This is a genomic window from Chromatiales bacterium (genome assembly GCA_014323925.1).
Lineage (GTDB): Bacteria > Pseudomonadota > Gammaproteobacteria > Poriferisulfidales > Oxydemutatoraceae > SP5GCR1.
Genome location: JACONC010000011.1, coordinates 1 through 49,060 on the forward strand (window position 1 = coordinate 1; position 49,060 = coordinate 49,060).

General features: G+C 44.5%; 37 protein-coding genes, 1 tRNA gene and 1 pseudogene. 23 read left to right on the top strand and 16 right to left on the bottom strand.

What is annotated here, in order from left to right; genetic code table 11:
• Nucleotides 1–169: 169 nt before the first annotated feature.
• The 10 genes and pseudogenes from GDA45_05590 to GDA45_05635 form a co-directional block, all read right to left on the bottom strand.
• Nucleotides 170–775, bottom strand: a pseudogene (locus GDA45_05590) (SAM-dependent methyltransferase).
• 204 nt (nt 776–979) lie between these two features.
• Entirely contained in the window at nt 980–1,417 is a 438-nt protein-coding gene (locus GDA45_05595; GenBank protein ID MBC6414337.1) for a D-tyrosyl-tRNA(Tyr) deacylase, read from the bottom strand.
• Nucleotides 1,418–1,420: 3 nt separating this feature from the next.
• Entirely contained in the window at nt 1,421–2,383 is a 963-nt protein-coding gene (gene pip / locus GDA45_05600) for a prolyl aminopeptidase (GenBank protein MBC6414338.1), read from the bottom strand.
• 56 nt (nt 2,384–2,439) lie between these two features.
• Nucleotides 2,440–3,891, bottom strand: a complete 1,452-nt coding sequence (locus tag GDA45_05605; protein MBC6414339.1) for a potassium transporter — start codon at nt 3,889–3,891, stop codon at nt 2,440–2,442.
• Nucleotides 3,892–3,893: 2 nt separating this feature from the next.
• Entirely contained in the window at nt 3,894–5,276 is a 1,383-nt protein-coding gene (trkA, locus tag GDA45_05610) for a Trk system potassium transporter TrkA (protein MBC6414340.1), read from the bottom strand.
• Nucleotides 5,273–6,535 carry a sigma-54-dependent Fis family transcriptional regulator gene (locus tag GDA45_05615; GenBank protein MBC6414341.1) on the bottom strand — a complete coding sequence of 421 codons (1,263 nt, stop codon included), beginning with the start codon at nt 6,533–6,535 and terminating at the stop codon, nt 5,273–5,275. Before GDA45_05615 ends, trkA begins: the two co-directional genes overlap by 4 nt.
• A complete protein-coding gene (locus GDA45_05620; protein ID MBC6414342.1) occupies nt 6,532–8,610 on the bottom strand; it encodes a HAMP domain-containing protein in 2,079 nt (692 codons plus the stop codon). Before GDA45_05620 ends, GDA45_05615 begins: the two co-directional genes overlap by 4 nt.
• A 77-nt stretch (nt 8,611–8,687) precedes the next feature.
• Nucleotides 8,688–9,266, bottom strand: a complete 579-nt coding sequence (locus tag GDA45_05625; GenBank protein ID MBC6414343.1) for a DUF4390 domain-containing protein — start codon at nt 9,264–9,266, stop codon at nt 8,688–8,690.
• Between the two features lie 121 nt (nt 9,267–9,387).
• Nucleotides 9,388–10,071 (bottom strand): dienelactone hydrolase family protein, encoded by a 684-nt coding sequence (locus GDA45_05630; GenBank protein ID MBC6414344.1) that lies wholly within the window; start codon nt 10,069–10,071, stop codon nt 9,388–9,390.
• 30 nt (nt 10,072–10,101) lie between these two features.
• A complete protein-coding gene (locus GDA45_05635; protein MBC6414345.1) occupies nt 10,102–13,758 on the bottom strand; it encodes a hydantoinase B/oxoprolinase family protein in 3,657 nt (1,218 codons plus the stop codon).
• Nucleotides 13,759–13,961: 203 nt separating this feature from the next.
• On the opposite strand from GDA45_05635, the gene GDA45_05640 reads away from it, so the two are divergent.
• On the top strand, nt 13,962–15,356 hold the full coding sequence (locus GDA45_05640) for a HEAT repeat domain-containing protein (GenBank protein MBC6414346.1): 1,395 nt from the start codon (nt 13,962–13,964) through the stop codon (nt 15,354–15,356).
• Complete coding sequence (locus GDA45_05645) at nt 15,353–16,267, top strand: CfrBI family restriction endonuclease (GenBank protein MBC6414347.1); 915 nt, start codon at nt 15,353–15,355, stop codon at nt 16,265–16,267. The genes GDA45_05640 and GDA45_05645 overlap by 4 nt, the downstream gene beginning before the upstream one ends.
• Nucleotides 16,268–16,314: 47 nt before the next feature.
• Here GDA45_05645 and argH read toward each other — a convergent pair whose 3' ends face one another.
• On the bottom strand, nt 16,315–17,703 hold the full coding sequence (gene argH / locus GDA45_05650) for an argininosuccinate lyase (protein MBC6414348.1): 1,389 nt from the start codon (nt 17,701–17,703) through the stop codon (nt 16,315–16,317).
• Between the two features lie 273 nt (nt 17,704–17,976).
• On the opposite strand from argH, the gene GDA45_05655 reads away from it, so the two are divergent.
• Genes GDA45_05655 through aroE form a run of 4 tightly spaced genes read left to right on the top strand, consistent with a single transcriptional unit; the run spans nt 17,977 to nt 21,327 of the window.
• A complete protein-coding gene (locus GDA45_05655) occupies nt 17,977–18,534 on the top strand; it encodes a threonylcarbamoyl-AMP synthase (GenBank protein MBC6414349.1) in 558 nt (185 codons plus the stop codon).
• 42 nt (nt 18,535–18,576) lie between these two features.
• Nucleotides 18,577–19,500, top strand: coding sequence for an oxygen-dependent coproporphyrinogen oxidase (hemF, locus tag GDA45_05660; GenBank protein MBC6414350.1), 924 nt, complete (start codon nt 18,577–18,579; stop codon nt 19,498–19,500).
• Nucleotides 19,501–19,505: 5 nt separating this feature from the next.
• On the top strand, nt 19,506–20,504 hold the full coding sequence (hemB, locus tag GDA45_05665) for a porphobilinogen synthase (protein ID MBC6414351.1): 999 nt from the start codon (nt 19,506–19,508) through the stop codon (nt 20,502–20,504).
• Nucleotides 20,497–21,327, top strand: a complete 831-nt coding sequence (aroE, locus tag GDA45_05670) for a shikimate dehydrogenase (protein ID MBC6414352.1) — start codon at nt 20,497–20,499, stop codon at nt 21,325–21,327. The genes hemB and aroE overlap by 8 nt, the downstream gene beginning before the upstream one ends.
• Here the strand turns inward: aroE and GDA45_05675 are convergent.
• On the bottom strand, nt 21,261–21,584 hold the full coding sequence (locus GDA45_05675) for a hypothetical protein (GenBank protein MBC6414353.1): 324 nt from the start codon (nt 21,582–21,584) through the stop codon (nt 21,261–21,263). The genes aroE and GDA45_05675 overlap by 67 nt on opposite strands.
• Nucleotides 21,585–21,641: 57 nt before the next feature.
• Between GDA45_05675 and rpe the strand changes: the two genes are divergently transcribed.
• From rpe to GDA45_05710, 7 genes are all read left to right on the top strand, one after another.
• A complete protein-coding gene (rpe, locus tag GDA45_05680) occupies nt 21,642–22,316 on the top strand; it encodes a ribulose-phosphate 3-epimerase (GenBank protein ID MBC6414354.1) in 675 nt (224 codons plus the stop codon).
• Between the two features lie 2 nt (nt 22,317–22,318).
• Nucleotides 22,319–23,794, top strand: coding sequence for an anthranilate synthase component I (locus tag GDA45_05685; GenBank protein MBC6414355.1), 1,476 nt, complete (start codon nt 22,319–22,321; stop codon nt 23,792–23,794).
• Nucleotides 23,795–23,804: 10 nt separating this feature from the next.
• A complete protein-coding gene (locus GDA45_05690; protein MBC6414356.1) occupies nt 23,805–24,386 on the top strand; it encodes an aminodeoxychorismate/anthranilate synthase component II in 582 nt (193 codons plus the stop codon).
• Nucleotides 24,376–25,404 carry an anthranilate phosphoribosyltransferase gene (trpD, locus tag GDA45_05695; protein MBC6414357.1) on the top strand — a complete coding sequence of 343 codons (1,029 nt, stop codon included), beginning with the start codon at nt 24,376–24,378 and terminating at the stop codon, nt 25,402–25,404. Before GDA45_05690 ends, trpD begins: the two co-directional genes overlap by 11 nt.
• Complete coding sequence (gene trpC / locus GDA45_05700) at nt 25,397–26,218, top strand: indole-3-glycerol phosphate synthase TrpC (protein ID MBC6414358.1); 822 nt, start codon at nt 25,397–25,399, stop codon at nt 26,216–26,218. The genes trpD and trpC overlap by 8 nt, the downstream gene beginning before the upstream one ends.
• 415 nt (nt 26,219–26,633) lie before the next feature.
• Nucleotides 26,634–27,998: an ATP-binding protein gene (locus GDA45_05705; protein MBC6414359.1), complete on the top strand. Its 1,365-nt coding sequence runs from the start codon at nt 26,634–26,636 to the stop codon at nt 27,996–27,998.
• 2 nt (nt 27,999–28,000) lie between these two features.
• Entirely contained in the window at nt 28,001–28,468 is a 468-nt protein-coding gene (locus tag GDA45_05710) for a hypothetical protein (protein MBC6414360.1), read from the top strand.
• 115 nt (nt 28,469–28,583) lie between these two features.
• Here GDA45_05710 and GDA45_05715 read toward each other — a convergent pair.
• A tRNA-Arg gene (locus tag GDA45_05715) sits at nt 28,584–28,660 on the bottom strand.
• A gap of 12 nt (nt 28,661–28,672) precedes the next feature.
• Nucleotides 28,673–29,062 carry an NADPH-dependent 7-cyano-7-deazaguanine reductase QueF gene (queF, locus tag GDA45_05720; GenBank protein MBC6414361.1) on the bottom strand — a complete coding sequence of 130 codons (390 nt, stop codon included), beginning with the start codon at nt 29,060–29,062 and terminating at the stop codon, nt 28,673–28,675.
• 36 nt (nt 29,063–29,098) lie between these two features.
• Here queF and smc point away from each other — a divergent pair, with 36 nt between their 5' ends.
• The 3 genes from smc to ligA are packed head-to-tail and all read left to right on the top strand — an operon-like array spanning nt 29,099 to nt 35,387.
• On the top strand, nt 29,099–32,590 hold the full coding sequence (smc, locus tag GDA45_05725; GenBank protein ID MBC6414362.1) for a chromosome segregation protein SMC: 3,492 nt from the start codon (nt 29,099–29,101) through the stop codon (nt 32,588–32,590).
• On the top strand, nt 32,587–33,330 hold the full coding sequence (locus GDA45_05730; protein MBC6414363.1) for a cell division protein ZipA C-terminal FtsZ-binding domain-containing protein: 744 nt from the start codon (nt 32,587–32,589) through the stop codon (nt 33,328–33,330). Before smc ends, GDA45_05730 begins: the two co-directional genes overlap by 4 nt.
• Nucleotides 33,331–33,380: 50 nt before the next feature.
• Nucleotides 33,381–35,387: an NAD-dependent DNA ligase LigA gene (gene ligA / locus GDA45_05735; protein MBC6414364.1), complete on the top strand. Its 2,007-nt coding sequence runs from the start codon at nt 33,381–33,383 to the stop codon at nt 35,385–35,387.
• Nucleotides 35,388–35,443: 56 nt separating this feature from the next.
• Here ligA and GDA45_05740 read toward each other — a convergent pair whose 3' ends face one another.
• Both GDA45_05740 and mutS read right to left on the bottom strand, forming a co-directional pair.
• A complete protein-coding gene (locus GDA45_05740; GenBank protein MBC6414365.1) occupies nt 35,444–39,295 on the bottom strand; it encodes a hypothetical protein in 3,852 nt (1,283 codons plus the stop codon).
• A gap of 50 nt (nt 39,296–39,345) precedes the next feature.
• Nucleotides 39,346–41,910 carry a DNA mismatch repair protein MutS gene (gene mutS, locus GDA45_05745; GenBank protein MBC6414366.1) on the bottom strand — a complete coding sequence of 855 codons (2,565 nt, stop codon included), beginning with the start codon at nt 41,908–41,910 and terminating at the stop codon, nt 39,346–39,348.
• Nucleotides 41,911–41,999: 89 nt separating this feature from the next.
• On the opposite strand from mutS, the gene GDA45_05750 reads away from it, so the two are divergent.
• From GDA45_05750 to GDA45_05780, 7 genes are all read left to right on the top strand, one after another.
• Nucleotides 42,000–42,512, top strand: coding sequence for a CinA family protein (locus GDA45_05750; protein ID MBC6414367.1), 513 nt, complete (start codon nt 42,000–42,002; stop codon nt 42,510–42,512).
• A gap of 245 nt (nt 42,513–42,757) precedes the next feature.
• Nucleotides 42,758–43,843: a recombinase RecA gene (recA, locus tag GDA45_05755; GenBank protein MBC6414368.1), complete on the top strand. Its 1,086-nt coding sequence runs from the start codon at nt 42,758–42,760 to the stop codon at nt 43,841–43,843.
• Nucleotides 43,843–44,298 (top strand): regulatory protein RecX, encoded by a 456-nt coding sequence (locus GDA45_05760; protein ID MBC6414369.1) that lies wholly within the window; start codon nt 43,843–43,845, stop codon nt 44,296–44,298. The genes recA and GDA45_05760 overlap by 1 nt, the downstream gene beginning before the upstream one ends.
• 6 nt (nt 44,299–44,304) lie before the next feature.
• A complete protein-coding gene (msbA, locus tag GDA45_05765) occupies nt 44,305–46,065 on the top strand; it encodes a lipid A export permease/ATP-binding protein MsbA (GenBank protein ID MBC6414370.1) in 1,761 nt (586 codons plus the stop codon).
• Entirely contained in the window at nt 46,062–47,078 is a 1,017-nt protein-coding gene (locus GDA45_05770; GenBank protein MBC6414371.1) for a tetraacyldisaccharide 4'-kinase, read from the top strand. The genes msbA and GDA45_05770 overlap by 4 nt, the downstream gene beginning before the upstream one ends.
• Before the next feature lie 177 nt (nt 47,079–47,255).
• Entirely contained in the window at nt 47,256–48,041 is a 786-nt protein-coding gene (locus tag GDA45_05775; GenBank protein ID MBC6414372.1) for a formylglycine-generating enzyme family protein, read from the top strand.
• A 71-nt stretch (nt 48,042–48,112) separates the two neighbouring features.
• Nucleotides 48,113–48,934, top strand: a complete 822-nt coding sequence (locus GDA45_05780; GenBank protein MBC6414373.1) for a formylglycine-generating enzyme family protein — start codon at nt 48,113–48,115, stop codon at nt 48,932–48,934.
• The last annotated feature ends 126 nt before the right edge of the window (nt 48,935–49,060 follow it).

Genomic DNA, 49,060 nt, shown 5'->3' on the forward strand with positions numbered 1-49,060 from the left:
GATATGGCTATCAAGACTTAGAGTACTTGACTTTGAAGATTAGGCAGTTGTCTACACCTTATTTACCCCTCGATTGTGTGACTAAAACTTTCTAGTCCCAATGCGCATCGTATCCGCTATAAAGGTGATGCTTGTTGTTTTTTCGTGTTGGCTGGATACTATCGTCGTAAAAATAATGCCCCTGCAGTTTTTTTATATTAAATATTAGTATCTCGCTATGAAATAGAATACCGTCGAATATATCCTTGGGCAGACTAATGATAGATGAAATTGCCGGATATTCTCCGTTAAGAAATTTCATCCATCTTTTACTATTTGTCATTTGGTTAAGACGCAAACCATACGGTGTGAATAGCACGATTGGTAGTGATTTATCAAATAGTTCTATCGCTTTTTGTAGCCACACTTCAGGCAACAGTGGGCGACCACCGTAATGCTTTGAGACGAATGCTTTGGTCTTGCGGTCGATATTAAAAGGTGGGTTCATAATTACAAGAGACGGTGTTTCTACCTCGCCACATTGTATCTCTAAATAGTTTCTAACTATAGTTTTAGGGAATCCCTGTCTTTCAATATCAATACCAATTACTTTGAATCCGTTTCTCTTAAACGGTTTTAATAGCGAACCTTTGCCTACGCACGGATCAAGTATCGGTTTAGTTTTATCAATTTTATCGCCGACTAGTCTGTATATAAATTCACTTACTCCGGCCGGGGTATAAATGGTTGTTTTTTTTTGTTCTTTATAAAAATTATTTCTGTCTACTCTATACATCAGGGTCTTCCGAGGCTGAAAAACCTAACTAAGTTATCCAATCAAACATAGTCATTCAATTAAAATGTAATACTTTTGAATGAACATACTGCCTTCGTTATTGCGGCTACTATAGCACATTCGCTAGCAGTGTTTTTATAATCCATTAAATTTTCTAAGCCTACGATTTAGACCGTAGCCTCCCTCTGTTTATTGATAATCGTATTACACCGTCAGTATAAAAGTAACTGGTCCTTCGTTTACTGATTTAACCTGCATATATGCACCGAATTTTCCGCACGATAGTTTTTGATATCGCCGCTGTATTTCGGCATATAGATATTTGAACAACGATGAGGCGATATCTGGTTGCGCAGCTCTTGTAAAGCTAGGGCGCATTCCTTGGGTGGTATCGGCGGCTAAAGTGAATTGTGGTACAAGTAGTACTTCGCCTTTTACATCCATGACTGATAGATTCATCCGTCCTTCGTTATTAGAGAATATACGATAGCCTAAAATGCGCTCAGCCATACGGGCGGCGGACTGTTCACCATCGTTGGGTTGCACGGCAACCAAAACTAATATACCGCGAGCAATCTCGGCAATGGTATCACCCTCTATACACACTGAACCACAGCTGACTCTCTGCAGTAAGCTAATCATTGCTCACGGATGTTGTCCGCTAATACGAGTAGCCATTGTGTCGCTACTTTGTACGAGGCAGCTCGTAATATCGTGTTCAAAAGCCGAATGCCCTGCTTGCGCAATGATATGTAGTTCGGCCTGTTGCCAAGATTGATGTAATAGCCATGCTTGTTCAAGCGGACACACTATATCATAGCGCCCGTGTACGATGACCCCGGGTATTTTAGATAGTTTGTCGGTATGTTGAAGCAACGGCTGGTCTTTAAGGAATATTTGATTAACGAAGTAATGGCATTCTATTCTTGCCAAGCTCAATGCAACCTTATCTTGGGTAAAAAAATCAACTACCTTAGTATTAGGATGTAGATTGGAAGTGCACCCCTCCCATCGTGCCCACGCTCTCGCCGCTTGCAAGCGGACTTCTGAGTTTGCATCCGTTAAACGACGATAATATGCACCGACCATGTCAGCGCGTTCGTTGGGTGGAATAACGGCTTGATAATCTTGCCAAAGATCAGGGAATATATAGCTTGCACCATCTTGGTAAAACCACGATATATCCCGTTCTCTGCATAAAAAGATACCTCGTAATATAAGTCCTAGACATCTTTTAGGATGGGTTTGCGCATAGGCGAGTGCTAAGGTCGAGCCCCACGAACCACCGAATACCACCCATTGATCAATTCCTAAATTGATGCGTATACGCTCGATGTCGTCAATCAAATGCTGAGTAGTGTTGTGGCGCAATTCTGCGTGTGGTGTAGAGAGCCCACAGCCTCTCTGGTCAAACAATACAATACGGTAGAGTTGCGGATTGAAAAAACAACGATGGCTCGCTTCACAGCCAGCTCCTGGTCCGCCGTGCAGAAAAACAACCGGCAGTCCAGCGGGATTACCACTTTCCTCTATATACAATGCATGTTCACTATCTACTGCAAGTGTAGATTTTCTATACGGTTCAATGGGTGGATAAAGTGAGCGCATTGCGATATGACGATGACTAAAACGCGGTAGCTAGTGAGTATATTATAACCATAGTTTTATTTGCGCCAGAACATGGGTGTAAAAAGAATGAGCAGTGCGAAAATCTCAAGTCTTCCTAAGATCATTGCAAAACATAAAATCCATTTATTGATATCGCCAATAGTAGCGTAATTTTCTCCTACTGATCCCAGACCAGGACCTAGATTGTTTATAGTTGCCATCGTTGCGGAAAAGGCGGTTTCTTGATCTAGCCCCATAGACATCAGCAATAATAGAATTACGATAATGCTTCCTATATAGGCCGAGAAGAACCCCCATACTGATTGTATGACCCGATTGCTCAGTGCCATATCGTCTATTTTCACTAACACGCACGCACTTGGGTGGACAAGCTGTTTCATCTCTCTGATACCTTGGCGCAATAGCAACCAGAAGCGAATGACTTTCATGCCTCCACCAGTAGAACCACTGCATCCTCCGATAGAACTTGCAAATAATAGTAGTAGTGGTATGAAACCCATCCAGGTATGATGCGAGGTGGCGGTATAGCCGGTAGTCGTTGCGAAAGAAACGGCATTGAAAGCACCTACCAAGGCTGAATTTTGTGCGGTATCTATACCGGCGGTATATATATACGAAACGGTGAATGCTACAACGATTAAAACAACCGACAGAAATACTTTAAATTCGGTATCGCGCTTATAAACGGTTAGAGAACGACGATGCCAGGCTAAAAAGTGTAAACTGAAATTAACCCCAGCGATTAACATAAAAACGATTGTGATAACCAGTATTGCCGGGTTATGCGCAAAATATCCGAAGTTTTGATCGTGCGTTGAAAAGCCACCGATAGAGATAGTAGAAAAACTATGGCATAGTGCATCAAATTTTGACATGCCGGCAAGCCAATAGGCTAGCGCACACAGTGCGGTTAAAGATAAATAGATGTAGACCAACATCCTAGATATTTCACTAACTCGCGGTAACGGCTTTGTTTTACGCGCCGAAGAGAGCATTTCAGTACGATATAGTTGCATGCTACCGACACCTAACATAGGGGCAATCGTAATTGCAATGACGATGATACCAAGACCACCTATCCATTGTAGTAACTGCCGGTAAAATAAAATGGCATGAGGGATATTATCCAAAGATGGCAGGACACTTGCACCAGTTGTAGTCAAACCTGATAGCGCTTCAAAAACCGCATCGTGTAGTGTCATTTTCGGGTTGTCGCTAAGGTATAGCGGCAATGCAGCAAAGATACCTAATACAATCCACGCCAACACGACCATTAAAAACGCTTCTTTTAAGTGTGTCTCGCCGCGGGTGTTGCGGCTTGGCAGCCACAATAGAAAACCTATGGTTAGGATAATGATAAACGATAGCACAAAATGACGGCTACTATGCTCTTCGTACCATGCGTCTACCGGCAATGGTATCAGCATGACGATGCTAAATAGCATCAACAAAATACCCAATGCTCGTTGTACGGATGGCAAATGTATCATTAGTAAATTGCTGTAACCATAAACAGTTTTTCTACATTGGGTATGTGTTTTTTGCTGTCAACGAAGACAATCACATGATCCTCAGATTCGATAACTAGTTCTGGGGTTGCCGTAAAAACTTGCTCGCCGCGTAGAATCATGCCGACTTTAACCCCAGTCGGCAGGCGAATGCGGCTCAGCGGACGACCGACGACTTTAGATGAACGAGCATCACCATGAACTACCAGTTCTATCACTTCTGCGTCGCTGTGTTTCAAGGTGTATGTGGCAACCGTATCACCTTTTCTAACATGGCAGAGTAATGAAGCGAAGGCGGCTTGTTGCGGCGATAAAGTAATATCTATATTGACATGGTTCAGATGTACTAATTCCAAATAACTCGGACGATTTATTAATGCTAGCACTTGGTTCGCACCTAAGTGTTTGCACAGTAGTGCGGATAAAATATTGTCTTCCTCTTTACTGGTCACTGCACACATCATATCGGTACGTTTAATATTTTCGTCTATCAAGATATTTTCGTTGGTTGCATCGCTATGTAGTACTACCACTTTATTACCCAGACGCTCGGCAAGCATCGTTGCGCGCGCAATATCTGGTTCAAGCAACTTAATTTTGTAATCGTTTTGTAAAAGCTCGGCGAGGTTCATGCCAATCTGCCCACCGCCGGCGATCATAATTGTTTTTAGCGGTTGGTAATCGCAACCCAATGTTTTCATTATTTCAGCGATTTGTGCTTTAGGCGCTAAGAAAAAGACTTCGTCGCCGGCTTGGATCACCGTTTGTTCGTCGGTGAAGCTGATTTTCTCATTTCTAAAGAGTGCTGCAATGTGCACCGTAGCGCCGCTTGCTGATTGTACAATTTGTGCAGTGGTGCGGCCGACCGCCGCTCCGTTTTGATGTGCTTTAGCACATACCATGAACAGTTGCCCACCACCTAGTTCGGCAATTTGCAGTGTGCCAGGGTGCTCGATAAGCAATTTTATGTTTTTAGCAACCGAAAGTTCCGGACTGACGAGTACATCTATGGGAATTGCATCTTTGCCGAACAGTTTATATTTTTCTTCTAAATATCCTCGTGTTGTAACCTTTGCTATTTTTGTCGGGATGTCAAACAAGGTATGGGCAATTCGGCAAGCGATGATATTTTCCTCGTCGTGGTCATTGAGTGCGATGAGCATATCTGCATTCTCGGCATCGGCTTGTTGCAGAATATCTGGATGCGAACCTTGCCCGACGATAGTTCTTAAGTCAAAAACACTCTGGATGTCCTGAAATAGTCTAAAATCTTTATCTACTAAAGTAACATCGTTATTTTCTTCAGCCAAATTAAGTGCTAAAGAAATGCCTAGATGATTAGCGCCGAGCACTATGACTTTCATTGGTTTTTCTTCCTGATACCGGTGTTTATACCCAGTGATTTTAGCTTCCGATAAAGATGCGTTCGCTCGATTCCTGCGCGACTCGCTAATTTTGAGATATTACCGCCGACCACGCGTAGCAGTTGCTCCAAATAGATACGCTCGAATGCATCACGCGCCTCTCGCAGTGGTTTTTGTAGTAGCAGATCTAGGTGTGTATCGCTGCTGCGTATTTTTTTTAGTGCCAAGCGTGCCTCGTTGGCTGATACCGCTTCTTCTTTATTTTGTTGTAATAAATAAACGACTAGATCATCTAGTTCTTTCATATTGCCAGGCCAAGCATGATGGCGCAGGTAGTTCTGTGCGGGGATAGAGAAGCCTCTATAGTTCAACATTTTATTGGCACAGTTGTAATCTATACAGGTGTTCAGTAACTCCAGAATATCTTCTATGTGTTCTCTAAGTGGTGGGATATATAGAACTTCTTGTTCAAATATCCGAGCCAGTGGTTTTATTAAAGTGCCGTCGCGTTCAAGTTGAGCTGGGTTTCTATCGCCGGTGGCAATCACCCGCCCAGTGGTCTTTTTAGATAGCATCTCGGCTATAGCTTTTTGCTCTTGCATACTCATCGTTGCAATATCTCTGAGCAGCAAGGTAGTGTCGTCACCACCGAAGCCGTTAGCTATATAGGCACTTAGGTCGTCAACCGTGGAGGTCGGTGTCAGTGTAATGAGGTTTTGCTGCTCTCGTTTGCTGAGCAGATGTATATATTCGGCGAAGTTCCCCTTGCCAGTCCCGGTCTCACCATAAATGAATAAAGGAGTATCCGATTTGGCTAGGTTTTCGGCTTGTTCGCGCAGTCGCAAGGCGATTTCGCTGGATCCGGCAAAGGTGCGCACGGTTGATGCCGGTGTGTTGGGCAACATGTGTTTGACGGCTTTCAATAATTTAGCCGTTGTCAGGGGTTTTTCAAGAAAGGCAGCAGCGCCGAGGCGAGTAGACTCTACTGCGGTCTCTATCGTGCCATGCCCAGACATCATAACAATTGGGAACTTATTATTAAAATTACGTTTGCATTCTTTTAATAAACTAATTCCATCTTCATTGGGCATCCAAATATCCAACAAAACCAGGCTGGGTAATGCCGCTTTGATATGTTTGCGAGCGTCGCTTGCATCTTTTGCTGTAGTTACCTGATATCCCTCGTCCTCTAATATATCCTTGACCAGAGCACGGATATCGGGCTCGTCGTCGACGACCAAAATATGATTGTCACTCATTCTTTTTCCGGTTGGCTGTCAGTTATGGGCAGGGTTTTATTTAATGTTATACAAATAATACTACCGCTATCGTCTTCTACATTACTAATATAAATATTCCCGCCGTGCTCTTCAACGATTTTTTTGACAATCGCAAGCCCCAGACCTTGTCCTTTTTCTTTAGTAGTTACATAAGGCTCAAAGGCCTTTTCTATCACATCCAGTCTAAAACCGGGACCGTTGTCTTGTATTGTAACGCGTATCACATCAGGCTCAGGTATCGTAGTTGATATGCGCACTTGCGGTTTAGGCGTTTGTTCTAGAGCTTCTAGTGCATTAGTCATCAGATTATGTAGTAGTTGTCTGAGCCGTGCCTCATCACCGTTGATAATTGCTGATTGGTCGCATGGTTGCCATTTTATATTTACTCTCCCAGCGTGGTCGTAAAAATCAACCAGTTCATTTATAAGTTGATGTAGATCCAATTTCTGCAGTCTTAAAGGCGCATCACCTTGAGAGAATTGTCTAAATTCATTGACGATTCTGCCCATTGCGTCTACTTGATGAATAATTGTGTCGGTTGAACGATCAAGGAAGGCGTAATTTTCATTATCAAGCTTTGTTTTCAGTTTATTTTTTAGTCGCTCGGCGGATAGACGTATGGGTGTTAGAGGATTCTTAAACTCGTGTGCCATACGACGGGCTACATCTTTCCATACTTGATCTCGTTGAGCTTGGACTAAATCGGTGATGTCGTTAATAACGATAACATAACCACCGTCTGGCAATCGTGCCCCTCTGCAAAATAAATTTTTATTTTTCTCGTTTATGTATAAATCAGTCTCCCACTGTAATTCTTCTTTGGCTTTAGCTAATTCTCTCTTTAGCGTGACGCAAAACTCATCCAGCCATTTGACTTCGGCTGTTTTTTGCAACGGCTGATTTGTTAGATCTTCTATTGACACCGACAATATCTCCGATGCCGCGACATTTGCTGTTTTAAGTTTAAGATCTTTATCTAAACTGAGTATCCCAGAAGACAGGTGCGTGAGTACGGTTTCTAAGTAAGAGCGTTGTTTTTCTAGCTGCATTCGACTATGGTCGGCGACCTCTTTCGCTTTATTTAGTTTACTGGCCATGCTATTGAAAGATGCTGCTAATTCGCCGAGCTCATCTTTGCTGGGAACTTCTATGCGAGTATTTAGTTTACCGGCAGCAATATCCTTAGTGCCTCTGGCCAGTTGTACAACGGGTGAGATGAGTGTACGGGTATAGAAGAAAGCTGCCCAGATGGCAAATAATATGCCGAATAATAACACTAGAACCAGAGTCAACTTAAAACTTTGCTTCAATGCTTCACGTAGAAATATTAAATTTTTGTATTCGTCATAGGCATCTTCAACATTCCTAGTCAGACGGTTGACGCGTTCAGGCATAGGATAGAGCACCTGCAGTAGTCGTTTGGGACCCAGTATTTCTTCGGCTTCTATAGGCAGCACCAAGCGCGCATAAAAGTTATTTTTTATCAGATCTAAACCGATGTAAGGTTCACCTTGCAATACTTTATGTGTGACATCTTCCGACAATAATATGGGTAGCATGTTTTCCATGTCGTGTCCATAGGAAGCTATAATTTCTCGATTATTATTCAGCAAGGTGATTTCACTGAGCTTGCTCTCCTCGAATAACGAGCGTAAAACAAACGACGATAACTCGGACGGTGTATCGGATATTTCCTCAGCCATTTTCTCTACATCTTGATGCATTCTGCGAAGCTGCATATTCAGTGACCAATTTCCTAACTCTAATGAATTGTTCAAGGCGTTCTCTACATCAACATTAAACCAGCTGTCGATGCCTTCCTCGAGCATCTGATTAGAAAATGTATAAACGATAATCGCCGGTACTAATATCGATAGAGTCAACAATATACTTAAGCGCAAGCGCAGTTTCGCACCGAATTTATTATTATAAAAATCTCGCACTAGTTTTACGAAATTGACTATAGCTAGGCTGCCTAGCACGAGTAGCATCAATAAATTAAAAACCAAGAACCAGCCGTGGTATTGATCAAACAGGCGCGAGTTTTGAACCAAGCTACTGAGGGAAAACAAAGATATCAGTAGCAGTAAAAAGATAATTACGACAGGTAATAAAGGTTTTGAAAATCTATTTAGAGTGACCACTGATACCAATTGGAAGATAGTGGCTGTGGATACAGCACATAACTTTTAAGCCGTAGCAATACTGGCAAGTCTGCACGTGATAATTTGATGCGCACTCGCATATTTGTTGCTTGGGACGAAGCCAATAATGTCTGTTCAATAACCGGCACATTATCGTAGTGTCCTAGGAATGCAAGTGCATTTTCCAGAGAATTAAAATTGGCCTGTTGATTAAAACTCAAGTCCTCAACGACATAGTGCTGTGTCAACGCGTAAAAATGTAGCTTTTTGCGCCATTGTAGGTCGATAAACTTTTTATTCGGTAATACTTTTCTGTTATTCAACACTTCAATGTCTACGATAAAGGTTAATTCTATGCCGGTATTAACTGCGCTAATCAAAAAGTCGGGTAGCTCAAAATGCGCTTGTAAACTGAGATAAATTAGATGATCTCGGACTGCAGATGATAAGCTACTGATAGTGATAGGGTCTGTTAAATTATCCGATGGCACCGTTTCATCGACCACGCCCGATGTTGGTATTGCCGATAAGATAAACAACACAGAATATAAAAATAGCTGTTTCATAATATTCCAGTATAACAAAAAGATAACAAAAACAGCTGTCGCTTACTTTATTTTAGCCAAGAGGTGATACGAGACTCAATATAAATAGATAACGCAATCGGCGCTTGCTCGTTGCACCGTTCTACAGTATCCCGCTCAGCCATTGTGCCCAAACATCTACTACGCGCTTATCTATGGTATGGCTGAGATTGCTGAACACATGCGATTGCACTTGGAATCCAGCATTCTCCAGCACATTCGGCATAGTTTGTACTGCGCGTAGTGGGATGACCTGATCTTCGGTGCCGTGGGTTAATAATACTGGTGTGCCGTGGTTATCGGGTATTGCCTCACCGCGTGGTATATAGCCCGACCAGGAAAAAGCTCCAGCATACATTTGTATTTCTTGGAACAAGCAATACATCGCAAGCGCCCCGCCTTGCGAGAAACCACCGATGATGATTTTATCCGCAGGTACCCCGCTTGCTATCATTTCATCTATTAGTTGCTTGATTAGTTTTCTGGATCTTTCTAAACCGACTAGATCCTCTTGCGGCTGGGCATCTTCCAATGCGAGGATGTCGAACCACGCTGGCATTTTTATTCCACCGTTTAATGTGACTGGTTGTATGGGTGCTTGCGGTATGAAAAAAGTAATACGGTTTTTATTGGTTAGCGGTAGCATAGAGAAACCAGCTGCGAGTTCTTTAGCAGTTGCACCCAAGCCGTGCAACAGAATAACGCCACCGATGGCTTTTTGCTGTGCCAGTCTACGCACACCATGCCAAGTTTGTCTGCCGTTATCGGCATCAGGTTGTTGGGTCATTGTTGATGTTCCTTATTTATTAGTAAATTGCTATGGTTTGCCGAAACCGCCACCACCAGGCGTTTCAATAATTAACTTATCTCCTGCTTGCATCGCAACGGTTGCACTCGCAGCCAGTCGCTCTATGCTACCATCTTTGCGTTGCACGCTGTTGTGTCCACACAGTCCAGGGCTACCACCGTTCAATCCGAAAGGTGCTATTGTACGATGACTAGCCACTATTGAGGTACTCATCTCCTCTAAGAATAATATTTTGCGCAACACACCACTACCACCTCTATGCTTGCCATTACCACCACTGTTTTTGCGAATGCTAAAGCTTTCCAATAATACTGGGAAGCGTGATTCTAGAACTTCGGGGTCGGTGAGTCTAGAGTTTGTCATGTGCGTATGCACTGCATCGGCACCGTCAAAATTGGCACCCGCACCGGCACCGCCGCATAGTGTTTCGTAATATTGAAATTGTTCGTTACCGAAGGTTACATTATTCATCGTGCCTTGCGAAGCGGCGAGTATCCCCAAAGCTCCATACAGCGCATTGACGATTGCTTGCGATGTTTCTACATTACCAGCAACGACTGCTGCCGGGTAGTCCGGGCTCAGCAGACTGCCTTGTGGAATAATAAGCTGTATAGGTTTCAGGCATCCTTCGTTCAAAGGTATATCGGCATTGACTAAGGTGCGAAAAACATATAACACTGCAGCGCGTGCGACTGCCGATGGTGCGTTAAAATTAGTATCACTTTGTGGCGAAGTGCCGGTAAAGTCTACCACTGCAGATTTTTTATCTTTGCTAACCGAGATTGCAACTTTGATAATACCACCGTGCTCTAAAGGATAAACGAATTGCCCGTTGGATAGATTTTTTATTGTGTCGCGCACCGCCTGCTCTGCGTTATCCTGTATATGTTGTATATAAGCGCATACTGTTTGCAATCCGTAGTCGTTAATCATATTTTTGAGTTCGGCAATGCCTTTATAGTTTGCTGAGATCTGCGCTTTCAAATCGTCGATATTGGTATCTATATTACGTGCTGGCCAAGTAGCTTGTTGCAACATTTTTCTAAGCGCTACTTCCGCAAAGCAACCGTTTTGCACCAACAAAAAATTGTCTATCAGCACACCTTCTTCTTCTATATGCTGGCTATTGGGTGGCATCGACCCTGGAGTAATGCCGCCTATATCGGCGTGATGCCCACGGCAGGCTACATAAAACAACGGTTGTTTACTTTGATGATAAAACAGCGGTGTGATTACAGTGATATCTGGTAAATGCGTACCGCCGTGGTAAGGGCTATTCAATACATATACATCGCCGTCTTTCATGGTGTCACTAGATTGTTTGATTACCGAGCGTACGGTCTCTCCCATCGAACCTAAATGCACCGGCACATGCGGTGCGTTGGCAATCAAGCTACCGTTGCGGTCGAATATCGCGCATGAAAAATCCAACCGCTCTTTGATATTAATCGAGTGTGCAGTGTTTGCCAGCGTGATGCCCATTTGTTCGGCGATTGACATATATAAATGATTAAAAATTTCTATCTTAACTGGGTCAGCTGCCATTGCATCGTTGTTTATCAAAGTTATTGCGTGCTTATCAGGGCTTGTCTGCTTTTCTATCAATAGGTCGTTGCGTTCGGTAATTTGAGCTTGCCACTGTGGTTCTACGACTATGGTTTGGTTTGCCTCAACTATCAAAGCAGGCCCCTTAATAGATTGATGGGGGGCGAGTGTTTGACGTTCGTGCAACATAGCTTCTCTTAAACCTTCACCGGTGTAGAGTTTGATGGCTATGGGTTCTGTTTCTTTTTTTGTCTGCAGTTCTGCCATCTCATACAGATCGGTTTCGGAGTGCGTGGCTTTTACCGCTTCTAACGAAAGGTTGGCAATAATAAGCGATGTATCGGGCAGTATAAAGCCAAACCGCTGTTTGTGTAGTGCTTCAAATGTTTTGCGTAAATTTTTATGCTTGTCAAAATCAATCTCCAGTGTATAGTCGCTACCTTGATAACATATGTGTACGCGTCTATGGATTTGAATATGGTTTGAGTCAGTGCTGTGTTGGGTAATCTCGGCTATCGCCTGTTCGGCTAGCGTGCGCCATATTTGGTTAAGGACTTCACTGTCTTTTTCTGCTATAGGCAATTCAACGGTACGGGTGCGCAATGCACTTAAGTTCGTATGCCCTATGCCGTAAGCGGATAATACGCTTGCTAACGGATGTATCAGTATTTGTTGTATGCCTAACACATCGGCTACTTGGCAGGCATGTTGGCCGCCAGCACCACCGAAGCAACATAGCGCATAATGGCTTAGATCATAGCCGCGTTGCACTGATATTTTTTTGATAGCTTGTGCCATGTTGTTAACGGCAACCGCAAGAAATCCCGATGCAACTTCGTGCATTGAGCGATTGCTACCAGTTTTTAGATTAATTTCTTCGGTTAAGGTAGCGAATTTTTGCGCAACTATATCTACATCTACACTCTGTTTACTATCGCTACCGAACAACTTAGGAAAATAATGCGGCTGTATACGTCCTAAAATGAGATTACAGTCGGTTAAAGTTAAAGGACCTCCGTTGCGGTAGCTCGCCGGGCCGGGGTTGGCTCCCGCTGATTCGGGGCCTACTTGATAGCGGCCGTTGCTAAACTTGACTATCGAACCGCCGCCGGCCGCAATCGTGTGTATATTCAGCATTGGAGCCTGCAGATGTATACCAGCTATGTGACTATCGTAAGCGCGTTCGTAGTCTCCACAAAAGTGCGAGACATCAGTGGATGTGCCGCCCATATCAAAGCTAATTATATTTTTTAACTGCGCTTGTAAGCCGGCTTTTACGGCGCCGACTATGCCTCCTGCCGGTCCTGATAACAAGCTATCGCCGGCACGAAAATTCTCTGCGGCTATCAGCCCACCGCTTGATTGCATGAAAAAAATAGGCACTTTAGGCAAGGCTTTGGATATGTGGTGTACATAGCGCAGCAATACCGGAGACAAATATGCATCGACCACCGTTGTGCCGCCGCGACCAACAAACTTTATCATCGGGCTCACCTCGTGCGAAACAGATATTTGTTGGTAGCCGATTTGCTCAGCAATTTGGCGAAGCATTTTTTCGTGTGACGGATATTTATAACCGTGCATAAAGCATACTGCACAACTGCGTATGCCGTCTTGATAAGCCAACTCAAGTGCCTGTTTTGTAGCTTTTGTATCGATCGCTTTTAATACATTACCTTGCGCGTCTACGCGTTCGTCTATTTCTATAACCGATTCATATAGTGGGTTGGGCAGCTTAATATCTAAGTCAAATAATTTCGGTCGTGTTTGATAAGCAATACGCAACGAATCGGCGAACCCTTTACTCACTACTAATACGATACGTTCACCTTTGCGTTCCAACAGTGCGTTAGTTGCCACCGTCGTGCCCATACGCACCTCTGCAATACTTTCGGTAGGTATCGGCGTCGTAGCGGAAATGTCTAGTACATCTCGCATACCTTGCAACGCTGCATCGGCATAACACTGCGGATTTTCCGACAGCAATTTATGTACTAGCCATTCACCTGCAGTGTTTTTGGCAACTACATCGGTGAATGTGCCTCCTCTATCAATCCAAAAAAACCACTTCTGATTATCTGCTTTTTGTCCGTTCGTCCTATGATTGCTGCCGTTCGTCATTTTCTGGTAATATTAAATTATCGTTTTGCTATTTAATTTTATAACGGAAAATCCTGACTTCGCTAAGATGCTTATTTATAATTTAATTTTATCGAGGAAAAGATGAATATAACGAGCGAAAAATTGTATGAAATGATGCTTGAAATAAAGGCTAAACAAGAAGACACTATGGTTATCAGAACCGAACTTTGTGCTGGCATTCAATGGAACCTACTAAAGAACCTATAAAAGGTCACCGAAAAAAGGCACCCGAAAGTTCGGTGAACATATTTACTGACTGTACTGAGTCCGGAGAGATTCTTTCTATTTTACGAGGTTTAGGTCGTTTGCCTATTTGCTTCAATGATAGTTGTATTATACCTTTAGTAGCTGATCCCAATCAAAAAATCCGTTTCTGGTCGGTTAAGACATTAGGCAAGACCAAAAGAATAAAAAATTTGAATATTTTAGAGAAAGTAGCTAAGGAGGACGAATCAACCGAAGTTAGAAGAGAAGCAATTTCTTCTATTGGTAGGATTAGGGATAAGAGGATTCTTCCTATTTTGATTCAATTTCTCGGTGATGCCGATCCTAAAGTTGTATTACAAGCGATTAGAGGTCTTCTGGTTTTTAAAGCAGATCCTCAGGTTGCTGATGAGCTTAAAAAATGTGCGAAACATCCTAACGAGATGGTACAAAAGATAATTGAAAAAGAATATTTCTCAAAAAATTCAGGAAAGCGGACTCAGCAGGCTCACCCGGAATCCTATGCTTTCTTGAAAAATGTAATTGTATCTGGTGATGTGAGAGAGATATTACAGTTAGTTCCAGACGAGAGCTTTCATCTCACTTTTACTTCTCCTCCGTATTACAACGCCAGAGACTATTCTATTTATAAAAGTTATCAAGAATATCTGAATTTTCTAGAACAAGTCTTTAGCAAGACCTATGATAAAACTAAGGAAGGCCGTTTTCTGATAGTCAATACATCTCCGATTATTATTCCGAGAGTAAGCCGTCAACACTCCAGTACGCGGTATCCAATACCGTTTGATATTCATAATTTTTTAGTTCCTATAGGTTGGGAGTTCATTGACGATATAGTTTGGGAAAAACCTGAGTCAAGCGTTAAAAATAGAAATGCAGGCTTTTTACAGCACAGAAAGCCTTTAGCATATAAGCCGAATGCTGTGACTGAGTATTTGATGGTTTATAGAAAGAAAACCGATAAATTAATAGACTGGAATATTCGCCAATACGACTCGGACACTGTTAACAAAAGTAAAGTGAAGGACGGTTACGAAACATCTAATGTATGGAAAATTGACCCTGTCTATAACAAAGTTCATTCGGCAGTTTTCCCTACCGCTTTATGTAAGCGAGTTATAGAGTATTATTCCTATCAGGGTGATTTGATTTTTGACCCGTTTGCTGGAAGTGGTACTTTAGGCAGAGTTGCTAAAAGTCTTGGTAGATTTTTTTTCCTTACCGAAAAAGAACCTAAGTATTTCCATTATATGAAATCCCTTTATTCCAAAGAGGGTGGTTTATTAGAAAAAGAGGAAAGCAGAAGCACATTTTTAACTCTAAAGGAATATAAGAATACTATCAAAATATGACCCTAACGGAACAAGTTATAAAAAACATAATAAAAAAACTGCTTAAAAGCGAGGACTATAGAATAGAAATCATCAGTCTTATAGATGCTGTGTTTTTACAATTCACGATAGAATTTTTCAAAAAAATTATCGCAGCTAAATTAAATAATCAAGATATAACTGTAGATTGGTACAAAAAAGAACTTTTAGATTCTGCACTTCCTGCCAAAGAGCTAGCAATAAATTCTGGTTTGAATATGAAGACTATAGTCAATATGTTTAACTCTGGGAAAAAGGAAATAGTTATAAATGCCGCCGATGATCATTATGATACCTTGTATAACTTGATTGAATCTCTTATTGATGCAGAAGATGGGATGGAATTGAAATTAACTCTAAAATTTAATGAAGTTAGTGTTGAGTTGAATGTGAGTGAAACACTGGTAGTTGTTAATACATTGGCCGTAAAAAGGGCTGCGATAAGAGGTGGTTTGTGGAGTACGGCAGGGAAGCGAGTTGAGAAACCGTTAATGCTAACCTTATGTAAGCTGTACGAGGTTTCATCTAACAATTATCGAATGCACATATCAAATGCAGACCACAGAGATGATTTTGATAGGGAAGTTGATTTCTACTTATTACGAGGTGATGCGGAATTTAAGTGCGAAGTAAAATTGATAGGAAAAGGCAATCCGGAGAGCGCGGATGCTGTGATAGCGAGAGGTAGTAAAGTTTTTGTAGCTGATAAATTGTCGGATACTAATAAGGCACAACTAAATAGCCTCGGCGTAGAGTGGGTTGCTTTAAGAGATAACAATGGCTTTCACAGGTTCGCAACCGTACTTAGAAAACTTAAGATTCCTTTTACTGATAATAATTTTAAGGATGTAGATAGTCGCATTGAACAGATATTCAATGAAATATTTACATAATTAAGGCGTGTTTATCCATTTCAAGCTATCTCTATACCAAGCTATCTCTATACATCGAGATAAGCGCGAGCATCGGCAATTCGTTGGCGGACGCCGGCAGTGCCGCCGTGCGTGCGTTTATTTTGTATTGCGGTTTTAGGATTTAATACTTTAAGTGCACTACTATCCAGTGTCGGATGCAGTGCTTGTAATTGTTCTATCGGCAGAGCATCCAGCGCACAGTCCTGCTGCACAGCGAGCTTGACCGCCTGTCCGACTATACGGTGTGCGTCGCGAAAGGGCACTTTTTTACCAACCAAATAGTCGGCTAGATCTGTTGCCGTAGAAAAGCCACTCTGCGCAGCTTCTAACATTTTTGCACGATTGGCTTTGATAGTCGGTATCAGTTCGGCGAGTATCACAACGGACGGTAAAGTTGCGTCTAGCGCTTCATAGACTATCGCTTTGTCTTCTTGATTGTCGCGGTTATACGCCAAAGGTTGTCCTTTCATCAACATCAATAGCGCTACCAATGCACCACTTGTGCGGCTACTTTTGCCGCGTATCAGTTCGGCTACATCAGGGTTTTTCTTCTGCGGCATAATCGATGACCCAGTGCAAAAGCGTTCTGCCAGTGTGACGAAATCAAACTGTTGCGACGACCATAGCACTAGTTCTTCGCACACTCGCGACAAATGCGACAGCAGTAGTGCACAACACGAGCAGAACTCGACGGCAAAGTCGCGGTCTGAGACCGCATCCAAGGAATTATCCGATATCGCGTCAAAGCCCAGTAATTCGGCGGCATAGCGTCTGTCCAGATCATATACGGTACCAGCGCAAGCAGCACTTCCCAACGGTAACACATTGACCCGTTTACGGGTATCCTTAAGGCGGGCAACATCGCGCTTTAGCATCTCGAACCAAGCCAACAGATGATGACCGAAAGAGATCGGTTGAGCGACCTGCAGATGCGTGTAAGCCGGCATCACGGTTTCCGCTTCGCGCTCGGCGAGTTCAAGCAGACCTCGCTGCAGTTGGTGTATTTTTTCTAGCAATAAATCTATTTGACCGCGTAGATAAAGTCTAAAGTCGGTTGCCACCTGATCATTACGCGAACGGCCGGTATGTAATTTCTTGCCTACATCACCCAATCGCTCTATCAAGCAAGCCTCTATATTCATGTGTATGTCTTCAAGCGAGGTATCGTAATTAAAACGACCTTCGGTTATTTCTTTTTTGATTTGCGCTAAGCCGGCAATCAGAGATTCTGCTTCTTGCTCAGTTAATACCTGCGCCTTCAGCAATACTTTGACATGCGCAGTAGAGGCTTCTATATCCTCCGCGTAAAAACGCCTATCGTATTCTAGCGATGCAGTAAAAAGTTCGACTTGCCGCTCAGTGGTTTCAGTAAAACGTCCGCTCCACAATTTGCTTTTAGTATGTTCTTTGCTCATTGTTGTTATCGTTTATTTAACAATGGAGATTATAAACCATGTCGAGCGAGGCATCGATATATTCCGTGCGACACTCAGCTACTTATTTTTGCTTAATACAAGTTATGCTTGAGTATGACTGATGGGGCTTTTGTCTTATTCGTCTTTGTTTAGCATGATATGCAGCTGTTGTAATCTAAAGAGTGTCAATCTAAAGGGTATTAGCTTGAATTAAGATAAACTAGATGGCGACATCTAACTAGGGATCTAGAGCCGAACAGCAAGTTGTAGACAATGAATATACACGAACAATTACTAAACGCGCGCGATACGATTAATCGAGGAGGAATTGTCGCCTATCCGACCGAAGCAGTATACGGTTTGGGTTGCAACCCTATGAACGAGCAAGCTGTGCATCGTTTATCGGTAATAAAAGAACGACCGCCTGATAAAAGCTATATTCTAATAGCCGACGACTTCTCCCATCTGCGTCCTTTTTGTGCAACTATAGATGCATCTCGTTGGCAACCTATCCGTAGCAGTTGGCCAGGACCTTATACATGGATATTTCCAGCCACAGAATTGTGTCCGCGTTGGCTTTGTGATAGGGAAGCCGGTATCGCGGTGCGAGTAACTGCCCACCCTGTTGCAGCTGAGCTATCTAAACTTTGCGGACACGCATTGGTTTCCACCAGTGCCAATATCAGCGGCCAAGCACCGGCTAAAACATGGCAAGCGGTTGCAGCTACATTCAAGGATAAGATTGATTATATCGTCAACGCTAAGGTCTCCGACCTCGACGGCAATCCGACGGTTATTCGCGATGCAATGAGTGGCCAACGGCTACGATAGTTGTTGTTTGTTCTATCGCGTAATTAGTGCTACCCTTTTGATATGAACATAGAATCGGTGACTGATTATCTACTCGGATTGCAAAGCCGACTATGTCGTGTGTTGAGCCAATTCGAAGAAAATGCATCTTTCACCGAAGATCCTTGGCATAGCAAGCTGGGTAAAGGGCGTACGCATATATTTTCTGGTGGACAGGTTTTGGAGAGGGCAGGGGTTAATTTTTCATATGTCCATGGTGATAAGCTACCGCCGGCGGCGCTGTCGGAAACCGCTGCGCGATCTGTCGACGGGGCGTTTGAAGCGACCGGAATATCCATAGTCGTTCACCCGTTGAATCCTCATGTGCCTACCGTGCATTGTAATCTGCGCTTCTTCAAGTTGGACGATACCGCCAATGTGTCGCACTGGTGGTTTGGCGGTGGCTACGATTTAACGCCTTATTATCCTTATCGCGAGGATGTGGTAGATTGGCATCGGGCAGCACATTCGGCGTGTGCGCCGTTCGGCGATGATGTGTATAATCGTTATAAAAAGTGGTGCGACGAATATTTCTATATTAAACATCGTGCTGAGACCCGCGGGGTAGGTGGCTTGTTTTTTGATAATCTGAACGAATGGGGTTTTGATAAGTGTTTCTCTTTTATGCGTAGTATCGGCGATAGTTTTGCTACAATTTACCCAGTTATCGTCGATCGGCGTTATCAGACCCCGCACGATAAGAGGCAACGAGAGTTCCAACTATATAGACGCGGTCGTTATGTGGAATTTAATTTGGTTTACGATCGTGGTACTTTGTTCGGCTTACAATCCGGTGGGCGCGTAGAATCTATATTGATGTCGCTACCGCCGCAAGTAAGGTGGCACTACGATTGGCAGCCCGAACACGGTAGTGCCGAAGAGGATTTGTATGTCAATTACCTAAAACCGCGGGATTGGCTGGGAGTGAAAAATACGAACGATGAATAGCGATCATGCAAGAGTATCCTAAAACCAGAATGCGTCGTAGCCGTCGGTGGGAGTTTAGTCGGCGGCTGTTACGCGAGACTACTTTGACTGTCGATGATTTAATATATCCGATATTTGTGACCGAAGGAGAACAGGTCTCGGAGCCTATTTTGGCAATGCCGGGGATCAACCGCCTCTCTATAGATTTAGTAGTTCAAGAAACAAAATTATTGCGCGAACTGGGTATTCCGGCAGTTGCTTTATTTCCGGTAGTACCTAAAGCACTCAAAAGTAGGCAAGCATCCGAAGCCTATAACCATCAAGGATTGATGCAGCGTGCGATACGCATATTGAAAACCGAAGTGCCTGAAGTAGGTGTTATCACTGATGTTGCGCTGGATCCTTTCACTGCAGACGGGCAAGATGGTTTGACTCGAGACGGCTATGTAGTTAACGACGAGACCGTGCAGGTATTATGCAAGCAGGCTTTGTCGCACGCTGAGGCCGGCGCCGATATGGTTGCACCTTCGGATATGATGGACGGGCGTATTGGTAAAATCAGAGAGATATTAGAAGCGAATGGTTATACGGAGACGATGATATTGGCATACTCTGCTAAATACGCATCGGCTTTTTACGGTCCTTTTAGAGAAGCCGTAGGCTCGCTACAAAATCTTGGTTCAGCCGATAAAAAAACCTACCAGATGGATCCTGCGAATGCCGACGAAGCCTTAGCTGAGGTGCGGCTGGATATACAAGAAGGTGCCGATATGGTAATGATAAAACCAGCGTTGCCTTATCTCGATATTATTCGACGAGTCAAAGATCGCTTTGAGATTCCACTATTTGCCTACCAAGTGAGTGGCGAATACGCACTGCTGAAATCTGCAACTGGGCAAGGCTACTTATCCGAGCAAGACTGCGTAATGGAGAGCCTATACGCAATTAAACGAGCCGGTGCCGATGCGATTTTGACCTACTATGCAAAAACAGTTGCAATGTGGCTTGCCGACAAGGATGAATGACCCTCTTGAGAAAGACCTATACGGGCTGATCGGGTCGCCGGTCAAGCATAGTATTTCGCCAGTCGTACATAACTATTTTGCTAAACAAACCGAGCAGGCAATGCGCTATGAACTCGTTGAGTCGGCTGCTGATAGCTTTAACGCTACCCTGCAAGGATTTATCCGCCGCGGTGCCAAAGGCGCAAACATCACTTTGCCGTTTAAGGAGCAAGCGTGTCGTATCGCAACGACTATAAGTCCGCAAGCGCGTCTGGCAAAAGCGTCCAACACACTGTTTATACACAATGCGGAAGTACTATACGGCGACAATACCGACGGCATTGGTTTAATTAAAGATTTGCTTGAATACTGTCGCATTGAATTAGCCGGCAAAACAATTCTGATAGTTGGTGCCGGGGGTGCCGCTCGCGGTATCATTGCACCATTATTGCAAGCAAATGTATCGCAGCTTGCTATTGCGAATCGCCATGTTGATCGCGCCGCTGCTCTGGTTAAAGAGTTCAGCCAGCTAAGCGATATAAAACTATACACTTTTGAGGAACTTGCCGACCGGCACTTTGACGGTATTATCAATGCAACCTCAGCGAGTCTCTATGATGAGGTGCCGGCCTTACCAAGTTCTTTACAAACCCAATGGGGTTACGACTTGGTTTATCGAGCCAAGCCCACTGCGTTTATGAATTGGTTGATTGATTTAGGCGTAGATACGGTATTTGACGGATTGGGTATGCTGGTTGCACAAGCGGCTGAATCGTTCTATTTATGGCGTGGTGTGGCACCACAAATAAGACCAGTCATTGACACTTTGCGCGGCGATTTATAGCCACCTTTGGCAAGCCGGCCGTGTTTGCCACTGCAACAAACGGCGGATCTGATATCGGAATCTCCGCATATAGCGACATGGCTGAGGTTATGCACAAGGCAGGGTCTGATATCGGAGTCTCTGTATAAAGCAACATGGCTGAGGTTATGCACAAGGCAGGCCGTTTGTGCCACTGCAACAAACGGCGGTATCCTGTGCCACCGCAGCAAACGGCGGTATCCTGCGCTACTGCAACAAACGGCGTTATCCTGTGTCATAATAGCCACCTTATTGGTTTCTCCTATACTTGTTTGTAAAGCAAAGCGATTAAAGTAATGAAAGATTTGATCTGTCCATCTATATTATCTGCTGATTTTGCCCGTCTGGGAGCGGATGTTGCCGCAGTGCTGGATGCTGGCGCCGATATGATTCATTTTGATGTGATGGACAATCACTATGTGCCTAATTTGACTTTCGGACCTATGGTCTGTAAGTCATTGCGTGATTACGGTATCACTGCCCCTATAGATGTGCATCTGATGGTACAACCAGTAGATAGATTGATTATTGATTTTGCCTCTGCTGGTGCCGATTACATTAGTTTCCACGGTGAGGCAAGCGACGACTGCGAGCACAGCCTACGATTAATTCGCGAACAAGGTTGCCGAAGTGGTTTGGTATTCAACCCTGATGTGCCAGTTGATGCACTGGAACAGTTTATAGACTATGTAGATATGGTTTTGTTAATGTCGGTAGTGCCGGGGCGCGCCGCTCAGCAATTCATTCCTTCGGTTGTTGATAAAATTAAGCAAACGCGTGAGTTATTAAACTGCCACACCACATCAGTTCGCTTGGAAGTAGACGGTGGCATCAAAGTTGAAAATATTGCTGAGATAAAAGCCGCTGGCGCCGACACTTTTGTTGCTGGATCGGCGATCTTCGGCAGCAACGATTATCGTCGCACTATTGCCGAGATGCGCGAGCGTATAGATAATGCCAACACCACCTGATGATTGACCACAACGAATACCAACGATTGGCGGCACAAGGTTATACGCATATCCCGCTCGTACGGGAACTGCCGGCCGATTTGGATACCCCGGTTGGCGTTTATCTAAAACTGGCGAACAGTCCCAACAGTTATCTGCTCGAGTCTGCAGACGAAGGACGGTATTGGGGTAGGTATTCAATTATCGGGATGAGTTGTTCAAATTATATTCAGGTCAATCATCTCACCGTGAGTTTATACGAGGGTGGCTGTTTAAGTATGCAGCAAGAGGTATCTAATCCGCTGTCGTGGGTAGAGGATTACCTAGCTACTTTTAACATCGCACAAAGCAAATCACTGCCGCGCTTTTGCGGTGGCTTGGTCGGTTATTTTAGCTATGAGACGGCGTGTTACATAGAGCCTAAATTAGCAACGGCAACCCTTAAAAAACCTGATGAGTTGGCAACGCCGGATATATTCCTGATGGTATCTATGCAGATTGCGGTCATCGACAATCTCAGAGGTATGTTGTCTTTGATAGTCTATGCCGACACATCGCACGAAGACGGCTACCAACAAGCATTGGATACTATCCAAGAACTGGAAGGGCGGTTGCGCACACCCTCTGTCTCATTGCCGTCCGTTGCTGTGCAAGTACCGAATGAGCGGGACTTTAGCTTTGGCTTTACGCAGTCGGATTATATGGATGCGGTAGAAAAATGTCGCCGTTATATTATCGACGGCGAGGTGATGCAGGTTGCGCTGTCACAGCGTATGCAGGCGCCTTTTGAATGTAATGCATTTAATTTATATCGTGCCCTGCGTCGTTTGAATCCGTCGCCTTATATGTTTTATTTCAATTTAGATGAATTCAACATTGTCGGTTCGTCACCAGAAATTCTGGTTCGTAAAGAAACCGAACAATTGACCCTTAGACCGATTGCCGGCACTCGTCGGCGTGGCGAGACTGATGCTGAAGACTTACGCTTGGAGAAAGAGCTGTTGTCAGATGATAAAGAACTTGCCGAACATTTAATGTTGATAGATTTAGGTCGCAACGATTTGGGACGCGTTGCTAAAGTCGGTAGCGTTCAGGTTACCGATAAAATGTTGATAGAACGCTACTCGCATGTGATGCATATCGTCTCCAATGTGGTGGGTGTTGCCTCCCCGAACACCAGTGCCGTGGAAGTCTTGCGCGCGACCTTTCCGGCGGGCACCGTCACCGGAGCACCCAAAGTGCGGGCGATGGAGATTATCGCCGAACTCGAACCGGTTAAGCGTAATATCTACTCAGGTGCAGTCGGCTATATAGGTTGGAACGGTATCATGGATCTTGCGATTGCGATACGCACTGCGGTCATCAAAGAACAAACCTTATTTGTGCAAACTGGAGCAGGGCTGGTTTACGATTCACAACCGCAAAAAGAATGGCTAGAGACGATGAACAAAGCGGATGTGCTATTGGCGGCGGCGCGCATGGCAAAAGATTTTGCTTGAGGACGAAACGATGATATTGGTTATAGATAATTACGATTCTTTCACTTATAACTTGGTACAGTATTTAGGCGAGTTAGGTGTTGATACTCAGGTTGTGCGCAACGACCAAACCGATATAAAAGCGATACACGAACTCAAACCGCAGCGTATCTTAATTTCTCCCGGACCTGGCACACCCGATTCTGCAGGGATCTCGCTTTCAGTGATCAAACATTTTGCCGAACAGATTCCGATTTTGGGCGTGTGTTTAGGTCATCAAGCCATTGCTCAAGCTTTCGGTGGCACGATAAGTCATGCACAGCGGATTATGCACGGCAAAACTTCGCAGATTTATCATCACACAACCGGTTTGTTCGTGGACATAGATAGTCCTTTTCAAGCAACTCGCTACCACTCGTTGGTCATAGAAAAGACTTCTTTACCTGAGTGTTTAGAGGTAAATGCCTGGACCGAAGTAGATCATCAACCAGAGGAGATTATGGGAGTGCGCCATCGCAGTTATCCCACGGTGGGCGTACAGTTTCATCCGGAATCCATATTGACTGAGCACGGACATAAATTACTGAGCAATTTTTTGAAAGATGCAGTTTAGCCGATTGATAAATAAACTGGTTGATGGGTATAGCTTAGAGGCTCAGGAGATGCAGGCTTTTATGAATGCGCTGATGCAAGGTGACATTGATGCTGTGCAAGCCGGCGCCGTGCTGATAGCACTACGCGCGAAAGGTGAAAGCATCGAGGAGTTGACTGTGGCTGCGCAAACTATGCTTGATTTTGCGCTACCTGTGGAGATAGCAGGAGAACACTTAGTGGACACCTGCGGCACTGGCGGCGACGGCGCCGATACTTTTAATATATCAACTGGTTCGGCTTTGGTGGCTGCCGCAGCTGGGGCGATAGTGGCAAAGCACGGAAACCGTTCGGTTTCAAGCCACTGCGGCAGTGCTGATTGCTTAGAGTTGGCGGGTGTAACCATAGACCTGCCAGTACCCGCAGTGCAGGCGTGTATAGCAAAAGTCGGCATAGGGTTTTTATTCGCACCTAATTTTCATCCGGCGATGCGCCATGTAATCGGTATTCGCAAATCACTGGGCGTGCGCACACTATTTAATCTGTTAGGTCCACTGACTAATCCCGCTCGCCCACCTTATAAAGTCATTGGGGTATTTGATAAAGCATGGCTCGCCGCTATGGCACAAGCGGCATCGGCACTGGGTGTTGCGCGAGTGATGACATTGCACTCTGAAGAGGGATTGGATGAGATTAGTCCCGCCGCTACCACCCATGTGGTAGAAATTATCAATGGTGAAACCCGAAGCTATACAGTGACTCCAGAGGATTTTGGTTATAGTCCTATAGAACTTTCGGCAATCAAAGCCACATCACCTGAACACAGCCTACAGACATTGCAAATGGCACTAAAAGGAGATACCCCAGCCTCTCAGGCGATAGCAATGAATGCTGCAGCAGCACTCTATATTGCACAGCTTGCGTCTGACTTAAAAGAAGGTGCGGCGATGGCAATGGATGCGATGCGAGATCAGCGAGCAACGGATAAATTGCAAGCATTGATTGAGGTGAGTAGAACGGAAGCACAAAAGTATGTCTGAACAGCGATCGCTACTCTCTGAGATACTAGCATATAAACAGCAACAGGTTGCTGAGTTGCGCAAGCAGCGTGGCATAGACCTACTCAAAGAGTATGCACAAGAACAAGGTGCACCGCGTGGGTTTGCGCATAGCCTAAAAGCACGCGTGAAGAATAAAAAAACCGCAATCATCGCCGAGATTAAACGCGCATCCCCCAGCAAAGGCACGCTGTGTGTAGATTTCAATCCACTCGATATAGCTCGCGATTATATGATGGCTGGTGCGACTTGCCTGTCGGTTCTCACCGATAAAAAATTCTTTAAAGGCTCAGGTGCTATATTAGACCTAGTGCGCCGCCACTGTATGCTACCGACACTGCAAAAGGATTTCATCATTGACGAATACCAAATCTACGAAAGTCGTGCACTGGGTGCCGACTGTATACTACTCATAGTCGCCGCTTTGCCTGACGACGCACAGCTACAAAGCCTCCATGCAAAGGCGCGCGAACTCAACATGGATGTGTTGGTGGAAATACACGACCAAGCGGAACTGCAGCGCGCACTAACCATTGACGGAATAGAGCTGATAGGCATCAACAATCGTAATCTCCATACTTTCAAAACTGATATAGGAATCAGCATTGAGCTCGCCGCATCAGTAGCTGAAGACAAAATCGTCATTAGTGAAAGCGGCATCAATACACCCGACGATATTCAACGACTGGCACAACACAACATCCATGCCTGCCTGATAGGTGAAGCTCTGATGACCGCCGCAAACCGACAGGAGAAGCTCATCGAATTGCTCGGAGGCACTCGCCGCCCGTACTGAGCAGACAAACCGCTAGAATCAACCGCTAAAAATCACACCGTTTTATCAGTTGATATTGAGTGCATTGATAGTGATGCCAGCACAATAAGCTACCTATTCACAATATTTTTCATCGGCGCATTTTACCGTTCGTCGGAAATATGTTGAAAAATGATTTTCGGTTCGTTATGCTTGGTTTAAGTGTTTGCCGATCAGCAAGTGCTATTTGGGCTTTTAATAAAAAGGCATAGAATGATGACCAAGAATAGTCAACTAATAGTCAATCAAAAACGAAGAGATATTTGACAATGCATAAACTAGAGTACATCAGTATGTTGTCTGCTCATTTCAGGTTAACCAGTATATTCCTGAAAGCAGTCATGTTCTCTGAGATTAGATCAGTATATTTTATGGCTACTGATTATAGGTAAAGACAATGCTGAAACTGAATAAATTCTTCTTAAGCGATGTTCGCTGCTTCAAAGGCGAGAAAGAATTCAATATACGTCCCTTGACTTTCTTGATAGGAGAAAATAGCACCGGCAAATCAACTGTCCTAGGGTGTATCCATGCAATAGGCCGATATATCGGCGGGCAAGGGCCTTCAATAAACTTTCAATGGGAGCCTTTTGAAATGGGAGGTTTTACAAACATCGCCAGAAGAGCAACACCTAAAAATACTGAGTTTGAACTGGGTTTTGAATTCGATTCCGATGAGAAGGCATTAAAACACGAATTACGAATTACTCTGGGCGAGCAATCTGATAGTGCAACTCCGGTTATAAAACAAATAGGTATGACATTCTCTGATAGAGAAATAATATTCATCCCCTCTAGTAGCGATGACAACGAGGACTCACCCAGACCTAAAATAGACCATAAAGGTTCTAAGAAGGTCTTAAAAATTTTACTTCCGACATATGTTCAGCACTCTCTATCATTTTCTCGGGGGTTTTATTATCTGCAGCGTATAAAGCATGATGCCAAATTATCTGCCCGTGACCATCGTCAAGTCGGAGAAACATCAGTTAATTCCGAAGAGGAAGAGGTTTTGCAATTTTTTACAGATAAGGTATGGGATAAGGTATCGGATAAGGTATGGGATGTATTACGCCTCTCTCTTAACCTATACGGTTTTGCACCTATACGCTCTGAACCGCACAGGACTTATGATCCTTTATTTGATGATGAAACTCCGTACGGTCATGAGATTCCCTTAATATTGCGAAGATTGTCCTTTGGAGAAAAGGAGAAATGGAATCAATTAAAAGAAAAGCTAGTAAAATTCGGCAAAAGTTCTGGATTATTCACTGATATTCAGGTCAGAAATCTGGGTAGGTCTCTGAGCAATCCATTCCAGCTGCAATTTAAAATCAGAGGCGCACAGGCTACGAATTTAATAGATGTCGGTTATGGTGTAAGCCAGATATTACCGATTGTGACGCGTGTACTCATGGCAACTGAATCCCAATTTTTAATGCAACAACCGGAAGTCCATCTGCATCCTAAAGCACAAGCAGCGCTGACCTCTTTATTGGTCAAGCTGACAAAACCGCAAAATAATAGCTTTATTATAGAAACGCATAGCGACTATCTGATTGACCGCGCGCGTATTGAAATTATGCGCGGCAACATAGCGCCAGACGATGTTTCGCTGATTTACTTAGAATCAAAAAGGGGAGATGTAGCAGTGCATAATTTATGCTTTGATGAGGAAGCTAACTTTAAAGAATATCCGCCTGATGGCTATCGTAAGTTCTTTTTGCAAGAAGCCCATAGATTATTAGGGTGGGATGACTAATTGTGTGTGTGATTATAGACACCAATCGCCTTCCCGATTATGTTAAAGGAAATGATGAGGCTCTAAAACTACTGAGGAATAGAATAGAGAAGAACAAAATAAAGCTAATTGCTCCACAAGGTGTCTTTCTGGCTGAATACAACAAGTTTGACAAGTTTAAGCCACTTATCAGTCAATATCTCAAGAATGATTGGTTCAAGAAGGTTTCTACAGAAAGATTCAGTGCCGCTGAAGCCGATTTAAAGAATAAAAAAGAGCAAGGCGAAATTAGTATTAGATCTAACGAGAAAGATCTCCCTATACTTGCTCTAGCTAGAGCCTCTGACACTGAGTTGTTGGTATCTGATGACAGAAATTTAGGGGAAGATTTTAAGAACCCTAAAATTATACGAAGAGGGCGTATTATCCGTACAACTACAAGCCATAAAGATGTCAAAGATCTTCTAGATAGCAATAATTGTCCCAGCTAGAGATTTTAGAATTATCAATATCAGTGTTGGCTTCATCAGTGTTCATCACGCAACTTCGTTTAGCTTAGTTAATTTGTCGGCACGGTGATTGTGTTTAGAACCGTGCGGTTTATTGTGGCGCCCCTGAGATGATTCGAACATCCGACCCACGCTTTAGGAGAGCGTTGCTCTATCCAGCTGAGCTACAGGGGCACGGTCATTATTTTACGGCAGATCAGTGTCGTCGGCGAAATAGCCATCTTGGTAGTGTTCTACCGTCACTGAGGTCTGTATGCCGCCGCGTATATTAAAATCCGCAGTTAGTTGCATAAATCTAGGCTCAATGGCTCGGCACAGATGATCCAATATCTCATTGCTGATTGCCTCGTGGAATGCTTGTTTGTTCCTAAATGACCACATATAGTTTTTCAGGCTTTTCAATTCTATGCATAATTTATCCGGCTTGTAGTGCAAATACAGATGTGCAAAATCTGGTTGTCCGGTTAACGGACACAGACAAGTAAACTCAGGAATATCTATATCAATGGTATAATCCCTATCAATTCTAGGGTTATCGAAAGTTTCTATATTTTTGCTTGGGTTACGATTTGGCATAGCTTTTAACCTTAGTTGTCTATTTTGTATAAGAAAATGAAACTTGAAAAGATAAAGTTAGTTGGATTTAAGTCTTTTCCAGATCAAGTAACAATTGATATTGTATCAAACATGACCGCTATCGTGGGTCCTAACGGCTGCGGTAAATCTAATATCGTTGATGCGGTCAATTGGGCACTGGGACACGATGCCCGCGAGGTTCGTGCCGCTTATGCCGACGATGTAATATTCAGTGGTACTGGTGAACGTAAAGCTTTGGGCTTGGCAGCCATAGAATTATTGTTTGATAACAGCGATAACACTGGCGGTGGTAAGTATGCTACATACAACGAGATTTCTATAAGACGCAGTGTTGACCGTAGCAGAGAATCTAAATACTACATCAATAACACGCGCTGTCGGCGGCGCGACATACACGATATTTTTGCCGACACTGGTTTAGGACCGAATGGTTATGCGATTATAGAGCAGGGTATGATCTCTCGTCTCATTGAAGCTAAACCGGATGAAATGAGACTTTATATAGAGGAGGTTGCCGGCATATCCAAATATCGGGAGCGCAAACGAGATGCAGAGCTTCGTATGCGTCATACTCGTGACAATCTTGCACGGGTTCGCGATATTGGTGAGGAGCTTGACAAGCAGCTCGGAAAGCTCAAACGACAAGCTAAAGATGCTGAAAGATTTAAGGACTTAAAAGCAAATCAACAAAAATTGACTATTCGGGTGCTTGCTTTGGAATATAAGCAACACGAAGAGCAAAGTCTGCACTACGCGGAAAAATTATCCGAACTGCGATTGAAGCAAGACAGCAATCAAACCGAAATGACTACGCTGGAGACCCGCATCCAAGCGCTTCGTCTGTCACAAGATGAGTGGAATGACAAACTCAACCAAACCCGCGAGAATTTCTATGCGCTTAACGCCGAGATTGCAGGTATAGAGCAAGACATCGCAAATCGCCGCAAAAGCGCCGAGCAATTATCTGCCGAACAAACAGCAATAGAGCAAGCGATACAAAGGTGTGAGACGCGCGATAGCGAACAGCAACAAAGACATTCTCAATTACAGTACAAGCTACAAGATATAGAGCAAGCTATAGTAAAGGCGCAACAAAAGATGACCAGCTATGAACAGCAACTTGAATCAGCGGAACGCAAACAGACCCAACTGAGATTTGAGTGGGATAGCCATCACACCAGCGGTAAAAAGGCGTTGGATAATGTAGAGGTTTATCGTGTCAAGATAGATTATTGCTTAAAGGAATTGGATAATATAAAGGTTCACCGCCAGGCAATCACGCAACGCAAGGCGGCGATACAACCCGATGCTACAAAAGCGCAACTCAGACAAAAAGAGCAACAACTGCAAACCTTGCAACAGGCTTTCTCTCAACACGAGCAACGGCTGCAAGAACACCCTCAGCAGATGGCACAACTGCAATCTCAGATTGATAATGCTATGAAAGAAACCCACGCAGCAAGCGTTCTGGTGCAAGATTTACATGGCAAACTTGCGTCGCTGAAGGCTTTGCAAGAGGAGGAGATTCGTCAAGTACCAGGCGACTTTAACGATTGGCTGCAAAAACATAATTTGCAGAACGCTACAAAAATAGCCGATTATTTAGAAGTAGATGAAGGTTGGGAGCAAGTCGTCGAGCAGGTGCTTGGTTATATGTTGAATAGCGTCGAGGTGGAAGCACTGGATAGTTATATAGAAGCGTCTGCGACGATAACCGCGGGGCGATTGGCGATGCTTGAATCTGCAGAGTCTGCCAGTAAAATGCGGGCTGATTCTCTCGCCCATAAAATTAAAAACAGTGCTACGATAAAAGCTCTATTGGCAAACATTTATATAGTAGATCATGCGCAACAAGCGATGCAACAACGATCCCAACTTGCTGACCACGAGTCTCTGGTAACCAGCGATGGCTTATGGGTGGCTAAGCACTGGTTGCGCTTGCAGCGCAACCACGAGCAGAGTGGTGCCTTATCGCGGCGCCGAGAAATAGAACAACTGCAGAGCGAGATAGCAATTGCCGAGGAAAGAGTAGCCGCTCGGCAAGCGGACACGACATCGTTGCGCACTCGTCTGCAGTCCTGCGAAGAACAACGAGGGCAAATACAACTACAACTGTCGCGCAGTATGAATGAAATATCTGATCTGAAATTGCACATCCAGCAGGACACAATCAAAATCAAACAACAAGATGATCTAATACGCGACTTGGATAAGGAATTAACCCAGCTAAGCGAACGCGAAAGCACTATACAGGGACAGCACGATGCTCTACAAAAAGACTATCAACGGGCATCGGCATCAGCATCAGGACACGATAGCAGCGGTAGCGCATTAGAACAACAGCGTATAGCAAGCGAGGAAGCGGTTGCCGAAACCCGAAGCGACCTTGCCGAACAACAGCAGCAACTGCATCAAATAGAGATCGAGCAACATTCTTTAACCACCGAACTTAAGGGATTGGACGAAGCTATTGAGCAAGGCCGGCAACAACACGCAGATTTGATACACCGTCATCGGTCAATGCAGAAGGCATCGCAAAGCTCTAGCAACCCTATTGTCCAACGACAGGCCGAGATAGCCAGCTTGATTAATAAACGAGAAACGATAGAAGCGACAATCAGCCAATGTAACCAGACATTAAAAGACAATCAATCTACAATACAAGAATTTGAAACACGCTATAAATTGTTGAACGAAGCTAAGGAAGATATGCATGCAGAGCGCGAGCAACTACACGGCACGCATCAAGCAGAAGTTGCACGGTGTAGTGATCTGCGTGACAAATTAGCAGAATATGATTTTGTCTTTGACCAACCCGACGGTAATGAAGTACAACAAGATTTGACGCAAGTACGCACCGACCTTGAAAAGATTGAGAGGAAGATTAGCCGTATGGGTTCTATTAACTTAATCGCCATAGAGGAGTTTGAGGAACTGAAAGAGCGCAAGGAATATTTGGATAGCCAGAATCAAGACCTGGTGTCGGCTCTGGAAACATTAGCGCAAGCGATAAACAAGATAGATCGCGAAAGCAAGGAAAAATTTAAACATACTTTTGAACAAATCAACGATAAACTTAGCACACTGTTCAAGCGTTTATTCAAAGGAGGTTATGCCAGATTGGAACTGGTCGAGCAAAATTGGCTAGAGAGTGGTGTATCAATTATGGTATCCCCACCAGGCAAGAAACTATCTTCTATACGCTTGTTATCGGGAGGGGAGAAAGCACTGGCGGCACTTGCCGTTATCTTCGCTATTTTTGAGTTGCGCCCGGCGCCTTTCTGTATACTAGACGAAGTAGATGCGCCCTTAGATGAAAATAATATATTAAATTTTTGCACACTGATAAAAGATCTGAGTAACCGTGTGCAGTTTATGATTATTACCCACAGCCGCTTGACGATGGAAAATGTTGATTCTTTAATTGGTGTTACGATGGCCGAACCCGGCGTTTCAAGGTTGGTCTCAGTGAATGTCGAAGAAGCCGCACAAATGGCAGGTGCATGATGGCTGAATTGCGTTGGTTGTTGATAATCATCGGAGTAGTCATTATTTTAGCAGTCTACGCCTATAGTAGATATCAGTCCCATTCTAAGAACGAAAAAGAGTCACCCCGCAGTTCGCCGCCTAGCAACCCTCTGGTGTCCGACAAAAAAATAAAAGCCACCGCCATCCCTTCATTGCGGAACGATTATTCTAAAATAAAATTTGACGGTGAATTGTTGGGTAAGACTAAACTATCAGAACCCAACAAGCATAGCAAACCTGAAGAGACCAAGCCCCTTGAAATTGAGCAGCCTCTGGAGAAACCTCCTGAGCGTACCGCCACCACACTTGTTATATTGCATGTATGGGCACACTCAGGGCAATATTGGCAAGGCGACCAATTGATGGAGGTTGCCGAGCAGGCCGGCTTAACAGCCACTGATACAAATATCTTTCAGTATTTTCACCAAAGTAACAGCACCGTTCCGTTATTTCATGTCGCCAATAAAACCGAACCAGGAACTTTTGAGTGGGATAAGATGAAGCAATTTAAAACCCAAGGCGTAAGCCTATTTATAAAACTACCGACATTTTTCTCGGCTTACGAAGCCTTTTCATTGATGTACGCTTGCGCACAGAGATTTGCCAATGCGCTCAAAGGAGAAATCCGCACCGAAAATCATAAACCCATAACACAAAAAAGCATTGATGATATATACCGCTTGTGTCGGACGATTGATGAGCAGCATAATTCCGTATAAAGACATTGCGTAGATATTTGCAAACCACTGCTAGTACTGGCTGAGTTCTAATGTCACGAAAACTTTCCGATAGAGTTGCGTGGTTGCGTTGGCAGATTAACAAGCACAATCATCTTTACTATAATCTAGATGATCCGATCATTGCCGATCAAGAGTACGACGCACTACTCAAGGAACTGCAAGAACTAGAAAAAGCTCACCCCAAACTGCAAACTGTGGACTCACCGACTCAGCGCGTCGGGGCACCCAGCGGTAGGCTTTTTGCAACGGTGGCGCACCGAATACCCATGTTATCGCTGGATAATGCACAAAATCAGGACGATTTTAAGCAGTTTGATAAGCGCATGCAAGAAGCACTAGAAAGCGATGAGATTGTTTATAGTGCCGAACCTAAGCTCGACGGCTTGGCCATATCACTTACCTATACCAACGGTATTCTAACGACCGCTGCCACTCGCGGTGATGGTTATAGCGGCGAGGATGTTACCTTAAATATCTGCGAAATTGCTACAATACCGCAATCCCTGAAGGTTGCGAAACCACCTGTACTCGTTGAACTACGAGGAGAAGTCTATATGCAGCGCAATGATTTCGACCAGTTGAATGCTCGCTTGCAAAAGGAATCAGCTAAAGTTTTTGCCAATCCGCGCAACGCTGCTGCCGGTAGTTTAAGAAATAAGGATCCGCAAGTAGTCGCTGGCCGACATCTATCTTTTTTTTGCTACGGTATCGGTCAAAGCGAAGGTTGTGACCTGTTGTCTTCGCATATAGAAAGTCTACGACGAATAGCAGCTTGGGGTATTCCTATATCACCCGACACCAAAAGAGTAACAGGATTAACCGCGTGCTTGGATTTCTATAACAAAGTCATGGCGCGTAGGTCTGAATTGGCTTATGAAATAGACGGCGTCGTTTATAAGTTGGATAATCTCGCCGACCGAGATCTATTGGGTATGCGTTCTAGGGCACCACGTTGGGCGATCGCCTATAAGTTTCCTGCTCAGGAGCGAACAACAATCGTTGAAGCTGTCGAATTTCAAGTAGGTAGGACTGGTGCATTAACTCCGGTTGCCCGTCTCAAGCCAGTATCAGTCGGTGGCGTTATGGTGAGTAATGCGACACTACACAATATTGATGAGGTGAATCGCAAAGATGTACGCGTCGGTGATACTGTTTTTGTAAGGCGTGCTGGCGATGTGATACCTCAAATCGTCAAAGTGGTGATTGATAAAAGACCTCAGGCTAGCGTAGCGATAACGCCACCGACACAGTGTCCAGTATGCGGTGGACAAGTGGTTACCCAAGTTGAAGAGGCGATCGTTCGGTGTATAGAAAGCTTGAGCTGCCCGGCGCAGCGCAAACAACAGATACAACATTTTGTATCACGCTCGGCGATGGATATAGAAGGACTGGGTGCAAAACTCATTGAGCAGTTGGTGGATAAGGGGTGGGTGCAAAACATCGCTGATTTATATAAGCTCAACCGCAACGATATAGCTTCGCTCGATAAAATGGGGGAGCTCAGTGCCGACAAATTATTAACAGCTGTGAAAGAAAGCACTAAACCGAAACTGGCAAGATTTATTTATGCATTGGGCATACGTGAAGTGGGTGAAGTTACCGCACAGCTGCTGGCTGACCATTTTGGTAGCTTAGACAAGTTGATGGTTGCTGATGAATCAGAACTATGTGAAATTGAGGGGATAGGATCCATTACTGCGCAATGGATACACACATTTTTTAGCGATAGTAAGAACCGTTCAATTATAACTGCATTAAAAAAGGCAGGTGTGGTTATAGACGAAACCCAAACACCTGAAAGCAGTCTAAAACTCGCTGGTGAAATCTATGTTGTCAGTGGCACATTGAGTAAGCCTAGAGAGCAAATCAAACAACTATTACAACAACACGGAGCTAAAGTCGTCTCTAATATCTCAAAAGAGACTACTGCCTTGATTATCGGCGACAAGCCCGGTGCCAAACTCGGCAAAGCCGAAGCCTTAGGCATAGCGGTTATCAACGAAACCCAACTAGAGCATAAATTGCAGGACTCATAGAATATAATCTGTTAGTATTTTGCTAGCCGATTTGCGATGAGTTGCGGGTGTTCTGGTCACCGTTTGCCAGAGAATATTTTGTTTATGATGCCTCTGATATTTCTGGCCGAGCTTCTAATTGTGCCTACAGGATCTATTTTTTGAGCAACCGGAGCACTGATAAAATTAATTTCGGGTTTTTCCCAGCTACCTTTTAAGGTGTATTCCAAGGTGATTATTTTGTCAACAAAACTATCCATTGCGGTGACTTTGCTTATCAGAAATACGGTAGCAGCCGTCAGAGGACCGCCTAAAAATGCGGTTGCCAATGCAACATTGGTGCCTACATGGGGTACGACGATGATGGTTTGGTCGTAATCGCGTTGGCTGATACCAGTCCGCCCGCTGATTTTCATATTCATTGCTGGGCCGCTAATACTGAGGTTTTGGGTAATCAAATCCGCTTCATTAAATTCCAGTGTGCCTTGCAGGTTGTTGAATTCAAAACCTTTGTCAAAGACATCTTTGAAATCAAGCGTTAAGCGTCTGGCCAGCACATTTAGATTGAACAGACCGAATAACCTGCCTACTCCCCCCGGCTCTATGGTTTTGACGGAGCCATCTTTGATGCGCAGTTCTACCGGCCCTCGCAGTTGATCAATCTCAAAATCAACAGGGTTATTGTCCCACTGCAGCTGACCGTTAACTTGCCCTTGCCCGCCTCTGATACCACTATAAAAATTCCAGTTGCGTAATAACTGTCCGTAGTCATCGCTTTGTAATAGGAATTTGAAGTTGCTGTAATCTTGTTCGTCAATCTGCGTCCATTCGCCTTCTAGATGTGCTCGTATTGAGGCTTTGTCATCGCCGGTGCTTTTATTAAAGTCGATGCTGGTTATTTGTACGCCATTGGTAATCGGAGAAAATAGAGCTTTGAGATTTTCTACATCAAAGTCGCCGATCTTAAGCCGGTCTATTTTCATGGATATCAGCGGCAGCGTCGTTGGATCTGGTTTGCGCGTCTCGGATGATAAAGAATCACCATTGAGTATCAGGTGTTCTAAATCTATATAAACGCGTTGATCAGAGTCTAAGGGAAAGGAGATATTACCTTTTACTTCGTCGGATTTTAGTGCTACTAAGGTTTTATCCTGCTGCTTTTTGATTGTCATACTCACATAGTTCGCAGTCGAAGTGTTCCAGACCAGCTCGTTTATCAACACATCTATATCTTGTGTATAGCGTGTCGGCTGTGCTGTTGTAGGTTGATGATTTTCCAACCAGTCCATCCATTCATTAATAGAGATGCGTGGGATGACACCGCGCACCACGAATGAGTTATCCTCATCGGCTTCGTAAGGATAGGCGATATGTGGTGAAAAATAGAGTAAGCCAGTTATCGTTTCGGCTTCGTCCATTTGCAACACCAAGCGTAGGCGGTTGCCGTAATCCAATTGGTAGTCTTTGCTGTCTTCTTTAATATTTACGATTAATGTAGTATCGATTCTCTCACCAGCGCGTTTATACAACGGCGCCGGTGCATTGACTGCTAGAGTTTCTAGGTCGGAATTCAATTTAAGTTGTAGCGCACCTGGTGGTGTGGCATGCAGCGGTGGAATTAGCAGTTCTGCTCGCCAAGTATCGGCGGCCGAGTTGAAGATATTTGCTGGTAGCGAGGCTGTCTGTAAATAGTCGATAGGGAAAGGCATGCGGGTTTCTAACTTAAGTAGCGTTGAGCCTTCATTAGCTTCGGCTGAAGCAGTCAGTGGATAGGTATCGTTCAGTAATGCTTGAATATTGTCCGAGCGCCCACCTAGTTTATTGAAATACAATCGCCCTTGTAACTGTTTGAAGTCTAACTCTGATGTTTTTAGCTTTAGGCTTGCGCCATCTAAGTCTATATAGCCCTCTACATAAGTCTCGCGTTCAACGGCACGACTAAGTGGTGTCATCACTTTTAGGTTCATATTTACATTGCCATCGGCTGCTAGGTTTGAGATGAGAAGACTGTCGGGGTTAATCAAACCGCTGGTTGTGACATAACTTAAAATATCAGCCAGCGGTCCTCGTCCTTGTCCATAAATTTCTATATAAGGTTCAGTGATATCTTCAATTAAAACGGTAGCGTCTTCGCTGTAGAAATCCATGGTGCGCAGATTATCAGCGCGTATTTTCAGTGTTCTATTTTCGAGCAAAAAGTCTAAATTAAGTTCCTTGAGTGCGGGGTCTTTGTTACGGTAAAGCAAGTCAAGGTCCGATGCTTGAGCTTGTACCCGCCATAGTCCGGCATCTTGAGCGAAAGGAAAATCAGGATTGCCGTCGATAGACAGTTCGACTTGCTCAATAGTGCCGCCGCGCAAGCCATTATTGAGCCAATTTTCAAGTTCAGGATGGAGTGTTTGAGGTGGAATCCACTGCTTGACTTCAAGGGCCGACAGATTATTCAATTGCAGTGATGACTGCAGATGTTTATCTTTGTTATTTTTAATTGTATAGATGATATTACCAGAAAGAGTACTATCAGTTCCTTTGATGTAAAGTTGCGCAAGATTCCACTCAGAGTGTTCGGCATTGCCTTTATAAGTGCCGCTTACTTCGATACGCTCTAAGTTCTGCGGCACCGCCCGACCATCTTTATTTACTCTAATATCGTTTAGCATTAATTCTAGTTGTCCGCTTAACGGTTGTGGTAGATCGGCAAATGATTTAGGCAGTGCTACTGGTGGCCAGCGATGCGGCGTTGCAAACCAATCGCTGCTATGACTAGTCTGCAATATTAAGTCAATCATTTGTCTATGTTCGACAGTTTTAGCAGAGCTGTGTTCAATACTAAGGTTGGTTTGCATATAGGAGAGTAGTTGATTGTATATCGAAGGAGAGAGGTGATCGGCATAGATCCGCAGGTTGCTGAAATAATTGTCCTTATCTTGTATTTGAAAGATTGCCAGATCGGCATTTTCAATAATCGCTGCATCGCTTTGTAGCGATAGATTAGCAAACCCTAATTCTCTACTATCTTCTTCAGCTTGCCAATGTACATCAGTGCTCAGATGCGAGATTGAGTAATTAGGAGTTAAATAATTGTTCAGGGAAAGCGTACCGACCAAGCTTTCTAATCCGCCGCGATAAGATGCGTATCCCCATAATTCGGTTTGCAATTGACCGTCGTGCGCAGCCTGTATTCCTGCTAGTCTATAGATACCAGCTAATTTTAAGCCCTCGCTACGAATATAGAATTCGCCCGCTGGATTGATTATATTGTGGTCAAGCGTGGTCGTTAAGTTTAGGTTTTGTCCTAATGTCTGAGGCAGTTCAGTGACTAAGTTTAATTGGGTCTGATGAAGTTCGGGGCTGATGATGAAATGTTTTACCCGAAAACTTTGCCGAATCTCGTCATACTTATTATCCCAGTGTATTAGCACATCGTGAAATCCTAAGTCGAAATAGTCTACGGATATGGCTTTGGTGAGCAGTTGTGTCGGATTAAATTGTCGTTCGGGTAGACTCCATTGTCGGTCAATCTGTGGTAATCGTACTAATTTGTTTTCTAAATCAGTGCTGATTACTAATTCTATGCCAGCCATCTGTACTGAACTGATGCGCGGTGCAGCGTGTAGTGCCGAACTCAATATATCGATGACAATTTCCATTTGCTCAACCTGCAACGGGCGGTTTGAGTTTTTGTCGGTCGTCAGTTGCACTTGTTGGGCATAAATAACCGGATTAATAAAATCGACCTGTCCGTTAATCTCGGCGATTGATATATCCAGATTGAGTACTTTAGAGATTTGTGAGGCAATTGCTTCGCGATAATGTTCTATATCGTAGACGAACCATCGCGCCGCTAGGCTAATCAGTGCGATGACGCTGAGCGTTACTGCTAGAATAGTTAAAATCCAACCAAAGCGCGAATGTTTGCTATTATTCATTGCTTTGTTATGGTAGTCGGTGGGTGTAGCAACCGCTCATCACTAATGCACTAGGATTTTTCGACTTTGCTTTTAATTTCATATAACTTGGCATGCGCTTCACGCGGGCTGAGTCCATCAACATCTAGTTGGGAGAGGAGGGTAGTGAGTTCATTATCGGTTTCAATCTTTGGGGTTACTGCTGCTGATAATTCTAAATCCATTTGCCGACTACCGTTGTTTTGTTTTTGTTGTGCTTCCAACTGATGTAGTTTTTGTTGGGCAACATTGACGACACTCTCTGGCACTCCAGCGAGCCGCGCCACCTGCAAACCATAGCTTTTATTAGCTGGACCAGCTTTGACTTTGTATAAAAAGATTATTTTTTCCTTATGTTCAATCGCATCTATATGCACATTATGTACGGTTGTATAGTGTTGGTCTAGAGAAGTCAATTCAAAATAATGACTGGCAAACAAGGTCAGCGCAAAATTATGCTCTGCGAGATGTGCTACACAAGCCCAAGCCAAGCTCATACCGTCGAAGGTACTAGTGCCGCGTCCTATTTCGTCCATCAAAATCAGGCTTTGTTTAGTCGCATTATTGAGTATATTGGCGGTTTCGGTCATCTCGACCATAAAAGTAGAGTGCCCTGATGTAATGTCGTCCGCAGCGCCGATGCGTGTAAAAATCCGATCTATAGGCCCGATGGTCGCTTGGTCAGCTGGTACATAAGCACCGATGTGTGCGAGCAATACAATTAATGCGGTTTGTCGCATATAAGTTGATTTGCCACCCATATTAGGTCCGGTGATAATCAGTATGCGTCGCTGTTCATCCATATACAAGTCGTTAGGTATGAACTCTCGGTCCATCGTACGCTCGGCGACCGGATGGCGACCACCAACGATTTTAATGCCAATTTGATCAGAAAATGACGGCCGGCAATAATGATACTGCTGTGCGCAACACGCGAGACTATTGTATACATCAAGTGCCGCTAGGCCTTTCGCACATGCTTTGAGTTCTTCGAGTTCAGGTAACAAGCTCTGTAGCAATTCTAGGTAGATCTTTTTCTCGTACGCTAGTGCTTGTTCTTGAGCGGCGAGTGTACGTCCTTGAAACTCGCGTAACGCTGGGATAGTAAAACGAGCAGCATTTTTTAGTGTTTGTACACAGTGATAGTCTTCGGGCACATGTTTGGCTTGTGTTCTGGTAATTTCTATATAATAGCCGTGTATTTTATTGTAGGCGATGCGCAGGTTAGCTAAACCGCTACGTTGTTTTTCGTCTTCCTCCAGTTTGATTAGATAGTCGTCAGCGTGGCTACTCAAAGCACGCAATTCATCTAATTTAGCATCAAAGCCTTGTTTGATAACGCCACCGTCTCTTATCGTCGCCGGCGGTTGATCTTTTATCGCTTTTTTTAATGTTTCGGTAGTTGTCTGTTTAACATTGAGTGCAGTATCTATTTTTTGTATTAGCACCACCTCGGCGGATTTTAATAAGGCTTTGATGTCCGGTAATACCTCCAGTGTTTCGCACATGCCGCGCAAGTCCCTAGGGCGGGCGGTTAACAAAGCAATGCGCGAGATAATGCGCTCTAGATCACTGATTTTTCTAAGTTGTTGCGTAAGATTTTCTTTGTCACCGTTGTTCAATAGCCACTCAACCGCATCCAAGCGATTGTTGATACGCTGATGATCTTTTAAGGGTTGCCCGAACCATCGGCGCAGGCAGCGGCTACCCATAGCTGAACTCGTTTTATCATAAATTGCCACCAAGCTATGTTTATCGTCCCCGCGGATAGTACTGTCTATTTCAAGGCAGGCGCGACTCTCGGCATCTAGCGCAATATAGTCTTTTAAGTGTTCGACGCTTAGTTTGGATAAGTGCGGTAGCAAGGTTTTCTGGGTTTCCTTCAAATAACTAAATAATGCACCGGCGGCACAGATTGCAGCAATCATCTGTGCGCATCCAAAACCACTTAAATCGCGGGTGTTCATTTGTTCGCAGAGGATGCGGTGGCAATGGTCATAGTTATAGTGCCACGGTGGGCGGGTAGTGCGTTGTGCCGTTGTCGAAATGGCTAAGTCTTGGTCTTCTGCTACGAGTATCTCCGAAGGTTGTAGCCGTTTGATTTCGGCATTTAAGCTCGTTATGTTCTCACATTCGTATAGCGTGAAATTGCCACTGCTGAGTTCGACAGTGGCGATACCATAGCAGTCTTTATTGTCATGTATAGAGATCAGCAAGTTTTCTTTTTTTTCTTGCAGCAAGCTCTCTTCAGTGAGGGTGCCGGGTGTGATAATACGCACTACCTTTCGTTCTACCAACCCTTTAGTTGCTTTAGGATCGCCTACCTGATTGCATAGCACCACAGATTCGCCACGCTGTACCAGCTTGGCAATATACGACTCAACTGAGTGCACTGGTACGCCGGCCATCGGAATAGGTTCTTTATCAGAACGACTGCGCGAGGTCAGCGTGATATCAAGCAAACGAGATGCTACTTTAGCGTCGTCATAAAATAACTCGTAGAAATCGCCCATTTGATAGAGTAATAACAAGTCAGGATATTGAGACTTGATGTCTAAATACTGTTGCATACTTTGTGTGTGTTTAATCTCTGGCATGGCTAGGCTGAAACTGGGTATTCGTTAATTTGTGGATTCTAGAATACATTATACAATTATCAGCGAACAGCCGATGTTATGTTACGGTTATGCCTGATACTTTAGATGATAAATCGCTCTACGACACAATAAGTAACCGCCTTGCCACCATATTGCGTGCGCGTGGCATGAGACTTGCTACTGCTGAGTCGTGTACTGGTGGATGGATCGCTAAAGCCTGCACTGATATACCCGGCAGTTCGGCTTGGTTTAGTGCGGGATTGGTGACCTACAGCAACGAGGCGAAACAAACCGTGCTTGGCATAGATGCTTCGTTGCTCAGTGAACACGGTGCGGTGAGCTACCAAGTCGTCGCACAAATGCTTGACCATACCTTAGGCAAAGTCACTGATGCCGATATTGCAGTTGCAGTCAGTGGTATCGCTGGTCCCGATGGCGGTTGTGCTGCTAAACCAGTTGGCACAATATGGCTTGGGTGGCAATTACGCGGTGGCACACCGCGCATACGACATTTCAACTTTGTCGGCAGCCGTAGCGACATTCGCCGCACAACTGTTGCTCATGCCGTGCAAGGTATCGTGCAGTTACTGCAGGAAGGTTAGTCAGTATAAGAGGCTACCGATATCTGCATTAGCGTACGGATAGTCAATCTGGCGGCGTACGGGATAGCTGTTTTGCCAATCGATGACTATTGGATGACTATTGAAGGCAATTTATAGTTTCGGGATATTGTTCCGTCTATACCCTTATTTGGGGGACTTCGTCAGTTTGCAGCTTAGCACATTCAGTTATGGTATAGAATAGCTTGTAAAATTCGTCTATTGATTAAAGTAAAGGAGATAAAACAGTGGAAGAGGGTCGTAGAAAAGCGTTAGAAGTTGCACTGGCACAGATTGACAAGCAATTCGGTAAGGGTTCTATTATGCGTCTCGGCGATACAAAAGCCGATTACGACATAGAGGTGATGTCAACAGGATCGCTGACTTTGGATATAGCCTTGGGCATAGGTGGCTTTCCTAGGGGTCGTATTATCGAGATTTTCGGTACTGAATCGTCTGGTAAAACGACGCTTGCATTACATGCGGTTGCTCAATGTCAAGCTGCTGGTGGCGTTGCAGCTTTCGTTGACGCCGAGCACGCATTAGATCCTGCTTATGCCGCCAAATTAGGTGTTAATATAGATGACTTTTTAATATCGCAGCCAGATACCGGTGAGCAGGGTTTAGAGATCACTGATATGTTAGTTCGTTCAGGGTCGGTTGATTTGGTAGTGGTTGATTCGGTTGCTGCACTGACACCGCGCTCCGAGATAGAGGGAGATATGGGAGACACCCATGTTGGTTTGCAGGCGCGTCTCATGTCGCAGGCATTGCGCAAGCTGACCGCCAATATACAACGATCCAAAGCCATTGTTATTTTTATTAACCAGATACGAATGAAAATTGGTGTAATGTACGGCAGCCCTGAGACAACCACAGGTGGCAATGCGCTGAAGTTTTATTCTTCTATGCGCTTGGATATCCGCCGCACTGGTCAGATTAAAAAGGGTGACGAGATTTTGGGCAGCGAAACCCGTGTCAAAGTCGTCAAGAACAAATTGGCGCCGCCGTTTAAGGTGGCTCAGTTTGAGATTAGATACGGCACCGGTATCGCGCACGATGCCGAGCTGATAGATCTAGGTGTCAAGTATGATCTGTTGGAGAAGTTAGGGTCGTGGTATAGTTATAAAAAGGACAAAATAGGGCAAGGTAAGGACAATGTGCGCCTGTACTTGAAAGAGAATCCCAAGGTGGCAGAAGAGATAGAAAAGGATCTGCGTAGTTTACTCCTACAAGATATTTCGACCCCCGCAGAGCAGGCCAACAATGGTAATAAAGCCGATACCCATGCGTCTGACAAAGCAACGCAGAAAAATTCAGGTAGCACAGCTTAGTGGCTGATAGTAGTGCTGTTCTATTAAAAAAAGCCTTATCTTATTTAAGCCGACGAGAACACTACAGGGCAGAATTGCAATCCAAATTATCTAGAATTAAAGGCGCTAGCGCAGATGATATAGTAGCTGTATTGGATGGTCTGGAAGCCGAGGGTTTATTGTCAGATGCGCGTTATATAGAAGCTTTTATTATGTCTCGTCAAGCGAAACGCTACGGCCCTGTGCGCATCAAAATGGAATTGCAGCAAAAGAAACTGAATGCTGAAAGCGTTGCGCGCATCCTTGCGGCAGTGGATATTGATTGGCAACAAACTGCACAGCAGTGTTTGCGGAAGAAGTTTCCTCAAAAACCGACCAGCATAAGTGAATTGGCCAAGCAGCGAAATTTTCTTTGGCGACGCGGTTATAGCGAAGAGATGATACGCAAAGCAATCACCACCGATGATGACGATTGAAAATCAGTGACCGATATTAATGTAGACAGAAAGGCTTTCTATCGCTTGCTGAGCTATAGCTGGCAGCGCACCCGTTACTTTGCGATTGCGATTGTAGGCATGCTGATTTATGCAGCCAGCGACACCGGCTTTGCTATGTTGATGAAACCTTTAATAGACGAGAGTTTTTACGAGCAACAGGAATATGTGTTAATAAATTGGCTACCTTTGCTGATTATATTGGTGCTGTTCGCACGCGGTATAGGTAGTTTCATGGGAAGCTACTATATCGATTATGTTGGCAACCATGTGGTCAAACAACTGCGCTCTGAGGCTTTTGCGCACATATTGCGCCTACCTATTTCCTATTATGATAAGAGTGACCAAGGTAAAGTGACTGCCAAGATAATCTATAATATTGCTATCACTGCGAACGCATCGTCTCGTGCGGTAACGATTCTAGTTAGAGATTCGCTGACCGCGTTAGGTCTCTTGGCGTGGCTTTTTTATATTAGTTGGATTTTAACATTGATTATGCTGGTGTTGGTACCACTGATTGTTTATATCGTGCACTATATCAATAAGCGATTTCGCTTGTTGCATCATCGTCATCAAGAACTGATGGGTAACTTAACCGCTAAAGTGCAACAAGCAGTTAGGAGTAGTAGCACGATTAAGATTTTCGACGGTTACGATTACGAAACCAAGCATTTTGAAGCTGATAACGAACGAGTGCGCCGTTATTTAATGCGTGCATCGGCGGTTAAATCAATCAGCACACCAGTGATAATGATGATTTTGGGATTGAGTTTGGCAGCCATTGTTTATCTGATGAATACTGAACAACTAATTCCTAAAGTGTCGCCTGGGACTTTCGTCTCTTTTGTCGTCGCGATGATATTATTGTTTAGACCAGTACGCAGTCTGGTGCAAGTCAATGTAATTCTGCAGAAAGGTATGGTTGCCGCACACAGCATATTCGATTTTTTAGATATAAAACCGGAAGTAGATAAAGTCGACAATACCAAGCGTCGTTGGCAAGGCGGCATAAGATATGTGGGAGTATCTTTTCGTTATGACGACACCAGCGAGGATGCCGAACCTGCTTTATCAGATATTAACCTAGATATTAAACCCCTGGACACAGTTGCATTAGTAGGTGCATCAGGTGCCGGCAAATCTACTTTAGTGAGCTTATTACCGCGGTTTTACGAGTGTCGCACAGGGCGCATAGAGATTGACGGTTATGATATTAAAGATCTGCCACTATCTGAGTTGCGAGCGCAAATTGCTTATGCTGGACAGGATATCGTTTTGTTTAATGATAGTATAGCCAATAACATTGCCTATGGCATGCAAGCCTCGCAATCACAAATAGAAGAAGCAGCACGCAAAGCACACGCCTTCGAGTTTATAAACAAACTACCACACGGGTTTGAGACTGTGATCGGCGATAGTGGCAGTCGTTTATCGGGTGGTGAGCGACAGCGCATAGCCATCGCCCGAGCACTGTTGAAACAGACGCCGATCATTATTTTTGACGAAGCAACCTCAGCACTCGATATGACATCCGAGCGCATGATACAACTGGCATTGGAGGAGATTTCTGATCAATGGACGATGCTGTTAATTGCCCATCGTTTCTCTACGATTAGATTAGCGAACCGCATCGTGGTTTTAGAAAAAGGCCGTATCGTCGAGCACGGCACGCACGATCAATTGCTCGCCGAACAAGGGTCTTATTACCAGCTGTACAGAGCTGGACAGGGTCGGAGCATGGTGGTTTGACATACTACAACTGGCTTTGGTATCACGCCTCGCGCTACTGGGCGTGGCCGTTGTTACCGTTGTCGTTGCTTTATCGTGGCGCGTTGTTCTTAAAAACCTGCGTTGATAGATCCAATACACCGCAACGATTGTCGGTACCAGTGATAGTTGTCGGCAATCTCAGCGTCGGTGGTACCGGCAAAACCCCTTTGGTCATTTATCTGGTAGAACGATTGCAGGCGCGCGGTATTAAGGTGGGTGTCGTGAGTCGTGGTTATCGTGGTTCGGCAAGCGGTGATCTGCCGGTAGAAGTTAACGACCATACAACACCGAGAATGGTCGGCGATGAGCCTCAGTTAATCTATCAAAAGACAAAATGTCCTATCGTGATAAGCAAAAAGCTCGCGCGTGCTGCACAGCTACTGATCGATAAATACGATGTTGAGTTGATAGTGTCGGACGACGGTTTACAACACCGCGACTTAGCGAGAACGATAGAGATTGCAGTAGTAGATGGTAGCAGAGGTTTCGGTAATCGCTATCTGTTGCCTGCCGGCCCATTGCGAGAGCCGCTTTCTCGCATCAACCATGTTACTTTTGTCGTTATAAATGGCGCATTGAAATCTCAATCAAGCGATAGGTTCTTAACATCGCACGGTCGTTGCTACAGTATGCAGATGCAGGCGACCAAGCTATATACCCCAGTTTATGACAAATACTACCCAGCAGATCATCTGACAGGGCAGTGTGTACATGCCTGTTGCGCTTTAGCCAACCCTGATAGGTTTTTCGCTACTTTGGAGTCATTGGGTATGTCGTTGGTCAAGCACGCATTCAAAGACCATCATGTGTATAGTGCCGCAGATTTTAAGTTCAGCCGAAAATTACCTATAGTGATGACTGCCAAAGACGGTGTGAAGTGGATGGAGATCGCCGAACAAGGTCATAAAATGGATGCCGATGCGTGGATACTAGAAACACAGTTGCAAGTAGATGAAGGTTTTGAAAAAGAATTATTGACTATGCTAGGCTAGAATTGGGGCGGTAATCTAAATTGTGTCAGTTTAAGTTAAGATAAACTAGGTGGGGACATCTACATTAACGAAGGAGAACATATGAAAGATATAGAGAAAGACAAAATGGATTACTGTAGACAAAACAACGCGACCCAATCCAGCAGGTCAGCCGGCAAATTGCGTATAAGTCTCCTGATGCTATTGCTATTGTTTTCGTGCCTAGCATCTGCCGAGTCGCGCTACCAAGCGGGCGATACTTTCCAAGATTGTAGCGTCTGTCCTGAGATGGTGGTTGTGCCGGCAGGTAGCTTTATGATGGGTTCTCCAGCAGGTGAGGCTGGAAGAGAGAAGGACGAAGGGCCTCGGCATCAGGTCACGATTGCTAAACCTTTTGCGGTTGGTAAATACGAGGTGACTGTCAGGGAGTACACAGCATTTATTGATGAAACGGGAGGGCTTGACGATAGTGACAGCTGGCGTGATCCGTTCTTTAAACAGAGCGACACACATCCTGTTGTAAAAGTATCGTGGCATGATGCTACCGGTTTTGCTTTCTGGTTATCTATGAAAACTGGTCATCAGTATCGTTTATTAAGCGAAGCGGAATGGGAATATGCGGCAAGAGCAGGGACGACAACAGCCTACTCTTCTGGACCAGTGATTTTTAAGAATATGGCGAACTTTGATAATAACAACGGCGGCACTGTTGCGGTGGGCAGTTATCCTGCCAATGCATTTGGTCTGCACGATGTCCACGGCAATGTATGGGAATGGGTAGAGGATTGTTGGCATCGTGACTATAACGGTGCACCGACGGATGGGAGTGCTTGGCTAAATAATTGCGAGAATGAAAATTGGCGCGTGTTGCGTGGCGGTTCCTGGGACAACAATCCAAGGGATCTGCGCTCCGCTGATCGCGCCTGGTTCGTTGATTGGCTCCGTAGCTTCAGCCGCGGCTTCCGAGTTGCTCGGACGCTTTAATTATAGAAAAAGACAAAATGGATTACTGTAGACAAAACAACGCAACCCAATCCAGTAGGTCAGCCGGCAAGTTGCGTATAGGTCTCCTGATGCTATTGCTATTGCTTTCATGCCTAACATCTGCCGAGTTGCGCTACCAAGCGGGCGATACTTTCAGAGATTGTAGCGTCTGTCCTGAGATGGTAGTTGTGCCAGCAGGTAGCTTTATGATGGGTTCTCCAGAAAGTGAGGCTGGAAGATATAATCCCGAAGGGCCTCGGCATAAGGTCACGATTGCTAAACCTTTTGCGGTTGGTAAATACGAGGTGACTGTCCGGGAATACGCAGCATTTGTTGATGAAACAGGAGGGCTTAGCGATAATAAAAATGAATGGCTTAATCCGGGCTTTGAGCAGAGTGACGCACATCCTGTTGTATTAGTATCTTGGGAAGATGCTACAGGTTTTGCTTACTGGTTATCTAAGAAAACTGGTCATCAGTATCGTTTATTAAGTGAAGCGGAATGGGAATATGCGGCAAGAGCAGGGACGACAACAGCCTACTCTTCTGGACCAGTGTTTTTTAAGAATACGGCGAACTTTGGTGGTAACAACGGCGGCACTGTTGCGGTGGGCAGTTATCCTGCCAATGCATTTGGTCTGCACGATGTCCACGGCAATGTATGGGAATGGGTCGAGGATTGTTGGCATGGTGACTATAATGGGGCACCGACGAATGGTAGTGCTTGGCTAAATAATTGCGATTATGTAGATGCTTTAAATGGTCATGGTCGCGTGTTGCGTGGCGGCTCCTGGTTCAGCGGCCCGAGGGGCCTACGCTCCGCTGACCGCTTCAGGCTCGATGCGACGAGCCGTGGTAGCGGCGTCGGGTTCCGTGTTGCCCGGACGCTTTAATTCTTGAATCTATTGGAGGTAAGAAACAGGTAAATTTTGTACATGGGTACAACATTGTTATTATTAAGTAGCGAAACTATTAGATATAAAAGAATAATTCACCTAAAACAATGAGACTTAGGAATA

Excerpts from the sequence above, each read along its gene's own strand:
- GDA45_05635 (MBC6414345.1), bottom strand. The coding sequence starts at position 13,758 with ATGACGAACGGCAGCAATCATAGGACGAACGGACAAAAAGCAGATAAT.
- hemB (MBC6414351.1), top strand. The coding sequence starts at position 19,506 with ATGCAAGAGTATCCTAAAACCAGAATGCGTCGTAGCCGTCGGTGGGAG.
- GDA45_05750 (MBC6414367.1), top strand. The coding sequence starts at position 42,000 with ATGCCTGATACTTTAGATGATAAATCGCTCTACGACACAATAAGTAAC.
- aroE (MBC6414352.1), top strand. The coding sequence starts at position 20,497 with ATGAATGACCCTCTTGAGAAAGACCTATACGGGCTGATCGGGTCGCCG.
- GDA45_05595 (MBC6414337.1), bottom strand. The coding sequence starts at position 1,417 with ATGATTAGCTTACTGCAGAGAGTCAGCTGTGGTTCAGTGTGTATAGAG.
- ligA (MBC6414364.1), top strand. The coding sequence starts at position 33,381 with ATGTCACGAAAACTTTCCGATAGAGTTGCGTGGTTGCGTTGGCAGATT.
- rpe (MBC6414354.1), top strand. The coding sequence starts at position 21,642 with ATGAAAGATTTGATCTGTCCATCTATATTATCTGCTGATTTTGCCCGT.
- GDA45_05640 (MBC6414346.1), top strand. The coding sequence starts at position 13,962 with ATGGAACCTACTAAAGAACCTATAAAAGGTCACCGAAAAAAGGCACCC.
- GDA45_05775 (MBC6414372.1), top strand. The coding sequence starts at position 47,256 with ATGCTATTGCTATTGTTTTCGTGCCTAGCATCTGCCGAGTCGCGCTAC.
- GDA45_05730 (MBC6414363.1), top strand. The coding sequence starts at position 32,587 with ATGATGGCTGAATTGCGTTGGTTGTTGATAATCATCGGAGTAGTCATT.
- GDA45_05645 (MBC6414347.1), top strand. The coding sequence starts at position 15,353 with ATGACCCTAACGGAACAAGTTATAAAAAACATAATAAAAAAACTGCTT.
- GDA45_05740 (MBC6414365.1), bottom strand. The coding sequence starts at position 39,295 with ATGAATAATAGCAAACATTCGCGCTTTGGTTGGATTTTAACTATTCTA.
- trkA (MBC6414340.1), bottom strand. The coding sequence starts at position 5,276 with ATGAAAGTCATAGTGCTCGGCGCTAATCATCTAGGCATTTCTTTAGCA.
- queF (MBC6414361.1), bottom strand. The coding sequence starts at position 29,062 with ATGCCAAATCGTAACCCAAGCAAAAATATAGAAACTTTCGATAACCCT.
- GDA45_05675 (MBC6414353.1), bottom strand. The coding sequence starts at position 21,584 with ATGACACAGGATAACGCCGTTTGTTGCAGTAGCGCAGGATACCGCCGT.
- smc (MBC6414362.1), top strand. The coding sequence starts at position 29,099 with ATGAAACTTGAAAAGATAAAGTTAGTTGGATTTAAGTCTTTTCCAGAT.
- hemF (MBC6414350.1), top strand. The coding sequence starts at position 18,577 with ATGAACATAGAATCGGTGACTGATTATCTACTCGGATTGCAAAGCCGA.
- mutS (MBC6414366.1), bottom strand. The coding sequence starts at position 41,910 with ATGCCAGAGATTAAACACACACAAAGTATGCAACAGTATTTAGACATC.
- GDA45_05655 (MBC6414349.1), top strand. The coding sequence starts at position 17,977 with ATGAATATACACGAACAATTACTAAACGCGCGCGATACGATTAATCGA.
- GDA45_05630 (MBC6414344.1), bottom strand. The coding sequence starts at position 10,071 with ATGACCCAACAACCTGATGCCGATAACGGCAGACAAACTTGGCATGGT.
- GDA45_05625 (MBC6414343.1), bottom strand. The coding sequence starts at position 9,266 with ATGAAACAGCTATTTTTATATTCTGTGTTGTTTATCTTATCGGCAATA.
- trpD (MBC6414357.1), top strand. The coding sequence starts at position 24,376 with ATGCAGTTTAGCCGATTGATAAATAAACTGGTTGATGGGTATAGCTTA.
- argH (MBC6414348.1), bottom strand. The coding sequence starts at position 17,703 with ATGAGCAAAGAACATACTAAAAGCAAATTGTGGAGCGGACGTTTTACT.
- pip (MBC6414338.1), bottom strand. The coding sequence starts at position 2,383 with ATGCGCTCACTTTATCCACCCATTGAACCGTATAGAAAATCTACACTT.
- GDA45_05615 (MBC6414341.1), bottom strand. The coding sequence starts at position 6,535 with ATGAGTGACAATCATATTTTGGTCGTCGACGACGAGCCCGATATCCGT.
- trpC (MBC6414358.1), top strand. The coding sequence starts at position 25,397 with ATGTCTGAACAGCGATCGCTACTCTCTGAGATACTAGCATATAAACAG.
- GDA45_05705 (MBC6414359.1), top strand. The coding sequence starts at position 26,634 with ATGCTGAAACTGAATAAATTCTTCTTAAGCGATGTTCGCTGCTTCAAA.
- GDA45_05690 (MBC6414356.1), top strand. The coding sequence starts at position 23,805 with ATGATATTGGTTATAGATAATTACGATTCTTTCACTTATAACTTGGTA.